Raw genomic sequence first — 56,804 nt, forward strand, 5'->3', positions numbered from 1 at the left:
TTTGAGCCGCAGGTACTGGGCCGCCTTGATAAGCAGCAACCCCCAGCTGAGCACCGAGAAGAACACCAGCGCCCAAAGGACACCTGGGACAATCATTGCAGACAGTGATGCGTTCATGGCTACACCTCGTAAATCCAGAATGTGTTGTATGCGTGCCCTATTGCGGCAACTTGAAATCAATGGTTTGGGTTGCGAAGCCGTCGATGGGGGTATCACCGCGTTTGGCCGGAATGAACTTCCAGCCCCGCACGGCCGCCACAGCTGCTTCATCCAGTTGCGGCTTGCCGCTGGAGCGCGTGACCTCCACCGTCCCGGCACGGCCGCTGGCCAATACCTGAATCCGTAGCACCACCGTGCCCTCCCAGTTGCGCCTTAACGCCAGAGAGGGGTACTCCGGTGGCGGGTTACCTAAACTCGCCAGGCCAGACACCGCTGCGGTTTCCTTTACCGGGGCCGGTGCAGCCGGAGCAGGCGGCGCGGGTTTAGGGCTCGGCGGGGCCGGCGGCGCTGCTGGAGCCACTGGCGTAGGCGCAGGCGGCGTAGGCGGCGTGGGCTTTTTCACCGGTTGCGGCTTGGGCGCAGGCTTGGGCTTTTCAACCTTCTTTTCCACTGGTTTGGGCGCAGGCTTCACGGCATCCGGGTCTTCTTCGGGTGCCGGAGGCGGTGGGGGCGGTGGAGGCGGCGGCGGTGGTGGTGGTGGTGGCTCCGGCGGCGGAGGTTCCGGCGTAGGTGGTGTAGGGCTACTGAGTTCTACGGTCATTTCAGGCACTTGGGGTGCCACATCGGGAAGGGGCGCCTTATGGTGCTGCACCAGCCACCAGATACCGCCGTGAATCAGCAGCGACACTACCACCAACAGCACGACATGCTGTTTCTTCAGGGTGCCAGGGGTTGATGTATTGGCTTTATATACCAGGCCTGGCAATACCGAAGCAGGTGCTGCGGCCACTGCCAAGTGGGGCGATTGCTTCTTTACCGCATCATTCATCGAAGCTCCCTCAGCTATATGAAGGGCAATAAAACCCCGCTCGCACCTTTAATTCAGGTTCGAGTATTCACAACGTTATTGATGCCTGAGCAACAGCAGCGCTTCAGGGCCAGTACTACGTTGGCCCTATCACCCAGGCAGCCTTTAGATAATTAGCGTATTGATCGCATGTCGTTTCCCTGACCGTGATTGTAATCATTGGCTACAACAGTTTTACCGTATCGATACAGAGCAACCCTTGTGCCAAAACCCTCGAATCAGAGCATCCAGCGTCTATCAGATGATTCGATGTCGCAGTTCTGTACGTTCTGCTTTTGCCAGGGCGAAGGGGTACGGCAACGTGCTTTAGAGCACATCGAATACCTGTTCGAGAGGCGACAGAACCCCATGAGCCGGCAATGACTTTAATGCCGGATCCTTGTCTGAAACCCCGTACTATTGATTCGCACCCTATTGATACGAGAGCATCTAAATGGTGCAAATGCGCTTATGGATTCATTTAATTACTTTCCCCTACTCAATGGTTATATCACCGCTATATGAAACTACACAGCGATACACCCAATAGGCCATTCACCTTGTTTTAAAGGCCTGACACTGAAACATCAAACCGTGTTGCAGCATGGCGTCATTGAGGGAAAACAGGGTAAGCAGAGTACTGAGATGGCGGCAGCCCTTGAACAGCACCGTAAGGGCTACTCAGGCCAAGGTTTGGCTGGCGCCGAGTGGAAAAAAGAAACAGCATGCAGGCTTCGGGCATTGAACGGTTTCCTTTATAACAAGGCCTGCTTTTGGCAGGTTTCTGCACCTCGAATGAACAGGATGGCTGTTCGCTGACGGCAAGTGGTGCGTGAAGGCTCTGATAAAGGGCCTGCGACTCACCGTTGCTTTGCCTAAGGAAGATTTGTGCCAAAGTTGGCATATTCGTACCAAATTGGATGCATTGAGGGGTCACACTGTTGTGGCGCTGCGTAGGAACGCTGCAGCCGCTGAACATTCGGCAAGGCCTGGCACTCCATTATGGGCCTGAACCTGCATCACGTCGCCACGCTAGCTGGCGACCTGCCCTGCCCCTTTCAACCAGCCCTTTTCAAAAGGTAACCTTCGATGACCGACGACTTCCACTACTATGAGCCCTCCAAGGGGCATGGCCTGCCCCACGACCCGTTCAATGCCATAGTGGGGCCACGCCCTATTGGCTGGGTGTCGTCGCGTAGTGCCAACGGGGTACTCAACCTGGCGCCCTACAGCTTTTTCAATGCGTTCAACTACGTTCCGCCTATCATCGGTTTTGCCAGCACCGGGCGAAAGGACAGCCTGAACAATATTGAGGCCACGGGTGAGTTTGCCTGGAACCTGGCAACGTTCGACCTGGCCGAGCAGATGAACCAAAGCTGTGCGGCCGTGGGGCCGGAGGTCAATGAGTTTGAACTCAGTGGCTTGGCAACGGTGCCGTCCAGGGTTATCGATGTGCCTCGGGTGGCGGCAACGCCGGTATCGTTCGAATGCAAACTGACCCAGATCCTGCAACTGCAAGGTGTGAACGGGGATAAGGTGCCCACTTGGCTAGTGCTGGGCGAAGTGGTGGCGGTTCACATTCGGCGGGACTTGCTAAAGGACGGTATATACGACACGGCAGCAGCGCGCCCGATACTGCGGGGCGGCGGGCCGGCAGACTATTTCGAGCTGGGGAAACTGTTCAAGATGGCGCGGCCGGCTAACTGATCAACTGGCGCGGCGCAGTTGAAGCTCGCTAAAACAGGTGGCGCCAGGTAAAAAGTCGATCTGCATGATCAGGTAATGGCCGATCAAGTCGGCGAACAGGTCGGCGACGGTCTCAGCCAGCCAGTCGCTCATGGCGTTGTCATCCGCCCAGGTCATGTCCAGGTGCCACAGGCGGGTGTCGGCAAGGTCTCGTTGCACCACAATGGACAGGCAACCTTCCAATGGTCGCGTTGCACTCACCAGGCTGGCAAGGCGCTCGCCCACCTGGCTGGAACGCCCCGGCCAGGCACGAAGGGCGACGCTATGGCTGATAAGAGGCTGTTGAGTCATGGTAGTGCTCCCTGGTATCGGCATGGCTGATGGTTTCAAGGTTACGGCCTCACCCGCACAGGCCGGTATCTTGATCCTGTGAGTGACTTGCCTGATCCTGCCCGGCCGCTATCCACGCCGTTTTGCAGGATCAGGCAAGCCGATGGCAGGAATGGCCTACCTTCACCCCACACCAACGCCTAGGCTATACGCTAGGAATTACGTCTGGAGCCGCTGTGATGACCTCTTTCGAAGCAGGCCCTGCCGCCCCCTGCCCGTCTCAGGAACGGCAACGCGCCGAACTGGCTGACATCATTCGCCGGCACACGCAGGAAGCGCCGCTGTGCGAGAGCGCTGTGCCCGGCCTGCACCTGGTGCGCTACCACAGCCGCACACCCTCATTGCCCGCCCTCGCGCAGCCAGCGCTCTGTGTACTGGCCCATGGCAGCAAAGAGGTGAGCTTGGGCGAAGAGCGCTACATCTATGACCCGCTGAACTTCATGGTGGTCTCAGTGGCGATGCCCATCAGTGGGCGTATTCTGGAAGCCACCGAAGAGGACCCCAGCCTATCGCTGCGCCTGGACATCGACCCTGCCCAGATCACTGCCCTGATTGCCGACGCCGGGCCATTAAGCGTGCCCGCCCGGCCTACAGGGCGTGGCCTGTATGTGGATAGGCTATGCCCGGACCTGCTGGATGCACTGCTGCGCCTGACGCGGTTGCTCGATGCCCCCCGAGACCTGGCTGTACTGGCGCCATTGATTCGCCGGGAGGTGCTGTACCGGTTGCTACGCAGCCCCCAGGGGCACCGTCTGTATGAAATCGCCCAGGCCAATAGTCAGACACATCGAGTAACCCAGGCCATCGAGTGGCTCAATGGCAATTACGGTGAGCCCTTGCGCATCGAGGCCTTGGCCCGCCGCGTCAACCTGAGCGCGTCTACCTTGCACCACCGGTTCAAAGCCGTAACGTCCATGAGCCCCTTGCAGTATCAAAAGCAGCTACGGCTGCAGGAAGCACGCCGGCTGATGTTCAACGAAGGCTTGGACGCCTCCGTGGCCAGCTACCGCGTGGGCTACGAAAGCCCTTCGCAATTCAGCCGCGAATACAGCCGGCTATTCGGTGCGCCGCCCAGCCGTGACGTGGCGCGGCTCAAGCAGGTCCCTATCAGTACAACCGCTTAAACTTACCTAACCCACTGGCGTCATACAGGAGGCAAGCGCCTTGAACGCTTGGTAGCCTTCCTGCTTTATCAGTGCGAGCACCCTGACCCCCCTGTGAATACCACTAGCCCTTCCGCGCCGGCGCTACGGGATGTGCTCATCGCGTTGATGAGCGCCATTTTCCTGGGTGCGCTCGACCAGACCATCGTCGCCGTGTCCATGCCTGCCATTTCGGCACAGTTTTCCGATGTGGGGCTGCTGGCTTGGGTGATCTCGGGCTACATGGTCGCCATGACCATCGCCACCCCGGTGTACGGCAAACTGGGAGACCTGTATGGCCGCCGCCGCATGATCCTGATTGGCATGGGGTTGTTTACCGTGGCGTCCGCGTTCTGTGCCATGGCCCAGAGCATGGAGCAGCTGGTGCTGGCACGCGTGCTTCAAGGCATAGGCGCCGGCGGCATGGTGTCGGTGAGCCAAGCCATCATTGGTGACGTAGTGCCACCCCGTGAGCGCGGCCGCTACCAGGGGTATTTCAGCAGCATGTACGCCGCTGCCAGCGTGGCTGGCCCCGTGGCGGGCGGCTTGATGACGGAGTACCTGTCCTGGCGCTGGGTGTTCTGGCTGAACCTGCCACTGGGCATCGCCGCCTGGCTGTTCATTCGCCATACGTTGGCGGGCTTGCAGACGCCCCAGCGCAAGGCCCGTATCGACTACGTAGGTACTGTGCTGATGATCATCGGCCTGGGAGGGCTGCTGCTGGCCATCACAGACGTAGGCCAGGGTTACAGCTGGCACAGCACGCAGGTACTAGGGCTGTTCGCGATGGGAGGGCTGGCCTTGGCCATTTTCGTGTGGCATGAAGGGCGGTGTGTGGAGCCCTTGCTACCGCTGCGCCTGTTCGCCGACCGCTGTGCCGTTTTGTGTTGGTGTACCGTATTTTTCACCAGCTTCCAGGCCATCGCCATGTCTGCACTGGCGCCCTTACGTTTTCAGAGCGTGACCGGCGGTACAGCAGACGCTGCAGCCCTGTTTCTATTACCCCTGGCGTTCGGCTTGCCCATTGGGGCCTTCTTCGGCGGGCGCCATACCGCACGCAGCGGGCGCTTCAAACCGGTCATTCTTGCAGGGGCCTTGTTAGTGCCGATAAGCGTGCTAGGCATGGCCTTTACGCCTCTGGCCAACCTGTGGTTGAGTTGCGTGTTCATGCTGCTCACAGGTATAGGCTGCGGCCTTCAGTTCCCCACGTCACTGGTTGGCGCGCAGAACGCAGCCCAGCCTGGCGACATTGGCGTCAATACCAGTACCACTAACCTGTTCCGTTCGTTAGGTGGCGCAGTGGGGGTAGCCTTGATGTCGGCGTTGCTGCTGGCATTGCTGGGAAGCAGCCCTGGCACCGACGGGTTGGCACAGGAGGGGCATGGCAACCTGTTGCTGAACGCCTTGGCGGCGGCGAATGCACAAGGCGGCAGTGGGCGCGTGCAATTGGCCGAAGGGTTTACCCAGTTGTTTTGTATCAGTGCAGCTTTTTCACTGCTGGGGCTGGTTGCAGCCCTGGCCATGCCAAACCGGCTATTGCGCGGCCGTACCTGAGGGCCAGTCGCCTTTGAGCAGCGCGGGGCTGAAGCGAAGCATGTCAATAATGCAAGCCACCAGCCGCGGCGCTTCTTCATCCAGGCGCTGGCTGTCGGGTACAAGCAACCACAGGGCAAGGTGGCCATCGATAAAGGCATGCATGGCCAGGGCAGCGCGGCGCGTATCAAGGTTGGCAGGCAACTGGTTGCGATTCACGGCATTACGTAATGTGCATTCGATACGCTCGTCGCACTCGGCAGTGACCCTGGCGCGCTGTTGGCGCAGGTCGCACATTTCGTTGGTGAACTCGCATTTGTGAAACAGGATCTCGTTAATGCGCCGCGTCTTGGGGTCGAGGGAAACGCCTTGAAACAGTTTAATCAACAATGCCTGCATGCAACCCAGTGGGTCGGGCTCATCCTCGCTTTCACTGGCACGGGCCAAATCTTCCAAGGGCTCACTAAGGCTGTCGAGCAAGGCTTGGAGCACATCCGCCTTGTTGCTGAAGTGCCAGTAGATCGCGCCGCGTGTGACGCCAGCCCGGGTGGCAATGTCAGCCAAGGTAGTGTTGGCTACGCCACGTTCGTAAAACGCGTGCTCGGCAGCTTCCACAATCTGTTGGCGGGTTTCCAGCGCTTCTTCTTTTGTACGGCGAACCATGGCAGTGACCTCACAAGGTACTCCGCCAAAGGCGAAGCGAGCCGGCGCTTTTATTATGGGGGCGCGCCCGGCCAGTGAACGTTTATGCAGCAGATGAAGGCAAATGGCCTATTTACAAACAGCCGCGAACGTAAGTATATTCGTTAGTAAGCTATTTATCTAGATGTTACAAACCCTTCCTTCCATTACTCTTGAGCGTCTTCCGCGTTCCGCCCCGAGGATCTTCATGCACTTCAAGCCAGCTGTTACCGCCCTGGTATCCGCCATTGCCCTGGCCACCTTGCTCAGTGGCTGCGAGAAGCAAGAGGCAGCCCCTCCCGCTCCCCAGGCACCTCAGGTCGGCGTGGTCACGCTACAGCCACAAAGCGTTACCCTTACCAACGAATTGCCCGGCCGTACCAGTGCGTACCGCATGGCAGAGGTTCGCCCGCAAGTGGACGGCATTATTCTCAAGCGCCTGTTCCAGGAAGGCGGTGATGTGAAGGCCGGCCAGCAGCTGTACCAGATCGACCCGTCGGTGTACGAAGCCACCCAGGCCAACGCACAGGCCAGTGTCGAGCAGTACCGCTCCCTTACAGGCCGCTATAAGCAATTGATTGACGAACAAGCGGTCAGCCGGCAGGAATACGACACGGCGCGGGCGCAGCAACTGCAAGCCGAGGCCACGCTCAAGAGCGCACAGATCAACCTGCGCTACACCAAGGTGTTGGCGCCGATTTCAGGGCGTATCAGCCGTTCGGCCGTGACCGAAGGCGCATTGGTCACCAATGGCCAGACCATGGCCTTGGCGACCATTTCCCAGCTGGACCCTATCTACGTGGACGTCACCCAGTCCACCTCCGACATGCTCAAGCTGCGCCGTGCCCTGGAAAGTGGCCAGTTGCAGAAGGCCGGTGCCAATTCGGCCAAAGCCCAGCTCAAGCTAGAGGACGGTACGGTCTATGGCCAGGAAGGCAAGCTGGAGTTCTCGGAAGTATCGGTGGATGAAACGACCGGTTCGGTGACGTTGCGGGCCGTATTCCCTAACCCGGATCACACCCTGCTGCCCGGCATGTTCGTGCATGCCGAACTGATGGCAGGTGTGGCTCAGGCGGCTATTCTCGCGCCACAGCGCGGCGTGACCCGTGACCTCAAAGGCACCCCGACTGCCTTGGTAGTGGGTGCGGACAACAAGGTTGAACAGCGCACCTTGAAAACCAGCCGCACCGTTGGTGACAGCTGGCTGATCGAAGACGGCCTGAAAGCGGGCGACAAACTGATCGTCGATGGTTTGCAGTACGTTAAACCGGGCGCTGAAGTGAAGCCGCATGAAGCGAAAGCCGATGCACCCGCTGCTGCCCCAGCCCCTGCTGACAATGCTGCCGGTGGCGAGAAGGAATAACCCATGTCGAAGTTCTTTATTGATCGGCCGATCTTCGCTTGGGTAATCGCCCTGGTGATCATGCTGGTCGGCGGTTTGTCCATTCTCAAGCTGCCTATCAACCAGTACCCGGCTATTGCGCCACCGGCCATCGCCATTGCGGTCAACTACCCAGGTGCTTCTGCGCAAACCGTGCAGGACACCGTGGTGCAGGTGATCGAGCAGCAGATGAACGGCATCGACAACCTGCGCTACATCTCTTCGGAGAGTAACTCTGACGGCAGCATGACCATCACGGTGACCTTCAACCAAGGCACCAACCCGGACATCGCCCAGGTACAGGTACAGAACAAGCTCAACCTGGCTACGCCCTTGCTGCCTCAGGAAGTCCAGCAGCAAGGCCTGCGGGTCACCAAGGCGGTGAAGAACTTCCTGCTGGTGATCGGCTTGGTGTCCACCGATGGCGCCATGACCAAGGACGACCTGGCCAACTATATTGTGTCCAACCTGCAGGACCCTATCTCCCGTACCTCGGGCGTGGGTGACTTCCAGGTGTTCGGTGCTCAGTACGCCATGCGTATCTGGCTCGACCCGGCAAAGCTGAACAACTTCCAGCTCACCCCGCTGGACGTCAGGTCGGCCATCGAAGCGCAGAACGTGCAGGTTTCTTCCGGCCAGTTGGGTGGCTTGCCTGCCCTGCCAGGTACCCAGCTCAACGCAACGATCATCGGCAAGACCCGCCTGCAAACCGCTGAACAGTTCGGCGACATCCTGCTCAAGGTCAACACCGACGGTTCCCAAGTACGCCTGCGTGACGTGGCGGACATCGGCCTGGGTGGCGAGAACTACAGCATCAACGCCCAGTACAACGGCAAGGCCGCGTCGGGCATGGCGATCAAGCTGGCAACCGGTGCCAATGCCCTGGATACAGCCAAGGCCATCCGCGCGACCATCGACAACCTCAAGCCCTTCTTCCCACAGGGCGTTGAAGCCGTGTTCCCGTACGACACCACCCCCGTGGTGACCGAATCGATCTCGGGTGTGGTGCACACCCTGATCGAAGCGATCGTGCTGGTGTTCCTGGTGATGTACTTGTTCTTGCAGAACTTCCGCGCCACGGTGATCACCACCATGACCGTACCGGTGGTATTGCTGGGGACGTTCGGCATCCTGGCTGCCTTTGGCTTCACCATCAACACCCTGACCATGTTCGGGATGATCCTGGCCATCGGGCTGCTGGTGGACGATGCCATCGTGGTGGTGGAAAACGTCGAGCGGGTGATGGGCGAGGAACACATTTCGCCCAAGGAAGCCACGCGCAAGTCCATGGGGCAGATCCAGGGCGCGCTGGTGGGTATTGCACTTGTGCTGTCAGCCGTATTGCTGCCCATGGCCTTCTTTGGCGGCTCCACGGGTGTGATCTACAAGCAGTTTTCTATCACCATCGTGTCGGCCATGGCGCTGTCGGTGTTCGTGGCGCTGGTGTTCACCCCTGCCCTGTGCGCCACGCTGCTCAAGGCGTCGGACGTGGAAACCCATGGCCAGCCCAAGCGCGGTTTCTTCGGCTGGTTCAACCGCACGTTCGACCGCGGCGTGAACCGCTACGAGCGTGGCGTTGGCCACATGATTCGCCACCGCATACCGGCGTTCCTGGTGTACCTGGTGATCGTAGGCATCATGGCCTGGATGTTCACCCGCATTCCGGCAGCGTTCCTGCCTGAAGAAGACCAGGGTGTGATCTTCACCCAAGTACAGACGCCGCCCAATACCTCGGCTGAAAATACCCAGAAGGTACTGGACCGTGCCCGCGAATACCTGCTGGATGCGGACAACGGCGAAGGCAAGGCGGTGAAATCCGTGTTCACGGTCAGCGGCTTCAACTTTGCCGGCCGTGGCCAGAGCTCAGGCCTGGCGTTCGTGATGCTCAAGCCTTGGGAAGACCGCGATTCGAGCATGAGCGTGTTCGAAGTGGCCAAGCGTGCACAGCAGCACTTCTTCGGGTTCAGCGACGCCATGACCTTCGCGGTGGTACCGCCTTCGGTACTGGAGCTGGGTAACGCCACCGGCTTTGACTTCTATCTACAGGACCAAGGCGGCGTAGGCCATGCCAAACTGATGGAGGCCCGCAATCAGTTCCTGGGGATGGCGGCACAAAGCAAGATCATCACCGGCGTGCGCCCTAACGGCCTGAGTGACGAACCGCAGTACCAGTTGCTGATTGATGACGAGCGTGCCCGAGCGCTGGGTGTGAGCCTGTCGGACATCAACAGCACCCTGTCGATTGCCCTAGGTGGCAGCTACGTGAACGACTTCATCGACCGTGGCCGTGTGAAGAAAGTGTACGTGCAGGGTGATGCCAGCGGCCGTATGCGCCCTGAAGACCTGGAAAAATGGTACGTGCGCAACACCGATGGGAAAATGGTGCCCTTCTCCGCGTTCGCCAGTGGCGAGTGGGGCTACGGTTCACCCAAGCTGTCGCGCTATAACGGTGTAGCGGCGGAAGAAATACTAGGTACGCCTGCGCCAGGCTACAGTACGGGCCAGGCCATGGATGAAGTGGAGAAAATCGCCAAGCAGCTTCCGGCGGGCATTGGTTACAGCTTCACCGGCCTGTCCTTTGAAGAGCGCTTGTCCGGGTCCCAGGCACCTGCGTTGTACGCCTTGTCCCTGCTGGTCGTATTCCTCTGCCTGGCTGCGTTGTATGAGAGCTGGTCCATCCCCATCGCGGTTATCCTTGTGGTACCGCTGGGTGTAATCGGGGCGCTGATCGCCACCAGCCTTCGTGGCCTCTCCAACGACGTGTTCTTCCAGGTTGGGCTGTTGGTAACGGTCGGCCTGGCGGCGAAGAACGCCATCCTGATCGTGGAGTTCGCCAAGGAGCTGCACGAGCAAGGCAAGAGCCTGCTGGATGCGGCTGTGGAAGCCTGTCGCATGCGCCTGCGCCCCATTATCATGACGTCCATGGCGTTCATTCTGGGTGTGGTGCCCCTGGCGATTTCCAGCGGTGCCGGCTCAGGCAGCCAGCATGCCATCGGTACGGGTGTGATCGGCGGCATGATCACAGCCACCGTTCTGGCGATTTTCTGGGTGCCCATGTTCTTTGTTGCCGTATCTTCTCTCTTCCAGGGTCGCAAGAAACACACCGACTCGAAACCTGATGAGGCTCACGAATGAGCAAGTCACTGATATCCCTTGCGGTGGCCGCCGTTGTGCTCAGCGGCTGCTCGCTGATCCCTGACTACCAGCGCCCCGCTGCACCTGTGGCCGAGCAATACCCACAGGGCCCGGCTTATGCGCCGGTAGACCCTGCCAAGCAGGCCGCTGCCGAGCAAGGCTGGCGCGAGTTCTACCGGGACCCGGCCCTGCAACAGCTGATCCAGGCCTCCTTGCAGAACAACCGCGACCTGCGAGTAGCAGCACTGAACGTGGATGCCTATGCGGCCCAGTTCCGCATTCAGCGGGCCGACCTGTTCCCGGCAGTTTCGGCAGACGCCGCCGGCACGCGCCAGCGTAACCCGGCTGACCTGTCCACCACTGGCCGTTCGGGCATTTCCAGTACCTACGCGGCATCGCTGGGTATTTCGGCGTATGAGCTGGACCTGTTCGGGCGCATTCGCAGCCTCAGCCAGCAAGCGCTGGAAAGCTACTTTGCAACCGAAGAGGCCCGCCGCTCTACCCAGATCAGCCTGGTGGCCAGCGTGGCCAATGCCTACCTCACCTGGCAGGCGGACCAAGAGCTGTACCAGTTGACCCAGGACACGCTGAAAACCTACGAAGAAAGCCTGCGGCTGACCAGCCGCAGCGCCGAAGTGGGCGTATCTTCGGCGCTGGACCTGAGCCAGGCACGCACTGCTGTTGAAGGCGCCCGGGCCAACCTGGCCCGCTACCAGCGCCAGGTGGCCCAAGACCTGAACAACCTGACGGTGCTGGTCGGTGGCCCGTTGCCAACGGGCTTGCAGCCTCAGCGCCTGGACAGCGACCTGCTGACCGAAGTGCCCGCAGGCCTGCCTTCGGACCTGCTCACCCGCCGCCCGGATATCCTCCAGGCCGAACACAACCTGCTGGCCGCCAATGCCAACATCGGTGCCGCCCGGGCTGCGTTCTTCCCCAGCATCACGTTGACGGCCAGCGCTGGCACGGCCAGTTCAGACCTGGACGGGCTGTTCAAGGGCGGTTCTGGCCGTTGGGTGTTCAGCCCTTCGATCAGCTTGCCGATCTTCAATGCGGGCGCACTGCGAGCCAGCCTGGATTACTCGAAAATCCAGAAAGACATCAACGTCGCCAACTATGAGAAAGCCATTCAAACGGCTTTCCAGGAAGTGTCAGACGGCCTTACCGCGCGCAAGACCTACACCGACCAGCTACAAGCCCAGCGGGACTTGGTGAAGTCCAGCGAGGACTACTACCGGTTGGCAGACCGCCGCTACCGTATCGGCGTGGACAGCCACCTGACCCTGCTGGATGCACAGCGTGAACTGTTCAGCGCACAACAGTCGCTGATCACTGACCGCCTGGCCCAGCTCACCGCCGAAGTGAACCTCTACAGGGCACTGGGGGGCGGCTGGTACGAGCGCAGTGACCAGGCCGGCAACACGCCGGTACAAAAGCCCAAGGGCTAAAGTGATAATGCCGCTGCCTGAGCCAAGGCAGCGGCATTGCCTCACCCTTATCCTTACCCCTCCCCTTCTCTCTCCTTCCCCCCAGCGATACTCAGCCCGTCATCGTGCTGTCATCGGGCTGTCATGAATGCATCCCACACTGATGGCAATGCGCCCTCGCTCGACAACCGTCAGCGTTTAAACAAAAGTCGTAGTGCTTTCACGAAATTTCTACTTACAATGATCTGACGTCATAAGACCACGCGTTCGAAAGTAACCGAACAGTGAGTGTTCGCCTATCGCCCACAAGGTGTGGTGGCGGATTGACCCAAGGGATGGGACATTTGCACCATCCGCTGTGCAAGGCAGCCTGCACGCAGGTCGCTCAGGAAAAACCAATAATAATAGGCAGGCCATCATGCAGACCATCAGCGCGTCGCTACGCTAACCGTACTCCATGCTTGATAACCGCAATGACACTTGAAGTGCCTTCGTAAAGGGCACCTCAGCGTTAGGTGGCCCGCTATCGCCATCGATCAGCAGAGACACAACAATAATGAAAGCCATCCCTGTGAGCTTCACCCGTAAAAAGCGTGTTGGCCTGGCCCTCCTCGGCCTGGCTGTTTCCGCCGCTGCAGTGCCTGTGGTAGCGGCTGAATCGGGGTTTGTTGAAGACGCCAAAGCGACACTCAACTTCCGCAACTTCTACTTCAACCGCAACTATGTGAACAATGGCGGCTCCATCGCTGCACCGGGACTCACCAAGCATGGTGAAGCAGAGGAATGGACCCAGGCGTTCATTCTTGACGCCAAGTCTGGCTTTACCCAAGGCGCCGTCGGCTTTGGTGTGGACGTACTGGGTATCTTCGCGGTGAAACTCGATGGCGGCCGCGGCACCTATGGCACCCAGTTGCTCCCGACCCATGACGGCAACAAGCCTGCGGACGACTTCGGCCGCCTGGGTGTTGCGGGCAAGATGAAAATCTCCAAGACCGAGCTGAAAGTGGGCGAGTGGATGCCGGTGCTGCCCATCCTGCGCTCCGATGACGGCCGCTCGCTGCCGCAAACGTTCCAGGGCGCTCAGATCACCTCCAAGGACATCGACAACACCACCCTGTATGGCGGCTCGTTCAACCGTAACAGCCAGCGCAACGATGCCAGCATGGAGCGCATGTCCCTGAATAACGCCGGGAACACTGTGCGTGGCAAACCGACGATCAGCGGCGATGCGTTCAACTTTGTAGGTGCCGAGTACACCTTCAACGACAAACGTACGCTGGTGGGTGCCTGGTATGACCAACTGGAAGACGTGTACAACCAGAAATACTTCCAGTTGTTGCATTCCCAGCCCATTGCAGACGGCATTACGGCAGGCGCCAACCTGGGCTACTTCATTGGCGAGTCTGACGGCGCTGGCCGGGCCGACAACCTGGCCGGTGTGAAAGACCAGCAGAACCGTACTATGTCAGGCCTGTTCTCCTTGAAAGTAGGCTTCAACACCTTCTACGTAGGCTTGCAGAAAGTCACCGGCAATGCGGGTTGGCAGCGGGTGGCCGGTACCAGTGGCGGCACCCTGGCAAACGACAGCTACGGTTCGAGCTATGAGGCCAAAGGTGAGAAGTCCTGGCAGGTACGCCATGACTATGACTTCGCCGGGTTTGGCGTCCCTGGCTTGACCCTGATGAACCGCTTTATCGAAGGTAGCAACGTGCACACTGGCGCGAGCATTACTGACGGTGAAGAACGCGGGCGTGAGACCGAGGTGGCGTACACCCTCCAGAGCGGCATGTTCAAATCGCTCAGTGTGCGGTGGCGTAACTCTACCCTGCGCCGTAACTACGGCAGCACCAACAGCTTCGATGAGAACCGCCTGATCTTCAACTACCCCCTCAGCCTGCTGTAACAAGCTGCCTGGCGCCTACGCAGGCTTAACTTGCGCAGGCGCCAGCATCCGCTTCAGGTCGCAGGCCGCTGCTCCTTGGACTCTACCCCCAATTCATCCCACACCGACTCGGCCAGGTGAAAGGTGGCGTTGGCCGCAGGAATGCCACAATAAATGGCGCTCTGCATGATCACTTCCTTGAGCTCTTCCCGCGTAACGCCATTGTTGGCCGCCGCGCGCAGGTGGAGCTTCAATTCCTCGCTGCGGTTCATGCCGATCAACATGGCAATGGTGATCAGGCTGCGGGTATGGCGTGGCAGGCCAGGGCGGGTCCAGATGTCGCCCCAGGCATGCCGAGTAATCATTTCCTGAAACTCGCCGTTAAAATCGTTAACGTTCTTCAGGCTGCGGTCCACATGGGCGTCGCCTAATACGGCACGCCGTACCTTCATGCCTTCTTCGTAGCGTTGCTGTTCATCCACAATCAAGCACCCTTCTTCAAGCAAGCAAAAAGTCCAGCACGCGCTGGCTGAACGGCGTGCCGGTTTCGACGTTGGACAGGTGGGCGGCGGAGAACACCTGGTGCTCAGCCCCCTTCACCTGTTGCCGGATAAAGTCACCGCCTGCTGGCGGTGTTACAGCGTCTTCACTACCTGAGATAACCAGCAGAGGCACGGCAATACGGGCTACCTGCTCGCGGAAATCGGCATCGCGCACGGCGGCACAGTTGGCGGCATAGCCATCCGGCGACGTGGCGGCAAGCATGTCGGTAATACGCTTGACCTGCGCAGGCTCACGCTCGGCAAAGCCTGGGGTGAACCAGCGACCGATGGAAGCATCCCGTAACCCTGCCATGGCAGCTTCACGGTCACGCAGCACGGTTTCGATGCGGCTGTTCCACACCTCGTTCGTGGCGATCTTCGCCGCTGTGTTGCAGATCACCAGCTTGTGCAGGCGGTCGCTGGCGTTGATACCCAGCCATTGGCCGATAAGCCCGCCCATGGACAGGCCACAGAACGACACGCGGTCACAGTGCAAGGCATCCAGCAGGGCTAGCACGTCTTGGCCCAGCTGCTCGACGGTATAGGGCCCTACGGTGACCAGCGACCTGCCATGCCCACGGGTGTCGTAACGCAGCACCCGAAAATGCTCGGCAAATACAGGCACCTGGCTGTCCCACATCCCCAGGTCGGTGCCCAGGGAATTGGACAGCACCAGCACCGGAGCACCCTCGGGGCCCTCCAGTTGATAATTGAGTTCGCCGTCGGCGAGTTTGACCTGTGCCACCTAAGCCTCCTGTTATTCAGCGGTACGTGTATGCTCGGCGACCGCGCGGGCCACCCAGCGCTCGGCCTGGCCCAGGTAGTGGGCCGGGTCCAGCAGGCGGTCCAGCTCCGTTGGCGACAACTCGGCGGTGACCTGGGGCTCATCGCCCAGCACGGCACGCAAGTGCCGGCCTTCAGCCACGGCGCGCTTGCAGCAACGCTCTACCAGGTGGTGTGCGGTTTCACGCCCCAGCCGCTGCGACAGCTCGATGCTCACGGCTTCGGCCATCACCAGGCCCTGGGTCAACTGCAGGTTATGGCCCATACGCTCGGCGTCTACCTCGAAACCCTCGGCAAACCCGATGGCATGCTCAAGTGCACCGCTAACCAGGCAACACAGTTCCGGTAGGGTGTCCCATTCGGCATGCCACAAGCCCAGGCTTCGCTCATGCTCCTGGGGCATGGCACTTAGCAGCGTGGAGACCAGCCCCGGCGCACGGGTCGCTGTGGCAATCAATACAGCCGCCCCGACCGGGTTGCGTTTGTGGGGCATGGTGGACGAGCCCCCTTTGCCTGGCGCAGAAGGCTCGAACACTTCACCGGCTTCGGTCTGCATCAGCAGGCTGATGTCGCGGCCCATCTTGCCCAGGGTTCCGGCCAGCAGCCCCAGCACGGTACCAAACTCGACCAGGCGATCACGGTGGGTATGCCAAGGTTGTTCGGGCAGGCCCAGTTTCAGCTCATCGGCCAGGGCTTCGGCCACCGGCCAGGCGTGCTCGCCCAACGCTGCCAATGTGCCAGAGGCGCCGCCGAACTGCAGCACCAGTAGGCGCGGCTTGAGTTCAAGCAAACGCTGGCGATGGCGGTCAAGGGCACCCAGCCACCCAGCGATTTTCATGCCCAGGGTCACTGGGGTGGCGTGTTGTAGCCAGGTACGGCCCGGCATGGGCGTGGTGCGGTAACGCTGTGCCTGCTCGGCCAGGCAGTTCGTAAGGCCTGCAAGCCTGCGGTCAAACAGCTCAATTGCATCCCGCAGTTGCAGCACCAGCCCGGTATCCATCACGTCCTGGCTGGTGGCGCCCAAGTGCACATAACGCTCGGCGTCCGGCGCCTGTGCAGCCACGCGCTTACCCAGCATTTTCACCAAGGGAATGGCCGAGTTGCCGCCCCCGCCAATGGCCAGGGCTAACGCATCCAGGTCATAGAGATGAGCATGGCACGCAGCCTCGATTTCAGGGGGAGCCGAGGCAGGAATCAACCCCGTGCGTGCCTGGGCCCGCGCCAATGCGGCTTCGAACGCCAGCATCCCCTGTACCCGCCCCTCGTTGGAAAAGATCCGGCGCATGCCCTCAAGGGTGAAGTACGCATCGAACAGGTCGTTGGTGGGGCGTGGGCTCATGGTGTCCTCGTTCATCGACGCACGCCCCTCAGGCGCGTGCGCCGGGCTGGGTCAATGGTCGTGGTGCAGGTAGGCCGCCTGTTTGGGCAACCGGAAGCTGAACAGGAACGCAATCACCAGCATGGCAGTGACGTACCAGTAGAAGCTGTTTTCATTGCCACCGCTTTTCAAGCTCAGGGCCACGAACTCTGCCGAACCGCCGAAGATGGCGTTGGCGACGGCGTAGGACAATCCCACCCCCAGCGCGCGCACCTGGGGCGGGAACATCTCGGCTTTTACCAGCCCGCTGATAGAGGTGTAGAAACTGATGATAGCCATGGCCAGCACGATCAGTACGAAGGCCATGTAGGGGCTGCTGACGGTTTTAAGGGCCAGCAGAATAGGCACGGTACAGAGCGCACCCAGCCCACCGAACAGCAGCATGGAATTGCGCCGCCCGATACGGTCGCTCAAGGAACCGAACAGCGGCTGCATGCACATGTACACGAACAGCGCGGCCGTCATCACGATGCTGGCCGTTTCCTTGGGCATGCCCGAAGTGTTGACCAGGAATTTTTGCATGTAAGTGGTAAAGGTGTAGAAGATCAACGAACCGCCAGCGGTGTAGCCCAGTACGGTAACGAACGCCAGCCAGTGGTGCTTGAACAGGCCCTTCAGGCTGCCGGCATCCTTGGCATTGCGGGTTTCCGCCGTACTGGTTTCCTCAAGGGAGCGACGCAGCAACAGGGAAATCACGGCCGCAATGGCGCCAATCACGAATGGGATGCGCCAGCCCCAGGCGGTCAACTCGGCGCTGCTGTACATCTGCTGCAGCACCACAACCACCAAGGACGCCAGCAATTGCCCGCCAATCAACGTGACGTACTGGAACGAGGCAAAGAAACCGCGCTGGCCACGCAGCGCAATTTCGCTCATATAGGTCGCGGTGGTGCCGTACTCGCCGCCCACCGACAGGCCTTGCAGCAAGCGGGCTAACAGCAGCAGCACAGGCGCCGCCACGCCAATGGCCGCATAGGTTGGCAAACACGCAATCATCAACGAGCCTGCACACATCATCAGCACGGCGATCATCATCGAAAGCCGCCGGCCATAACGGTCAGCGATACGGCCGAACAGCCACCCCCCGATAGGGCGCATCAGAAAACCTGCTGCGAACACCCCGGCGCTGTAAAGGAGTTGCACGGTGCGGTCTTCGGACGGGAAAAAAGACGGGGCAAAATACAGACTGAAAAACGCATACACATAAAAGTCGAACCATTCGACGAGGTTGCCGGAGGAAGCACCGACGATGGCGAATATCCGCTTGCGCCGCTCTTCGCCTGTGTAAGGCGTATCAGGAGTGGTGGTCATCTATTGTTCTCATTAGGGGGATACGGAAGCGCTACCGTACCATTCCCTCTCTCAGCAATCACTCGAAACACACCGGGCCTTGTGCGCAAGGCCCTATATATGCTCAGGGAACGACGCAAGAAGCAGGGTCATACCCGCTCCAAGGCCAAGGCCACGCCCTGCCCTACGCCTACACACATGGTGGCCAATGCCCTTTTACCACCACTGCGCTGAAGGTGATGAACGGCCGTCAAGACCAGGCGCGCGCCACTCATGCCCAAGGGATGCCCCAAGGCAATGCCGCCGCCATTGGGGTTCACATGGGGGGCATCGTCGGCCACACCTAGGTCGCGTAACACGGCCAGGCCCTGTGAAGCGAAGGCCTCATTGAGTTCGATCAGGTCGAAATCTTCCACCGTCAGCCCAAGGCGCCCGATGAGCTTGCGCACCGCCGGAACCGGGCCAATGCCCATTACGCGAGGGGCAACGCCTGCGCTGGCCACGCCCAGTACACGGGCCCGAGGCGTAAGGCCATGTTTTTCTACCGCCTCGGCCGAGGCCAGGATCAGCGCCGCAGCACCGTCGTTCACACCTGAGGCGTTACCGGCTGTCACGGTCTTGTCCGGGCCATTGACTGGTTTGAGGCGGGCCAAGGCCTCAAGGGTAGTGTCGGGGCGCGGGTGTTCGTCGGTGTCGACAACTGTTTCGCCCTTCTTGCCAGGAATGTGTACAGGCACGATTTCCTCGGCGTAAAAGCCTGACGCCTGCGCTGCCGCACTGCGTTGCTGGCTGCGCAGGGCAAAGGCATCCTGGTCTTCACGAGACACCTGGTAGTCATCTGCCACGTTGTCAGCGGTTTGGGGCATGGCGTCGACGCCATAGTGCGCCTTCATGGCCGGGTTCACGAAACGCCAGCCAATGGTGGTGTCTTCGATCTTCATGTTGCGCGACCAGGCTGTGTCAGCCTTGCCCATCACAAAGGGTGCGCGGGACATGGACTCTACGCCACCAGCAATGGCCAGGTCGATTTCGCCCGTGGCAATGGCGCGGAAGGCGCTGCCCACCGCGTCCAGCCCCGAGGCACACAGGCGGTTGAGTGTGATACCGGGAACGGTAGGCGGCAGGCCGGCCAACAGCAAGGCCATGCGTGCCACATTGCGGTTGTCTTCACCGGCCTGGTTGGCACAGCCCATGAACACTTCGTCCAACGCGCTCCAATCAACCTGCGGGTTGCGCGCCATCAAAGCCTTGATGGGGACCGCCGCCAGGTCGTCAGCACGCACAGCCGCCAAGGCACCGCCCATACGGCCGATAGGCGTACGTGTGGCGTCGCAAATAAATACATCGCGCATCAGGCTTCTCCAGGGGCTTGGCCATGGGCGGCCGCCGTACGGGCTTCCAGGTCGCGCAGGGCCGTCAGTTCGGCTTCGGTAGGCTCACCGGTGGTGGCGACGTTGTCGGCGAATCGGATAGCCCACCCTGTCGCCGCCGTGATCTGCTCGCGGGTAACACCCGGGTGAATCGAGGTGACCACGAACTCGTGGCTGCCCGCTTCGGGTTCCATGATGCACAGGTCGGTAATGATGCCCACCGGCCCTGCGCCCGGTAGCCCAAGGCGCTTGCGCGAATCGCCGCCTTCGCCGTGGCCTACGGAGGTGATGAAGTCCAGCTTTTCTACAAAGCTGCGGTGGGACTGCTTGAGAATGATCAACACGCTCTTGGCAGAACCGGCGATTTCAGGTGCCCCTCCGGCCCCCGGCAGGCGCACCTTGGGCGTGTGGTAATCGCCTACCACCGTGGTGTTGATGTTACCGAAACGGTCGACTTGTGCGGCGCCCAGGAAGCCGACATCGATGCGGCCGCCCTGCAGCCAGTAACGGAAGATTTCGCCTGTTGGCACTACGGTGTCAGCGGTTTCCGCCAGCTCGCCATCGCCGATAGACAGGGGCAGCACCGTGGGTTTGGCGCCGATAGGGCCAGACTCATAGATCAGCACCACATCAGGGGACGAGGTCAACCGAGCCAGGTTCGCGGCCTTGGACGGCAAGCCGATGCCCACAAAGCAGACCGAACCGTTTTTCAGGCGGCGGGCCGCTGCCACGGTCATCATTTCGGACGTGGAGTAAGTCATCAGGCGTGCTCTCCGGCTTGGCTGAGTTTGGCGCGGTACGCTTCGAAGTCGCGCGTGCCGCGCACGTACTCATCGATCCAGGCCGTAAAGGTGTCACGGCCCCGTGCGATAGGGTCCCAGGCTTGGTAGAAGCGGTTGTCACGCTCGGTATACCCGTGGGCATAGGAGGGATGCGAACCTCCTGGCACCAGGCAGACGGCACTCAAGGCCCAGGTCGGCAACACGCAGGCATTCATCGGGGCCTGCAGGTCATCCACAATTTCTTCAACGGTGACGATGCAGCGCTTGGCCGCCAGGGCGGCTTCCTTCTGTACCCCCAGAATGCCCCACAGCAACACATTGCCCTTGCGGTCGGCCTTTTGAGCATGGATCACGGTCACATCCGGGCGTACCGAGGGCACCGCGGCCAGCACTTCGCCCGTAAAGGGGCAGGTCACCGTCTTGATCAGCGGGTTGACCTTGGGCAGGTCAGACCCGGCATAGGCGCGCAGTACCGCAAAAGGCAGCCCGGAAGCGCCGGCTACATAGGCGTTGGCCAGGTCAGCATGGCTGTGTTCTTCGATCTCGATCGCCTGGGGCCACTGCTTCTCCACGGCGTCGCGCAGGCGGTGCAACGAGCCAACACCGGGGTTACCGCCCCAGGAGAAAATCAGTTTACGCGCGCACCCTGCACCGATCAGTTGGTCATAAATCAGGTCTGGGGTCATGCGCACCAAGGTCAGGTCTTTCTTTGCCTGACGGATGATCTCGTGACCGGCGGCCGTAGGAATAAGGTGAGTAAACCCTTCAAGGGCGACGGTATCGCCATCGTTCACGAATTGCTTCACAGCCTCGTGAAGTGAGAGAAGCTCAGCCATGTCGCGAGGACTCCTTTTTGTTTGAGGGGCTGGCCATTGGCAGTCCCTGTGCATACGTGCAGAGCAGGTTACGATTCGCCACTGCACCGTACAATCCGATTATCGAGTATGCGTTCGGTGATCGAACGCTACTCTCAGCTGTTACGTGGCATCAGCGTGGCTTACGCGGCCTTTGATATAGACCGCTGCCGTGGCCAGCACCGCAGGTACCAACAGCGCCGTGAGCACTTGAGCGAACGTCCAGCCGGCGCCCAGTAGCGCTGCGCCACTGGAAGCCCCCAATATGGCGCCGAATCGGCCAATCCCCAACATCCAGGACACCCCCGTGGCGCGGGCCTGCGTGGGGTAATAACGCGCTGCCAGCGAGGGCATCGCGGACTGGGCGCCGTTCACGCACATGCCGGCTACCAGCACCAGGGTTGCCAGCAGCACAAAATTGCCCAGGCTCTGGCCCACCGCATACGCAAACACGCCGGCCAGGCAATAAAAGGTGGCAATCACCTTGTGCGGGTTGAAGCGGTCCATGGCCCAGCCGACGGCAACTGCACTGAGTACGCCGCCAAACTGGAACAAGCCGCCGATAAACGCGGCCTGCTCCATGCTCGCACCACTATCTCGGATAAGGGTAGGCAGCCAGCTGGTCAGCAGGTACACGATCACCAAGCCCATGAAGTAGGTCAACCACAGCAACAAGGTGCCGGTCTTATAGGTGCCGGAGAACATGACGGCAAACACGTTGCGGGCATTCACAGTCGTTAGCTCAGGCACACTGAAGGTGCTTGCCTGGGCAACCACGGTGGGGCTGATGGGCGCTAGCACATGGCGAACGCGGTCCACGCCTCGGTTACGTACAATGAGAAAACGCGCGGATTCCGGCAGCCAGATCATCAGCACCACCAGCAATACCAGAGGTAGCACGCCGCCTAGCAGGAGCAGGCTGTGCCAACCGTAGGCCGGAATGAGTTTGGCAGAGATAAAACCACCCCCAGCCATGCCCAGGTTGAAGCCACAGAACATGCTGGTCACCAGCAGAGACTTGAGGCGTTCGGGGGTGTATTCAGACAGCAACGTAGTGGCGTTGGGCATGCCCGCCCCCAAGCCGATACCGGTAAGCAGGCGCAGGATCATGAGCTGATCGATGTTAGTGCTGTAGGCCGACGCCAGGCTGAAAACGCCAAACACGGCCACTGCCGCCACCAGCACTACCTTGCGGCCAAAGCGGTCAGCCAGTGGCCCCGAACCCAGGGCACCGAACACCATCCCGACCAGTGCCGCGCTCATGACTGGCCCCAGGCTACCCTTGGGCAAGCCCCAATCCTGAGACAAGGCAGGGGCGATGAACCCCATGGCGGCCGTGTCCAGGCCATCGAGAAACACAATCAGAAAACACAGCAGGACAACCCGCCATTGGAAGCGGGACAACGGCTGGCTATTGATAAACGACTGAACGTCGAGGCAATGGCCCGGAGCAGCGTGAGGACGGTTCATTATTTTTATTCCACCGAAGGCACCCGACGAACGCTTCGGCGGGTGAGGCGACATTAAGAGCCGCCTCCGCGCACCGTCAATTCGGTAAAGGGCAATCAGTGCGTTTATCGAACAGTGCTTGTCAGCTGAACAGCTGAGTGCTCAGGTCCCGGCTGGCAGCCAGCATGATAGGCAGAAAACGCTGCTCCAACTCGCCTCGGCCTACGCGCCCGGCATGGGTGCTGACATTCAACGCCGCCAATACCTGGCCGGACGCGTCGTACACCGGTACGGCAATGGAGCGCAGGCCTTGCTCCAGCTCCTGGTCGACAATGCACCAGCCCTGTTGTCGCACCTGCTCCAGGCACGCTTTGAGTTGCTCCGGGCCGGTAATGGTTTTGCGGGTCTTGGGTTGCAACTCCACATGGCTCAGGTAATCACCCAGGGTGGCATCGTCCAGCGCTGACAGCAGAATCCGCCCCATGGAGGTGCAATACGCCGGCAACCGGCCACCTACCGAAAGGTCGACCGAGATCAACCGCTGGGTAGTCGCACTGCGCGCTATATAAAGAATGTCATCGCCTTCAAGGGTGGCCATGTTACAGGCCTCGTGAAGTTGCTCGCTCATGCGATCCAGGTAAGGCTGCGCTGATACAGCCAGGGGCGTTGAGGACAAGTAGGCATGCCCTAACGTAAGCACCTTGGGCAACAACGAATAAGTCCGCCCATCGGTGGTGGCGTACCCCAGTTTGATCAAGGTATGCAGGCACCGGCGCACAGCTGCCCGAGGAATTTCGGTGCGGTGGCTGATCTGGGCAATGGTGAGGTGGCGCTTGCGCTCCTGAAAGGCCTGGACCACGGCCAGCCCTCTGGCCAGAGACGTCATGAAGTCCGGGTCTCCGGCGAACGCCTGTATACGTTTGGCCGGTGACGCTACGATAGGCGGCGCGAGCGAACTGAACGCAGTGCGAAGTTGGTCGTTCACGGTAGGTCCTCGTGGCCGGAATGTGCTGTACAACGTAGGTCGATTATCGAACGGCTGGCCGATTACCGCAATTGGCCAGCCCGCCTCTTCTCTTCCCCATACCGCTACGCACCTTGAGGAAGGCTCGGCGACCAGCCGTTCGTTTTATTGCCATGGGGTTGGCCAATGGCAAACGTAAAAATAAAAACATGAATGGCATTAAACCTTTTTGTGCATATAAGGATCCAAACAAGTGCGACACACCTGCGCTTTGCTATATTTGGAAACCTCCTGGAAGTTGACTAACTGTAACTTATAGCGCTAACGTTGCCTTACCTGTTCCCAGGCACCGCCAATAGGGTTACGGGTATACTCCCACTTCCAATGCTCATAAAGGTAAGCATGTGACTAAAGACGAACTGCGCGCGGAACTTGAGCGCCAGGAAAAACGCTTCAAGGATGTGTACGGTGGAGAAATCACCACTTATGCCGCGCAACCTGAACCTGAACGTAAACCCTGGCGTAAACGCGCTAGCCTATTGGACCAAGCCTTTCAAACTGAAATCGAAAAAATCGAAAATGAGTTGAAAACTGCCGAAGCGAGCTGAGCCCGGCCGGTGCATCAATGGCGGTTCTCCAGGGCTTGCACGAAGCAAACAGAGGTTGTGACTGCCATATGCCCGTATTTACGGGGCCTTAGCCAATCGGCAGGCAAGGGCATCGATTTTTGCGATTTTCTGTCATAATCGCGCCCCCTCCACGGCTGGTCACAAAATCTTCATGATCGATCTATTCAGCGGATTGGACGCCTGGGTCCTGATAAGCCTGTTCCTGGCTTTGGCCTTCGTCCTCGCCTTTGAGTTCATCAATGGCTTTCATGACACCGCAAATGCGGTGGCGACCGTCATTTATACCAAGGCCATGCCGCCGCACCTGGCTGTATTGCTGTCAGGGTTCTTCAATTTTCTGGGTGTACTGCTGGGTGGCGTAGGTGTGGCGTATGCCATCGTTCACCTGCTACCGGTCGAGCTGCTGATCAATGTCAACACGGGCCGCGGCCTGGCCATGGTGTTCTCGCTGCTGGCAGCAGCCATCGCCTGGAACCTGGGCACCTGGTACTTCGGTATTCCCGCTTCCAGCTCGCATACCTTGATCGGCTCCATTCTTGGCGTGGGCATGGCCAATGCCATGATCAACGACATTCCCTTGGCTGAAGGGGTGAACTGGCAGAAGGCGATCGACATTGGCGCCTCTCTGGTGGTGTCCCCCATCGTGGGCTTCGGGGTCGCAGCTTTGATGCTGATTGCGCTCAAGCGCTGGCGCCCGCTGTCCAAGATGCATAAAACCCCGGACCAGCGCCGCAAGCTGGATGACAAGAAACACCCGCCCTTCTGGAACAGGCTAGTGCTGGTGCTCTCTGCCCTCGGGGTCAGCTTTGTTCACGGCTCCAACGATGGCCAGAAGGGCATCGGCCTGATCATGCTCGTGTTGATTGGCATTGTACCGAGCCAGTTCGTGCTCAACCTCACCAGCAGCACGTACGAGATCGAGCGCACCCGCGACGCTACCTTGCACTTGGCACAGTTCTACCAGCGCAACAACACGAGCCTTGGCGAGTACCTGGCACTGGGCAAGGCACGCGAGGGGGACCTGCCCGAGCAGTTCGAATGCAACCCGCAGCAGACCGAACCTACCATCGCCGCCTTGCAGGAAAACCTGCGCGGTGTAGCCGACTATCACAGCATGGCGGCAGACAAGCGCATTGAAACCCGCCGCTTCCTGCTGTGCCTGGATGACACGGCGCGCAAGGTTGGAAAACTGCCAGACCTGGGTGCTCGGGAAAAAGCCGACCTGGATAAGCTGCGCAAGGACCTCACCAGTACCACAGAATATGCACCGTTCTGGGTAATCTTCGCGGTGGCCCTGGCGCTGGGTGTAGGCACCATGGTGGGCTGGCGTCGTGTGGTACTGACCATTGGCGAAAAAATCGGCAAGCAGGGCATGACCTACGCTCAAGGCATGTCTGCGCAGATCACGGCCGCGTTCGCCATTGGTCTGGCCAACGTGTTCAGCTTGCCGGTGTCCACCACCCATGTACTGTCCTCCGGTGTCGCTGGCACCATGGTGGCCAACCGTAGCGGCCTGCAGGGCAGCACGGTCAAAAACATCATGCTGGCGTGGGTACTCACCTTGCCTGTGGTCATGTGCATGGCAGCCGGGCTCTTCTGGCTGGCCTCCAAGGCCATCGGCTGATCCCTTTGGCCGCTCCTGGCGAGCGGCCTCCCTCCCTCTTTGTACGACCACTTTCCTGGCTTAAACGAAGCGGCCGGATCGAACATCTAAAGTTCATTAAGGTCCATGGTAGGGTCTCTGCCGGAAGGAAAGCTGATTGTGCACATTGCTGACATCACCATGTTCTACGCCCCAGCCAGTGGAGGGGTAAGGACTTACCTTGATGCCAAACATCGTCGCTTGGCTGGCAGAACAGGTATCCGCCATAGTTTGTTGATCCCAGGGCCAAGCCTGAGCGAAGAGAACGGTGTATATCGCGTACCCTCGCCGGCCCTGCCCTTTGGTAATGGCTATCGCTTCCCTGTGCGCCTGGCGCCGTGGTGCAACGTTCTCAAAGAGCTGCAACCAGACGTGATCGAAGTGGGTGACCCCTACCGTACGGCCTGGGCTGCCCTCAATGCCCGCCGCCAACTGGACGTGCCTGTGATCGGTTTTTATCACTCCGATTTGCCGCTGCTGGTCAGTAACCGCATGGGCAACTGGGTTACGCCCAACGTGGAAGCTTATGTGAGCAAGCTGTATGGCAACTTCGATCGTGTGTTGGCACCTAGCAAGGTAATGGCAGACAAACTTCGCCGGTTGGGTATCAGGGATGTATACGTTCAACGGCTGGGCGTGGACCTTGAACTGTTTAACCCTTCACGCCGGGATCCAGAATTGCGGAAACAATTAGGTATCGCAGCAGACAAGCGCCTGTTGGTCTTTGCAGGGCGTGGCTCGAAGGAAAAGAACATTCCCGTGCTGCTCGATTGTATGAAGCACCTGGGCGAGGATTACCATTTACTATTGGTAGGTTCCAGCATGCCTGCCAATGTTCCCGACAACGTTACCGTTATCAATCATTTCTGCCCCATGCATGAAGTTGCACGTCTAATGGCCAGCGCCGATGCGTTGTTGCATGCCGGCAATCAGGAAACCTTTGGCCTTGTCATTCTTGAAGCCATGGCCAGTGGTATTCCGGTAGTGGCTGTAGATGCCGGTGCGTTTAAGGAATTGATCACTGATGAGGGCGGTTTGCGCTGCCCGCCGAACGATCCAGGCGCCATGGCGGAAACCGTGAGGCACCTGTTCACGCATGACCCGGTGGCATGGGGCAGGCGGGCGCGCCTGTACACTGAGCGCGAGTTCGCTTGGGACACCGTGGTGACTGGGCTGCTGGGGCACTATCACGCAGTTCAAGGAACGGTCGAATTACCGGCGGTGGTCCATGGTTGATTCTATGACATCGAACGGCCGCCGAAGCGTGTTGCTGGTACTGCACGATGTGGCGCCCCAGACCTGGGTAGATTACAAACCCTTCGTAGAAGCTGTGGATGCGCTAGGGGGTGTGACTATGACGCACCTGGTAGTGCCCGACTTCCACCACCGCAACACCCTCGGCCAGCACCCGGCGTTCTGCCGCCTTATGGAACAACGGCTGGCGGCAGGAGACGAGTTGGCCTTGCATGGCTACTACCATGCCGACGACGCGCCAGCCCCTCGCACGCCTTGGCAATGGTTCATGCGCCGGGTGTACACCTGGGAAGGGGAGTTTTACACCCTGGCTGAGCAACAGGCCCTTGAACGGATCAGCCGAGGCATTGAGGTATTCCAGCAACAGCAATGGCCGCTGGACGGTTTTGTGGCGCCTGCCTGGCTGATGAGCGAGGGCACACGCAAGGCGCTCAGTAAGTTGCCGCTGTCCTATACCAGCGATCCACAGCACTTCTATCGCCTGCCCAGCTTTGAAAAAATAACAGCCCCTGGGCTGGTATGGAGTGCAGGTAGTGCCTGGCGCCGCACCCTCTCCCGGGCGGTCAGTGAATGGCAGCTGCAGCGCTGGCAACAGGCTCCAACCGTGCGCTTGGGGTTGCACCCGGTAGACATGCGCCATGCCTCGTCCCGTGATTATTGGCTGAACACGCTGCAACGGTTGATGCAGGACGGTCGCGTGGCCGAAACCAAGCGCAGCTGGTTGTCACACCAAGGCACCATGGCTCACGCGGCATGAAGCGCTTGGCCTGGCTGGTCGTGGCACTGGCCATGGCCATCGCTTTACCTTGGGCGCTGGGGGGCGGGGAGTTGCTGAGCCGCCTGCGTGGCTTTTCACTGCCACTGCTGCTAGGCCTGTTTGCCATGATCGGCCTGTGCTGGACCCTCAATGCCCTGCGTTTGCGGGTACTGCTACAGGCCGAAGGCAAACACCTAGGCCTGGGCCACACCGTCGGTATGATCATGGCCACAGAATTTGCCATTTGCGCCACGCCAGGTGGCAGTGGCGGCCCTGTCACGCTAGTGACATTGCTTGACCGTCAAGGCATTCGGCCCGCGCGCAGTGGCGCCGTCTTTGCCATGGACCAACTGGGCGACCTCCTCTTTTTCTGCTGCGCTATCGCTGGCGTGCTGCTGTATGCCCTGTTCCACCGGTTGGACAGTCGCCTGGAATGGCTGTTGGGCAGCAGCGCGCTGCTGATGACGCTTTCACTGTTCACCTGCTGGGCCGTCGCTCGCCACCAGCGGCGCTTCGTGGCACTTACCGGCTACCTGTTAGGCCGCGTTGGCATGGGCAGGCCACGTCGCTGGCGCTGGGCACGCCGCTGGCTGCACTTTGTGCACGCTTTCAAAGACACCCTCGGCATGCCCAAGCCTTCGCTGGCGCTGGCATTTTTGCTCACCTGCGCTCATTGGGGATTGCGCTTCAGTATTTTGTGGCTGGCCCTGCGTGGGTTGGGCGCAGACCTGCAATGGGCGTGGGCCTTCCTGGTGCAGATTCTGTCCTTGAGCACAGGGCAGTTCAGCCTGTTACCCGGCGGTGCCGGTGCAGCGGAGCTGACCAGCGCGGCGCTGCTGGCACCTATGGTAGGCAAACCTACTGCAGCCGCAGCGATCGTGATCTGGCGGGTGGTAACGTACTACTTCTATCTGCTGGCCGGGGCGCCCGTGTTCATCCTGATGGTCGGCAGGCCGTTGCTACGCAAGCTTATGGCGCTTCGTGCGGCTTGACCGAGCCGCGACGGCCTTCCTGCAACGCCTCCCATAACGCTTCAGCGCCCGGAAAGTCAGTGCCGCTATCCTCAGTCAAGGCTTGGAGGTCGTAACGGGCCGTGCAGCCCTCCCCCAGCACCGGGGGCGGTGTGGAGGTGGCACGGTCGAGCGGGTCGGTCATGGCTCACCTCACTGGGTCAGTCGAAGATCACGGTCTTGTTGCCGTGCACCAGCACGCGGTCCTCAAGGTGATAGCGCAAGCCTCGCGCCAATACCATCTTTTCTACATCACGCCCCAATCGCACCATGTCTTCGGTGCTATGGCTGTGGCTGATGCGCACCACGTCTTGCTCGATGATCGGCCCTGCGTCCAGCTCTTCAGTTACATAGTGGCAGGTAGCGCCAATCAGTTTTACTCCTCGGGCCGCTGCCTGGTGGTACGGCTTGGCGCCCACGAAGGACGGCAGGAAACTGTGGTGAATGTTGATGACGCGCTGAGCATAGTCCTGACAGAGTTGCGGTGGCAGGATTTGCATGTAGCGGGCCAGTACCACCACATCAGCGGCATGCTCGCTCACCAGGCGAGATACTTCGGCAAAGGCAGGCTGCTTGTCCGCTGGGTTGACCGGCACGTGGTAGTAAGGAATGCCGTGCCACTCCACCATGCTGCGCAAATCATTGTGATTGGAAATCACGCAAGCGATATCGCAGTCCAGCTCCTGGCTATGCCAGCGGTGCAGCAGGTCTGCCAGGCAGTGGGATTCTCGGCTGGCCATCAGCGCCACGCGCTTCTTGCGCCCAGAGTCTGTGATATGCCAGACCATCGAGAACGCTTCGGCGATAGGCGCGAAGGCTTCACGGAATTCATCCAGGCCAAAGGGCAGGCTGTCGGCACGGATTTCGTGGCGCATGAAGAACCAGCCGCTCTGCTCATCGGAGTGGTGGCTTGCTTCGGTGATCCAGCCATTATGGGACGCCAGGAAGTGGCTGACCTTGGCAACAATGCCAACGCCGTCGGGGCAGGCAATCACCAGCCGGAAAGTACGCATCGGTAAAGCTCCAGTACATCGAAAAAGACCGCCATTCTAGCGAGTGGCGCCCGGTTGTGCAGTAGCAATAGCACCTGCATGCACATGAAAGACGTGTAAGCGCATTGCTACTTTATGATCCCATCGTGAAAACATGTGGAAATAAATTCACCCACAGACTTTACCGTTCTAATTGCCAAAGCCTCAGGTTAATCTTTACTCCATATTCCACAGTGTTTATTATCGCCTCAGACCGTCAACCCATTCATAGGTAGTGTCATGTCGCTTATCAACGAGTACCGCAACACCGAAGAAACCATCAAGGAACTCCAGGCCCGCCTGCAAAGCCTGTCTCAGGACAAGAACCTGCAAACCGAGCTTGAATTCGAAGCCAAATTGCGCGACCTGATGGGCGAATACCAGAAGTCTCTGCGTGACATTACCGCACTGCTCGATCCGGAAGCACGCAACTCCAAGCCTGGCCGCGTTGCACCTGTTAAAACCACAGGTACAAAGCGCGCCCGCAAGGTCAAGCAATACAAGAACCCACACAACGGTGAAATCGTTGAAACCAAGGGTGGCAACCACAAAACCCTGAAAGAATGGAAAGCCAAGTGGGGCGGTGATGAAGTAGAAAGCTGGGCAACACTGCTGGGCTAATATCTAGCGGTTTCCCACGAACGCCAGCATTGCTGGCGTTTTTCATACCTGCCATTTTAGCCGCACGCTGTTTACATAGTGCTGCCATCGCCCTAGCAGCGCCCGCTGCTGCTCCGTAGCGCCACTCAGCGCCTGCTCCATAGCCTGTGCAAAGCTTTGCAGCGTGTGGGGTGCGCCATAGGCGGGGTCAGTCAACCGCCCTCGGCAGAACGCCTGCCATAAGGTTTGCTCTGAAACATCCAGGCTTTCAGGGTAATTTCTTGCCCGGTAACGAAAGAGCAACTCGCGCAAACGCGGATCATCGAACATCCAGGTGTCCTGGGCGAGCGATTCAGGAGGCGCCTCCCGAACTTTTTCACACAATCGCCGATCGCGGTCGCCAATAAAGCCCGCATACAGCTGTTGCTCTGGGTCGTCGTTAGGCAAGAACTCGTCACTGCCATAAATAGGGTTCAGTTTTTCTGCCCATAGATGCCGAGCTTCATGAAGCGCCTGCACCCGACTTTGATATAGCGTGACATCCAGCTGCAGGCGTTCACGGTCTTTATCGGCGATCACTCCCAGGGGTGCAATGACCGGGCAACGGTTCACATGAATCAACTTCAGAGGGACGGGCAGTTGGCCTTCTAGCAATTGGTCGTGGCGGGTATAGAGCCGCCGGGCCAATAGTTCACCTTCTTCTTCCCACAGCACGCGCGGGTCATGGGCCAGGTCGCAGACGATCAGGGCATTACGGTTTCGCGGATGCCAGGCCAGCGGTAAAACAACACCCAGATAATTACGCGCCGCACCGAAGCGCCCGGATACATGAACCATAGGGCGCATCAACTGGATGCGTTCGATAACCTTATGTTTGCGGCGCAACTCAAACAGCCAGTGGAACAGTTTGGGCTGTCGCGCCCGTAACAGCCGCGCCAGTGCAATGGTCGCGCGAACATCCGACAAGGCATCATGGGCCTGGCCGTGATCGATGCCATTGGCAGCCGTGAGCAATTCCAGCCGCAGCGATACCTGGCCATCCACCTGTGGCCATTCGATTCCATCGGGGCGAAGCGCGTAGGCTGCACGCACCAGGTCGATCAGGTCCCAGCGGCTGTTGCCGCCCTGCCACTCACGCGCATAGGGGTCATGGAAGTTGCGGTAGAGGCTGTAGCGGGTGACCTCGTCGTCGAAACGCAGGCTGTTGTACCCCACGCCGCAGGTACCGGGCTGGCCAAGCTCATGGTGCACGCGGTTCATGAATTCCACTTCCGACACGCCCTGCTCGCGCAGGCGCGCAGGGTCGATGCCCGTGACCAGGCATGCGGCAGGGTGCGGAAGGATGTCATCGGCCAGGCGACAGTACAGGTTGAGCGGCGTATCGATTTCGTTGAGCTGTTCGTCAGTGCGGATACCCGCTACCTGGATCGGCCGATCCCGGCTAGGGACAATACCGGTGGTTTCGTAGTCGTACCAGAACAGGCTAGTGGTCACGGGGCATTCCTGAAACAAGCAATCATGCAGTTTAAAGGTAGTGCTGGCAGAGGCCAAATCCGTCGACACGCCTCAGGTGTGTGCCACGCAATCCCGGTTGCCGGATGGCTCGTGCATGGCTAGCATCGAGGGCTCACTGTCCGCCAGAACGACCATGCCGGTAAATGGATTACCTTTCCTGTTTCGTGTCATTGCCCTGCTGGCGGGGGGCGGCCCGGTGCTGGCCATGGCTGACCAACCCCCACTGACTTCGCAGGCGGCACAGCAGGCGGTGGAACAGGTGCTAGCAGGTCCGGACCCTACCGCTTTGTCTGCATTGCCCGCAGGCATGGGGCTTGCTGCAATACTTTGCCTGCTCGCCGTATTGCTAGGCGCCCTGGCCAAGCGATGGCGCACACCCGCACCCCAGGGTCAGGTCCAGTACACGCCCCTCCCCTCACCACCCGATGGCACGGATGTCGCTGCCCGTGTCGAACGCCTGCGGGAGGGGTCGCCTACCGAAGCCCTGAGCCTGTTGTACCAGGCTTTGTTGACGCGCCTGGGGTCGGACTATCACCTTCACATTCCCTCCAGTGCTACCGAACCTCAGGTACTGGTTCAAGTCGCCGCCCTGCAGCTCAGTGGGCTGGAAGCCTTCACTCGGCGGTTGGTGGAGCAGTGGCAACTGGCCGTGTACGCTGAACGCTTCCCGGACACCGCCACGTGGCACCAGTTGCTGACCGGTTGGCGGCACCTGTTTCCCAGTGATACGAGCGCATGAACCGGCGCAGCGTGGTACTGCTTATGGTTGCAGTGCTGCTGGCGCTAGGTGCCTGGGCCACCCGCCCTGTGGACGACCCGTGGTGGGCAGCCGCCCAGTTCCTTCGTGAACAGGGCCTGCCCGTAGTGCGCAGCCAGGACCTCCAACCCCTGGCTCACAGGCCCGCTAACACGCTCAGCCTCGTACTGCTGGGCGAACGTGAACACATGAGCCTTGCGCAGGCGCAAACGTTGCTGGCGTGGGTGTACGCCGGCGGTAGGTTGGTGGTCACCGTGAAGGGGTTCTGGACACCGAGCGGCGGCGGTGACCCTCTGCTAGACCCTTTGAGCATTCGACTGCTGGATGCCTACGCCAGTGCAGGCGGCCAGGTGATGGCCGCTCGCAGCACCCTCACCGAGCTGTACCTGGAAGATGGGCAGGCGCCACTGCGATTAGGTTTTGCGCCTGGCCGCCACCTTGAAGACGCCGATGACCTGGCCCAGTCATGGGCCAACAGCCCCCAGGGCACACACATGCTCCAGTTACCCCTGGGAACTGGCACGCTCACGGTTGTGAGCGATACGGCCCTGTGGCGCAACCCTGCCATCGGCCAGTTCGATAATGCCTGGTTGTTGTGGTACCTGAACCAAGGGCGCCAGGTGGTGCTGCAGTACCGCAGCGAAGCGCCAGGCCTTGGCCAGTGGCTAGTGAGCCACCCGTCTACACTGGCCTGCGCCCTTTCGCTGCTGATACTGCTGGCCTGGGCCACCCTTGTTCGCCAACCTGGTCTCTTGGCCCCCAGGCCTGGCAAACCAAAAGCCCCACTGCCAATACACTATCGACACGCCAGCCGCGAGCAGCTGTTACAAGGCCTGCGTGAGGATATCCGGCAGGTGGCCCGGTTGCGCTATCCTGCCTTTGGCCACCTCACTGTGGCAGCGCAATGGCAATGGCTGGCTACATTGGCTTCTACGTCTACTGCTCAGATTGCCCACGCCATGCACCCGCACCCCGACAAACGCTTGTCTGCCGCGGTGTTCCGGCGCCAGGTCGTACAGTTGCAAGCCATCAGGAATGTCCTATGAGCAACCCGTCGCTCGATTCCCCTCCCCCTCTAGAGCCTGCCAAGACTCGTGTCACCCACTGGGCTACGGAGCTCAACACCGTATTTGTAGGCCAGCCGGCCGCCACCCAAGGCCTGTTGATTGCCCTTTTGGCGGGGGGCCATGTACTGCTTGACGGCCCGCCTGGTACGGGCAAGCAAACCCTGGCCCGTGCTTTGGCTGCCTCGTTTGGGGCAGCGTTCCACCCGTTGGCGTGTTCGTCTCTTGCCTCGGCCCAAACCAGGCTCCCCGAAGCTGAAACTGCGCAAGTGGTGCTAGTCAAAGGGCTGGAACAGGCGTCCATGGAGGCCCAGAGGGCCTTGGCCCTTGCCCTTGAGGCTGACAAGGAGGGTGCCCTTGATGAACGGCCTTCGCTGCCTCGCCCTTGCCTGTTCATTGCCTGTCGCAATCCCCAGGACTCGGCCGGTGTGGCCACGCTGTCCGACAGCTTGCTCGACCGTTTTCTCTTGGCCCTGCACGTGACCTTTCCAGGCCCGGAAGAGGAGGTGCGCCTAGCGCGTGACCTGAGCTTGTCGGTCGGCACTGACATGCTCGCCGTAGCCGCCCCACAGCAGTTGTTCAGCGCCAGCGATGTCATTGACCTGCGAAAGCAACGCGCTACGGTCAAGGTCGCCGATACGCTGGTGGACTACGCTGTGCGCCTGGTACGCGCAACACGCTACACCCCGCTGTTCTGCTTGGGTGCAGGCCCACGGGCCACCATTGCACTGGTGCGTTGCGCACAGGCCTGCGCGCTGCTGGCAGGCCGAGACCATGCGGTGGCAGAGGACATTCGGCAGTGTGCACCGGCTGTGCTGCGCCATCGTGTACGCCTGGCGGCTGCACAGCGTATCGACGGCGCGCCGCTCGAACAGGTGCTAGCCGAACAGTTGGGTGCCGTAAGTGCCCCTCGGCCATGAGCATGGCTGCATGATCCGCCCCAGCTACAGGGCCTGTGCGGTCTTGGCGGTGCTATTGGCGGCTGTGCTGGCCGGTGATGCGTACGGCGTAAGCCTGGGCCCGTGGCTGCTAGGGGGGTTCATGCTGGCGACTGCAATAGACCTGCTGTGGGCAGCCCGTGTGCGATTGCCAAGCCCTGTGCGGCACCTACCTGATCATCTGGGTGTAGGCCGTGCTCAGGTGGTGAGCGTTACCCTCACTAACCCCCATGCCCAGGCTATACGCCTGAGCTATAACGAATGCCATAGCGCGAAGGCAGCGGTGCGCACGTTTGGGCTCCCCGTGCAGTTGACCCTGCCCGCCCGGCACCAGGCACAGGTTCAGTACACGCTTGAACCTCAGCGCCGCGGCGCCCTGCCCTCTGTTGCCTGCGAACTTCACGTACGCGGGCCATTGGGTTTATGGAGCGTGCGTCACAGGCTTGCAGCACCTGCACAAGGTCGCGCCGGGCAGGATTTTCAAGTGCTGGACGCATTAGCGCGCAAACCCCGCCCACTACCCACGAAGCGCGACGTGCCAGACCTAGTGATCTGGTTAGACACCGGCCCTCCCATGGGCGGCATGTACCAAGGCGAGCGGCTACTGGACTGTGCTACCGATGCGGCCGTGGCCGTGGCCTGTTCCGCGCTGGCATACGGCGCCCAGGTGGCCGTACATTTTGACGGCAACCCGAACCGTCGCTACCTAGGCGCCAGAGGAGGTGAAGTACAACTGCAAGCGGTACATGAGGCGCTGTTTAACGTGCAGGCCAGTGCGCACCCTACGGATTGGCGTACCAGCTCAGCCAGCGTGCTGCAACACAGCCATCCCAAGGCGATCGTGCTGCTCATTACGTGCTTGCCGGTGGCTGAACCTCAGGTGCTCGCCTCGCTCACGGCGGTTTCCCGGGAACGTACACTCGTGATTGCAGACATTGCCGAACAGCCCCTGGCCGCTGCAACTGGCCAGCCTGTGCGCAACGAAGCGCAGATACGGGCCTACTGCAGCGAGGTTCATAACCTAAGCCTGCGCTTGCAGGTTGCGAGCGCCCTCCAGGCGGCTGGGCTGGACATCATGCAGGTGACAAAAGACAGGCTCGGGCAGGCCTTGGTCGAACGGTATGCCGAGGCCTTGCAGTAAGGCGAAGGGGCGCCCCTGACAGGTTGCTCAGGCCGAGGCGCTCATGGGCAGAAAACTGAAATAGCGACGCAGCGCGTCGACCAGTTGCTCATACTCCACAGGCACCTGCAGCAGCATGAAGCCGGAGTCGTAGAAACCAGGGGTGGCGTCTTCCTGGCACCACAGGCAACTGCCTGTCAGGTTGATCAGCTGGATGTCCCCTTCGTGCGCCGGCACTTTCAGCTGCAGCTCGAAATCGGGCCCTACCAGCAACGGTACGTTACTGATCAGCATCAACCCAGACTCCGACACGTTGCCCAGGTAGCCGATCGGGCGGTCGGTATACCGGTTGTACACCTTGAGGTAGTACGGCAGTTGGTGCCGCTCTATGCGTCTATCGATATACATGGCGATTCACTGTTTCATAGCCCTGTTGTTTTCAGACTGATAGCAAGCTTGGTAAGTGCCCTCAGGTGCTCAGCTTAACGCAAAGCTAGCCGTCTGCCAGTCTTTGCTCAATGCGCTGGAGCACCTGGAACCGTGGCAGCACCTGCTGGGTACTGGCCCAGGCGTTCGAGTGTCTCCAGGCGGGCTTTAGCCCGGTAGGCGTATTCGCTGCCTGGGTACTGATAGAAGATGAACTGGTAGGTTTGCGCTGCGTCGGCGTAGAGGTTCTGACGTTCCAGGCACTGCCCTCGCAGCAAGGCGCTTTCCGGGCGAATGTAAGGGCGTGCACGGCTCTTGCGGTCTACTTGGGACAATTCCAACATGACCTTCTTGCAATCGCCAGCGTCATACGCTCTGTAAGCGCTGTTCAAGTGCTGGTCCATCGACCAGCGGGTACAGCCGGCCACCATGGCCAGCAAGGTCAACACGATAAGGGGTCGCATGAAGATCTCCTCTGCCTGTAAAGGGTATCGGCGGCTTGATGCAATTCTTCAATGCCTTGCTCGTCACAGGTGCCAAGCTACCAACGTAGTGCAAACCGTCGGTGACTACAGCGGGTTTGAGGAGTAGCCTCTCACCGCCCGTCAATTAAGGAGCCAGTGCATGACCGTACGCCGTACAAAAATCGTTGCCACCCTCGGCCCAGCCAGCAACTCGCCCGAGGTGCTTGAGCAACTGATTCTCGCCGGGCTGGATGTGGCTCGCCTGAACTTCTCCCATGGCACACCGGATGAACACAAGGCACGCGCCCGCCTGATCCGTGAGATCGCCGCGCGCAACGGCCGCCATGTGGCATTGCTGGGCGACCTTCAAGGGCCGAAAATCCGCATCGCCAAATTCGCAGGCAAGCGCATCGAGCTCAAGGTAGGCGACGCCTTTACCTTCTCTACCACGCACCCGCTCACTGAGGGCAACCAGCAGGTGGTCGGCATCGACTACCCGGACCTGGTCAAAGACTGCGGTGTAGGTGACGAGCTGCTGCTGGACGATGGCCGCGTGGTCATGCGCGTTGAGCGTGCCGACACTGACGCCCTTCACTGTGTGGTGCTCATTGGCGGGCCTTTATCCGACCACAAAGGCATCAATCGCCGTGGGGGTGGCCTGACCGCGCCCGCCCTGACCGAAAAGGACAAGGCCGACATCATTCTGGCCGCCGAAATGGAAGTGGATTACCTGGCGGTGTCGTTCCCGCGTGATGCCGCTGACATGGAATATGCCCGCCAGCTTCGCGACGCCGCCGGCGGTACCGCCTGGCTGGTGGCCAAGATCGAGCGTGCCGAAGCCGTGGCCGATGACGAAAGCCTGGACGGGCTGATTCGCGCCAGTGACGCTGTGATGGTCGCCCGTGGTGACCTGGGCGTGGAAATCGGTGATGCCGAACTGATCGCCATCCAGAAGAAAATCATCCAGCACGCACGCCGCAACAACAAAGCCGTCATCGTAGCGACCCAGATGATGGAGTCGATGATCCAGAACCCAATGCCAACCCGGGCTGAAGTGTCCGACGTGGCCAACGCGGTGCTGGACTACACCGACGCCGTGATGCTGTCGGCTGAAAGCGCGGCAGGCGCGTACCCGATCGAAGCGGTGCAGGCCATGGCACGCATCTGCCTGGGTGCGGAAAAACACCCCACCAGCAAGAAGTCCAGCCACAGGTTGTACACACAGTTCAATCGCTGTGACGAGAGCATTGCGCTGGCGGCCATGTACACCGCCAACCACTTCCCAGGTGTGAAGGCGATCATCGCGCTTACTGAAAGCGGCTATACCCCGTTGATCATGTCCCGCATCCGCTCTTCGGTGCCGATCTACGCCTTTGCGGCTGGGCGCGAAACCCAGGCGCGGGTATCGCTGATGCGCGGCGTCTATACCGTGCCCTTCGATCCTTCGGCGTACGATATCGGCAAGGTGAGCCAGGCAGCCGTAGACGAGCTGCTCAAACGCGGCCTGGTGGAGCAAGGCGACTGGGTCATCCTGACCAAGGGCGATAGCCATCACACCATCGGTGGTACTAACGGCATGAAGATCCTCCACGTGGGCGACCAACTGGTCTAACCCCTGCTTGCCTTTCAAGCTTTTCCCTCGCTTGGATGAACACGGCACCGCTCGTGCTCTCAGGTGAGGGAAAAGCCTGGAAACACAGCTGTACCCACCTTCAATTTGCGCGGCCTTCTTGCTACTGTGGTTCGTTTTTCAGACGATTCCCTACAGGAAGGTTTCAATGACCGCCGATTCGCTGGCCGATACATTCAAGCAAAACGAAAGCGTGCTCTTGGAGCAATGGATTGAGGCTCAGCGCAAGGCGGGCATTCGCTCAGACCTGATCGATGACCGCACCATGGTCGAGAACTCTCGCGACCTGCTCAAGGTGTTCATCAAAGCACTGAGCGAAGGCGGTAAGGACGTTGAGCACGCCAGCTGGGCGCCTGTCAGGTCGCTTCTTGAACGCTTGTCTCAAGCGCAAAGCCGCCAAGGCTTCACGCCTACTGAAACGGCCACGTTTGTTTTCTCTCTCAAACAGCCTCTGTTTACCCTGTTGGCCCAGCAGCCTGACCAACTACTGGCGGCCAGCCAACTGGTGGACAAACTGGGCCTGTACAGCATGGAACGCTTCGTCGCCAGCCGTGAAGAGGTTATTCGAGAGCAACAGGAAAGTATGCTGGAGCTGTCTACCCCAGTAGTCCAGTTGTGGAAGGGCGTGCTGGCCGTGCCCCTGATCGGCTCATTGGACAGCAACCGCACTCAAGTGGTGATGGAAGCCTTGCTGCAGAAGATCGTGGAAACCGAGTCTGACATCGCCATTATTGACATCACCGGTGTGCCCACCGTCGACACCATGGTGGCCCAGCACCTGCTCAAGACCATCACGGCTGCCAAGCTCATGGGTGCCCGCTGCATCATCAGCGGTATTCGCCCACAGATCGCTGCTACTATCGTGCATCTGGGCGTTGAGCTAGGTGACGTCATCACCAAGGCTTCACTGTCCGACGCCTTCCAGCTGGCCCTCAAGGAGCTGAATGTTCGCCTTGTCAGCCCTAACGCACGCTGAGGTTCGAGATGGTCGACAAGATTCCGATTCTCAAGATGGGCCGTTACCTGTTGCTCAGCATCCAGGTAGACATGCATGACCAGTTGGCCATGGACCTCCAGGAAGACCTTACTGAACAGATTGTCCGGCACAGTGCCAAGGGTGTGCTGATCGATATCTCTTCGCTGGAAATCGTCGACTCGTTCATTGGCAGAATGCTGTCCCATATAGCCAGCGTTTCTCGCATCCTGGATGCCAAGGTGATTGTTGTCGGCATGCAACCGGCGGTAGCCATCACTCTGGTGGAGCTAGGCCTGGAACTGCCAGGTATCGCCACGGCGCTGAATGTCGAAAAAGGCATGCGCTGGCTGGAAACACACGTGAACGATGATCTGGTCGCAGAGGTCGAGAGTGACGAGCACAGAGACACTCCCGCTGAAACAGGAAACTGACATCGTCATTATCCGCCAAAGGGTTCGCAAGGCGGCTGAAGACGCAAGGCTAGGCCTGGTGTCCCAGACCAAGATCGTGACAGCGGCCAGCGAAATTGCGCGTAATGCCCTGATCTATGGGGGTGGTGGCGAATGCCTGCTAGAGCGTACCTTCCGTGACGGCCGAGCGGCAGTACGGCTGATAGTGGCGGACAAAGGCCAAGGCATCGCCGACATGAACCAGGCCATGGTAGACGGCTACACCTCTGGCAATGGCCTAGGCCTGGGGCTCAGCGGTGCCCGACGGCTGGTAGACCATTTTGCGATACAAAGCGCCCAGGGCGAAGGCACTACCGTGGAACTGTGGAAATGGAAGTAGATAGCCAGGCGTGCAGCCTGGTGCTGCCGATCAGCGACTTGGCGCATGTAGATGCTGCCCGCCGCGCCATTGTGCGCCAAGCAAGCCAGCTTACCAGCAAGGAAGCACTGATCGGCAAGCTGACCTTAGTGGTTCAGGAGCTTGGCCGTAACCTGGTATTGCATGGCGGAGGTGGGCAGCTGATCTATCGGCAAGCCGAGGGCTGCCTGAACCTGCTCGCCGTTGATACGGGCCCTGGCATGGTGAACGTCGCCCAGTGCATGGCCGACCATTACTCGTCCATTGGTACCTTGGGTGTAGGGCTGGGCGCTGTAAAACGCCTGGCCGATACCTTTGATATCTTCAGCCAGCCTGGGCAAGGCACTGTGATATTTGCGGGCTTCACCCTGAAGGATACGCCAGCTGCCATGAGCCACGGCGCTGTATGCATTCCCTATCCGGGTGAGGCCGTGGCTGGGGATGCCTGGGCTGTCTTGGGTTATCGCGTGATGGTGTGCGACGGCCTGGGCCATGGCCACGCTGCCAGTGCTGCCAGCGCCCTGGCTCGGCAGGTGTTCCTGGCACACAACCCTGCAGCCCCTCTGGACCACCTTATGCAGCAGTTGCATCATGCGTTGATGCCTACCCGCGGTGGAGCGGTAGGTATCGCCGAAGTAAAACCCGAAGCACGCCAGGTGACGTACTGCGGCATCGGTAATATTGCCGGTATGCTGCTGGGCGACAAGCCACGCAACATGATCTCCAGCAATGGCACGGTTGGCTACCGAATAGGTCGAATCCATACGTATTCCTATCCCTGGGACCCAGGCACTGTGCTTATTCTGACCAGCGATGGCATCAAGACCCGATTGGACACAGGCCGCTACCCTGGCCTGACCGCGCGCCACCCCGAAATTATTGCAGCGTTGCTGCAACGGGACTTCAGCCGCCAAACCGACGATTCCACGGCGGTGGTGGCCCGAATTGAATGACCTTTTGAGGTTGTGCAGCCTGTCGATACAGGCTGAAACCGATGTGGTGGTATGCCGCCAGGCCGCCCGGCATGTGGGCGCCTGGCTAGGCCTGCCAAAGCTGGACCAGATCCGCTTGGCCACTGCTGTATCGGAGCTTGCCCGCAACATTTACCAGTACGCGGGCAGTGGTGCCTTCCATTTCTATCTGAAACGCGATGTTGCCGGGAAGGCGTGTGCCGTACTCTTTGATGCCGTCGATCAAGGCCCTGGCATCCGGGACCTCGAATACATCCTCAACGGAAGCTATGTATCTACAACCGGCATGGGCGTAGGGTTACGTGGTGCTCAGCGGTTGCTGGACGTTTGGGAGATCCGGACGGGCGCTGAGGGCACTACCATTCATGCGGGCAAGGCTATCCACCCGCCCCTGCCGTTCCCAGATGACCGCCATAGGGAGACCCTTAGCCGCACACTGGCTGATGCCGGGCTGGCCGACCCGTTCGTGGCCTTGCAGCAACAGGGCTCGGAGCTGTTGCTGACGGCTGCTGAGCTGCAGATCAAACAGCGCGAGCTGGAAGCGACGAACCTGGAACTGGAAACCACCAACAAAGGCGTGGTGGCGCTTTACTCGGAACTGGAAAAAACCGCTCAGGAACTCACCTCGGCCAGTGAGTCCAAGAGCCGATTCTTTTCCAACATGACCCATGAATTCCGGACGCCTATCAATATCATCGAGAACATTTCGAAATTACTGCTCAACGGCACAGATGGCGAACTGAACGCCGAGCAGCTCAAGCAGGTGGGCTTTATCAGCGCAGCCGCCGGCGAACTGGCAGACATGGTCAATGAACTGCTGGACCTGGCTGAGGCGGAGTCCGGCAGGATGGAGGTTGTGGCGTCAGCCTTCTCGCTGGATACGTTCGTGGAGCAGGTTCGGCAGTTCACAGCCGCACTGGCGTTGCGTTACCCCAACCTGAAGTGGGAAGTGATTTCGGTCGACCACCCGGTCATGCTGGAAACCGATCGCAACCGGTTATTCCAAGTGGTGCGGAACCTGATCAGCAATGCATTCAAATATACCCTTGAAGGTTCGGTAACCCTACGCGTGTTCCAACCCAGCGAAAACACCATCGAATGGGTGGTAGAGGATACCGGGGTAGGTATTTCAGAAGATAATCTTGAGCGCATTTTCGAGGAATTTGCCCGCATCCGGATGCCCGGGCTTACCCAAGTGCAGGGCAACGGCCTAGGGCTGCCGCTGGTACAAAGGCTGGTCTTGCTGCTGCAAGGCACTATTAGCGTGAGCAGCAACCTGGGGCATGGCAGCCGTTTCAGTGTAGAGATTGCCCGTTGCCTGTGTGACAAGGCTGAAAGCGATTTCAAAAGCCTGAACCTTGAAGGGCTAAGCGTTCTGATCATTGATGACAATGAAGGTGATCGCTACCTATTGCGTCACCTGCTTGAGCCTTACAGCCCGCTTATCATCGACGCCAACTCGGCGGCTGACAGCATCGACAAATTGCATGCTGTACGCCCTGATATCATTTTCCTGGACCTGGAGTTGCCGGATATCTACGGTGCCGATCTGCTTGAAAGCATGGACTGGGCAATGCATGCGCGCGTCCTGATCAATACGGCCAAGCCCTTGGGTGAAGCCGAACGGCTGGCCCTTGGCGGGCAATGTGCGGGCATGCTGCTCAAAGGGCAACCCAACTACGTCGAGTCGGTACTGCAGCAGGTGCACCGCCTCTCCAGGAGTTTGCGCGATGCGTACTAGGCGAATCCTGATTATCGATGACATGCAGGCCAACCGGTATGTCCTGCGCAAGATCCTGTCCCATGAACCTCAGTATGAGGTGCTGGAGGCCGGTAATGGTGCAGACGGCCTGGCCTTGATCGATGCGTCTATTGACCTGGTAATCCTGGACATCAACCTGCCGGACATGAACGGGTTCGAGTTGATTCGCGACGCCGAGGCCAAGCTGGGCAGCGATCATATGCCTGCGATCATCAATATCTCCGCAACGTTCATCAGCGGTGCCGACAAAGCCATGGGGCTGAACAAAGGCGCCCGCGCTTACCTCACCCACCCCATCGACGGGCAGGAAATGCTGGCGACCATCGCAAGCCTGGTGAAATCCGAGAACCGGCTGGAACGGGTAGAGCGCAGGCGCCAGGTCGCGGTGGCGAGAAATGAAAGCCTGCGATCTGAAAAGATCATGCTGGAACGTTTCATGCGGTCGTTCAGCCATGACCTGCGTTCGCCATTGGCCGCCGCCACCATGGTCACGGGGCTTATGAAGAAGAACCCTGCCAGGCGTACCGAAGAATTGCTTCAGATACTGGAAGAAAACCTTCGGCGCATCGATCGCATGATTGGCAACGTCCTGGATATTTCCCACGTGGCCATAGGCGGTGGCATTAAGCTGGTGGCCGAGCCTCTGGTAACCGGCCCGCTGTTCGAGGACGCCTTGAACAACCTCAGGCTGCAGGTACCCCAGCCGATCGAAGCACAGCTGGCGGCAACAGACCAAGTGGTGCACTGGGATCGCAATGCGTTCCTGCGCATCCTGGACAACTTGGTTATCAATGCCAGCAAGCATGGCGGCCAGGCATCGCCCATCCTGGTAAAGCAATGGGCGGAGGGTAATGACATCTACCTCACCGTTTCCAATGAGGGCAACTTCCCGGATGAGGTACTGACCAACCTGGCAACTCCCTACTTCATCTCTACCCGAAGCGAAACCAAGGGCTGGGGGCTGGGCCTGCCCATTGTGAAAGCCTTGTGTGAAAGCTGTGAGGGCCATGTGTCGTTCAACAACGACAATGGTAATGCGACTGTCGCCGTACGCCTTCCCCTCTCCCTGCTAGGCGCCACTGGCAGGGAGTGAAGAAGGGCGCTGCGATGGCCTCAAAGGCCGTCGCGGGCGATATCCATGGCAAAGTACGTAAGAATGAGGTCAGCGCCTGCACGCTTGATGGCCCCCAGGCTCTCGCGCATGACACGCGCTTCGTCGATGGCACCGGCCAAGCCGCCGAACTTGATCATGGCGTACTCGCCACTCACCTGATAGGCCGCCAATGGCAAGCGGGAGGCCTCCCGGATGTCTCGAATGATATCCAGGTAGGCACCTGCCGGTTTTACCATGAGGGCATCGGCGCCCTCCTGCTCGTCCAGCAATGACTCGCGCACCGCTTCGCGGCGGTTCATGGGGTTCATCTGGTAGGCTTTTCGATCGCCCTTGAGGGCTGTTCCCCCGGCTTCCCTGAACGGGCCATACAACGCTGAAGCAAACTTGGTGGAGTACGCCATGATCGAGGTCTGGTCAAACCCAGCCGCGTCCAGCGCCTGGCGAATGGCTTGCACCTGGCCGTCCATGGCGGCCGAAGGGGCGATGAAGTCCGCGCCGGCCTGGGCAGCTACAACGGCTTGGCGACCCAGGTTCACCAAGGTGGCGTCATTGTCCACTGCTTCACCATGCAGTACACCGCAGTGCCCATGGGAGGTGTACTCACAGAAGCAGGTGTCCGACATCACAATCATCTCGGGCACGGTGTCCTTGCAAATCCGCGCCATGCGCGCCACAAGGCCGTTTTCGTTCCAGGTGTCACTGCCCGCAGCGTCAAGGTGGTGAGACACCCCAAAGGTCATGACGGAGCGGATGCCCGCCCGCGCATAACGCTCGATCTCGCTGGCCAGGCGTGATTCTGGAATGCGGTTGACCCCAGGCATGCTGGTGATAGGCACGAAGTCATCAATGCCCTCTTCCACAAAGATCGGCAATACCAGATCCTGAAGCCGGAACTCTGTTTCTTGAAACACTGACCGCAGCGATTCCGAACGGCGCAAACGGCGCGGACGGCTGACGGGAAACACATTGCTCATTTGGATACCTTTGCATGGTTAACTGACGCGCGCGTAACCGCCGGGCACGCCCTTTTTTGATAACACCCATTGCCACAGCTGAATTTCTCTGGCTCTGAAGGCCCCGGCACAGGACAACAGATAATAACGCCACATCCGGAAGAACGGCTCGCCCATGCGGTCGGCAAAGCGAGGCCAGGCCGCTTCGAACCGCTCACACCATGCCATCAGGGTCTTGTCGTAATCGGCGCCGAAATTGTGCATGTCTTCGGCCACGAACAACCCATCGATGGCGTCCCCAACCTGCCCAACGGAAGGGAGGTCACCGTTGCGGAAAATGTACTTGTCGATCCAGCGGTCTGTCGTGCTGTTGCGCTTGTTCTTGCCAATGGTGTGGAGCAGAAACAACCCATCCTCTTTGAGGCAGCGATGAGCCGTTTCCATGTACAGCCGGTGGTTCTTGCGGCCCACGTGCTCAAACATGCCTACGCTGACAATGTGGTCAAACGGCTCATCGATGTCCCGGTAATCCTGCAGGCGAAAATCCAGTGGCAGGTCTGGATAGCGGGCCTTGGCCCAATCGCACTGCTCGCGAGAAATGGTCACGCCCACACAGGTTACGCCGTAGTGTTGCGCCGCATAGGCCATGAAGCTGCCCCACCCACACCCGATGTCCAGCACGCGCTGCCCAGGTTGCAGCCTTAGCTTGCGGCAGATCAGGTCTAGCTTGGCGACCTGGGCTTGCTCCAGCGTGCTAGCGTCCTTCCAATAACCGCAGGTGTAGGTCATGCGCGAATCGAGCATGCTTTCGTAGAACTCGTTGCCCAAATCGTAATGCTGCTCCCCCACCTGCCAGGCTCGGTCCTTGTTCTGTAAATTGATCAGCTTGGCCTTGACCGCATGAAACATCAGTGCCGAGGGGTTCACCAGGTCAGCCACGCCAGCACGCAGCAGGCGAGCGAAGAATTCGTCGAGACGCTCGGCATCCCATTCTCCCCGCATATACGCTTCGCCCAAGCCCAGGTTGCCTTCGGCCAATGCACGCGCAGGCACACCAGGGTCATTAAGGGTCATGTCCCATGGCTGTACACCGTGCATGCCAATACCCGCTCTGGCCAATAGTTGCTGGGCGAACTTCAGCGTGCTGGAGTTGGCGTCAACAGGCGCGCCAGACGGTGAACCAGAAAGCTTGGTATGCATAGCAATCCCCTCTTCGAAAGGTTTACCTGGCAAAGCAGTACTTGGAAACGAAGGCAATGACCTGATTGTTACAGTGTAGTTATCCAGGCTGACCACGAAGTTCCAGCGCTAGGCAATCAAAACGCAGTGGCAAAGGGCAAAGCAGGCACACCCTCAGGTGGGCTTATGCCATGCATACATGTGCTAGCAAGCGTATGCCGAGCGGGGGGCCAGCGTCCAACCCCCTAGCAGGAAACTGACTTACCTACTTGGCAACAATAACGCGCTGTCAAAGGCCCGTGGCGTGCTTGCTGGCAGCGGGTAACAAGCCATCGGCTCGGAACATCTGACGAATGCCGCGTATGGCCTGGCGTATACGGTCATTGTTCTCGATCAGCGCGAAGCGTACATGGTCGTCGCCGTAATCTCCGAAACCAATACCTGGGGAGACACACACCTTGGCTTCGGCAAGCAGCTTTTTAGCGAACTCCAATGAACCTAGGTGTGCATACGGCTCAGGGATCTTCGCCCAGACATACATGGAGGCCTTAGGGTTTTCCACCATCCAGCCGGTTTCATGCAAACCCTTCACCAGGGTATTGCGCCGCTGCCGGTATTGCTCGGCAATATCCCGAACACATTGCTGATCGCCTTCCAGGGCCGCGATGGCCGCTACCTGCAACGGGGTAAAGGTACCGTAATCGTGGTAGCTCTTGATTCGGGCCAAGGCTGATACCAGCTCCGGGTTACCCACCATGAAACCAATGCGCCAGCCAGCCATGTTGTAGCTTTTGGACAGCGTAAAGAACTCCACAGCGATGTCTTTGGCCCCTGGCACCTGCATGATGGAGGGCGCTTTCCAGCCGTCGTATACGATATCTGCGTAGGCAAGGTCATGAACCACCAGCACGTCGTAGCGCTTGGCCAAGGCTACAACACGCTCGAAAAAGTCCAGTTCCACGCATTGCGCCGTAGGGTTCGATGGGAAGCCCAGGATCATCATCTTGGGTTTGGGAATGGACTCCCGAATGGCACGTTCCAGCTCATTGAAAAAATCCACACCAGGCACCAGCGGCACCGAGCGTACCTGTGCACCCGCAATGACGGCGCCGTAGATGTGGATCGGGTAGCTGGGGTTGGGTACCAGCACGGTATCGCCCTGATCCAGGGTGGCGAGCATCAGATGTGCCAGGCCTTCCTTGGAGCCGATGGTGACAATGGCTTCGTTTTCTGGATCGATCTCTACCTGATAACGGTCTGCGTACCACCGTGAAATGGCACGGCGCAGGCGTGGAATACCCCGCGAAGTGGAATACCCGTGGGTGTCTTCGCGTTGGGCAACGCTAACCAGCTTCTCCACGATATGAGGAGGCGTGGGACCATCTGGGTTACCCATACTCAAGTCGATGATGTCTTCACCGCGACGGCGGGCGGCCATCTTCAGGTCTGCGGTGATATTGAATACGTAAGGGGGGAGACGATCTATGCGCGCAAAGCGGCGCGGCGAACGGAGTTCGGGCATGCTGTCCTCGATGTACGTAAGCGCCCGGAACCGTCCGAGCGACGTAGCCATATGGCATGGCTGGCAACGAAGATAAGGGCAGCGGCCGTACGCTGTCCAGTACGCAGCCATGAAAAAACCGGGCATTGCCCGGTTTTTTCATACGTCGACAGGGCTTACGGCAGTGTCGATGTCAGCAGGAAACCCGCAGAGGCCTTGAAATCCACCGACATCATCACACTAAGTGCCGTGATGGTGAAAATGGAAAACACGAACAGCTTGCGTGCCCATACACGATCATCCGCCGCTTTATACCCCGTCCACGCCATGTACAGCCAGTACATACCCATGGCCGCCGCAACTGCCATATAGCTAAGGCCAGCGTAGCCGCACAGCGTGAGCATCAACGTCGCCAGCACAAAGGCCAGGATGTAGTACAGGATATGGCGTTTTGCGACTGGGATACCGCGCTCTACCGGCAACACTGGGATGGACGCTGCCTTGTAGTCATTGAACCGGAAGATTGCAATGGCATAGGAATGCGGCATTTGCCATAGGCTGAACATCACCAGCAAGGTGAGCGCGGCTATGTCAAAACGCCCTGTCACGGCCACGTATCCGATAACCGGAGGCATAGCGCCTGACAAACTCCCCACCAGTGTGCCATGCACCGATTTGCGTTTCAGGTAGAGGCTGTATAGCCCTACGTAGATTGCAAACCCGATCAGGCCACAGAAGGCGGCCAGGGGATTAGCCACTGTGTACAACAGACCAAACCCCAAGAGCCCTAGCACTGTTGCATAGGCCAGGGCCAGCTTGATCGAAATCAGGCCCTGGACAATAGCGCGGTTTCGGGTGCGCTCCATCTTCACATCGATGTCGCGGTCGATGCAGTTGTTAAATACACAACCCGACGCCACTACAAGCGATGTACCCACCACCGTGGCAAGGAACAAACCGAAATCGATATGCCCTTGCGCAGCCAGGAAAAAGCCGCCTGCCACCGAAAGCACGTTACCGAAAATGATCCCCGGTTTGGTGATTTGGATAAAGTGCTTAACGGACATGCAAGCTACCTCACTTCGCTAGCATGAAGTGGTGAACGCTGAACATGATCCACAGCGAAAGGCCAACCAGCAGCGCAATGATGATGAAGGAGAAAATCCCCGCAATCACGTTCCAGCGCTGCTCGGAGGAGCGGTCCAGGTGCAGGAAGCACACCAGGTGAACCAGCACCTGAACCACCGCAAATACCAGCACGATGGTAAGAATGGCAGCCTTGGACATCGACTGGAACATCACCAGGCCAAACGGAATCACTGTCAGGATCACCGACAGGATAAAGCCGACCATGTACGACTTGGTGCTGCCGTGGCTTGCGCCGCCGGCGGAATGGTTGCTCGCCATTACAAGGCCCCCATCAGGTAGACAACGGTGAACACACAGATCCAGACCACGTCCAGGAAGTGCCAGAACAAGCTGAGGCAGTTCATACGCGTCTGGTTAGTGCTGGTAAGCCCGTTCTTGCTGATCTGGGCCATCATCACGGCCATCCACAGCAGGCCGCTGGACACGTGCAAGCCGTGGGTGCCTACCAGTGTGAAGAAGGCCGAGAGGAAGCCACTGCGCTGAGGGCCATAGCCTTCAGAAATCAGCTTGTGGAACTCGTTGAGTTCCATGCCAATAAAGCCAAGGCCGAACAGGAAGGTGATGAACAACCAGGTCATCACACCGCTCTTGTTGCCCTTGTGCATCGCCAGCATGGCAAAGCCGAAGGTGATCGAGCTAAACAGCAGCAGGAAGGTCTCGACCAGAACATAGTCCAGTTCGAAAATTTCATGCCCGCTAGGGCCACCGGCGAAGTTCCCAGCCAACACCCCGTATGCGGCGAAAATCGACGCAAACAGGATGCAGTCCGTCATCAGGTAGATCCAGAAGCCGAAGACAGTCATGCCCCCGGCATCGTGGTGATCGTCATGCCCATGCTCGTGGCTATGGGCGACTTCACCGTGCAGAACGGTATTAGCCATGATTCAAACCTTCTCCAACGTGGAGTTCACACGAGTACCGCTAGGCACGCCGGCATGGTAGTTAGCCAGTGTTTGCTGGCGCTCACCTTCGATACGAGCGACTTCTGCCGCTGGAACATAGTAGTCAATGTCGTCGTCGTAGCTGCGCACGATCAAGGTCACGATCATGCCTACGAAACCTACGGCAACTGCCCACCAGATGTGCCAGATCATGGCAAAGCCGAAGATCAGGCTAAAGAACGCAATGACCACGCCCATGCCCGTGTTGCGTGGCATGTGAATCTGTTTGTAGTCAGCGGCGTTAGCGGTCGCTTCTCCACGCTCCTTCATACCCCAGTAGGCGTCCAGGTCGGAAACCACTGGCACTTCGGCGAAGTTGTAGAACGGCGGTGGCGAGGACGTGGACCATTCCAGGGTACGGCCATCCCATGGGTCGCCAGTGACGTCCATGTTTTTCTTGCGGTCGCGGATCGAGACATAGATCTGCAGCAGCTGGAAGCCGATACCGGCGGCAACGAACAGTACACCCACCATGGCTACGTAGAACCATGGGGTCCACTCCGGGTTATCGGTGTGGTTCAAGCGACGGGTCATGCCCATGAAGCCCAGCACGTACAGCGGCATGAATGCGAAGTAGAACCCGATCAGCCAGCACCAGAACGAACACTTGCCCAGGCGCTCGTTGAGCTTGAAGCCAAAGGCTTTCGGGAACCAGAACGTGAAGCCTGCCAGGTAACCGAATACAGCACCGCCGATGATCACGTTATGGAAGTGCGCGATCAGGAACAGGCTGTTGTGGAGCACGAAGTCTGCACCCGGAACGGCCAGCAGTACGCCGGTCATGCCGCCGATGCTGAAGGTAACGATGAAGCCCACAGTCCATAGCATCGGTGTCTTGAACTCGATGCGGCCACGGAACATGGTGAACAGCCAGGTGAAGATCTTCACACCTGTCGGTACGGCGATCACCATAGTGGCAATACCGAAGAACGCGTTCACGTTCGCACCGGCACCCATGGTGAAGAAGTGGTGCAGCCAGACCATGAACGACAGTACCGTGATGGCGATGGTTGCCCATACCAGCGAGACGTACCCGAACAGGCGTTTCTTGGAGAAGGTAGAGGTGACTTCCGAGAACACGCCGAAGGCCGGCAGGATCAGGATGTACACTTCAGGGTGGCCCCATGCCCAGAACAGGTTGACGTACATCATTGGGTTGCCACCAAGCTCGTTGGTGAAGAAGTGCATACCCAGATAACGGTCAAGCGAGAGCAGGAACAGTGTTGCGGTCAGGATCGGGAAAGAGGCCGCGATCAGAACAGCGGTGCACAGGCAGTTCCAGGTGAACACCGGCATTTTCATCAAGGTCATGCCAGGGGCACGCATCTTGAGAATGGTCACGATGAAGTTCACACCGGTCAGCAACGTACCTAGGCCGGATATCTGCAAGGCCCAGATGTAGTAGTCCACCCCTACCCCCGGACTGTACTGCAGCCCAGACAACGGTGGATAAGCAACCCAGCCCGTTTTTGCGAACTCGCCCACACCCAGAGAGATGTTGACCAACAGTACGCCTACCACGAAGAACCAGAAGCTCACCGAGTTCAGGAACGGGAAGGCAACGTCGCGAGCACCGATCTGCAGGGGCACCACGATGTTCATCAGGCCGATCATGAACGGCATGGCCATGAAGATAATCATGATCGTGCCGTGAGCGGTGAAGATCTGGTCGTAGTGTTCAGGTGGCAGGTAGCCCGTAGACCCGCCTGTTGCCATTGCCTGCTGTGTACGCATCATGATGGCGTCGGCAAAGCCGCGAATCAGCATGATGACGGCCACGGCGATGTACATCACACCGATTTTCTTGTGGTCGACAGAGGTGAACCACTCTTTCCAGAGATAGCCCCACTTCTTGTGGTAGGTGATCGCCGCGAACACACCCGCCCCGAGCACGGCAACGACGGCGAGGGTCACCATCACTATCGGCTCGTGGAAGGGTATCGCTTCCAGCGTTAATTTACCGAACATCTCTTACTCCTCTGCCCCAGCAGCTGAATTCTCACTTACTTCCTTACCTTCCTGACCAAGCACACCTTTCTCGTGCATCCCGTGGTGGCCAGCGCCCATGCCTTCATATTTGTCGATGATGGTATGGAATAGGTTTGGCGGCACGGAAGCGTACAACGCGACAGGGTTCTTCTCGCTTGGTTTGGCCAGCGCGGTGTATTCGGCCGAATCAAGTGCTTTCGGTGAATTTTTTACTTCGTTTACCCAGCTGTCGAACGCTGCCTGGGTAGTGGCTTGCGCCTGGAAGCTCATGCCAGTGAAACCCGCACCACTATAGTTGGCCGAGATACCCTGGAAATCCCCTTCCTGGTTGGCAATCAAATGAAGCTTGGTTTGCATGCCCGCCATGGCGTAGATCTGACCGCCCAGCGCAGGGATGAAGAAGGAGTTCATCACAGCATCTGACGTGATCTCGAACGCAACCGGTGTATGTGCAGGGAATACGATTTTGTTGACTGTAGCGATGCCCTGATCCGGGTAGATGAACAGCCATTTCCAATCCAGCGCCACGACTTGGATGCGCACAGGCTTCACGTCCGAATCCAGTGGGCGGTATGGGTCGAGATGATGAGTGGAGACGTACGTCACATAGCCTAGGACGGCGATGATGATGAGAGGAACACCCCACACGACGGCTTCGATCTTCGTGGAATGGGCCCATTCCGGCGCATAGGTAGCGTTGCGGTTAGACGCACGGTACCGCCATGCGAACAGCAAGGCCATGACGATCACCGGGATAACCACCGTGAGCATCAATGCAAACGCGAGAAGAATCAGGTTTCTCTCGTCGATGCCCACCTGCCCCTTGGGATTGAGCAGGGTCCAGTCGCACCCACTGAGAAAAAGCATGCCGAAAAAGGGCAATATGCCAAACAGTCTGGGGTAACGCTTTTTACTCATCTCACGACCTCTAAAGCTTGCTTCAATGCAATGTGTGTTGTGATCGCCAACACTTTGTTCTGCCAAGCGTTAGCATTTTTCGATATCGACCATGAGGAAGCCTGGTAACCAGCCACTGCTGAATCAGGCAACCAGTGTCGTGCAGTGCTCAAATTGCTTTGACTCGTCGGATTATAGGCAAGTCGCCCGGATGCGCCCCATTCCTGGAGGCACTTACCGTAAGGGTAGACAACCGGACACCACCACGTGCCTCAAATGAATTGAAAAAAAAGGCGGACACCTTGATTTTCAAGGCCTGGAGAGGCTGACTTGGCGGAAATTGCCGCGATTGTAGTGAGCTAACCCCATGATGAATATGACTTATATAGCAACAGTACATTGCGGATTATGCAACAATCCAGCTGACTTTCAACCCTCTGCGACATGATGTCGCATGGCTTACGAAGCGGCGGCGGCCTAGGAAATATCGACCTTTCAGAGCTTTCCTCTAGTTAGAACCGCATAGGGTACTGTTGCATAATCGCAAAGGCGGGCACGATTCATGACACGCGCCGGTTACGCCAGATGCCCAGCGGCACCAGTACTGCCGTGAGCGCGTAGGCCACCAGTGCCCACTGTGCCAGTGAAAGCCCTAATACAGGCGGGTACGGTGTTGTGCAGAAACCTTGCACTTCAAAAACCGAGGGCAGGAGCTTGGCCAGGGGCAGTCCATCTACGATGGGCTGCAGCACATCTACCCCGCAACTGGATTCAGGGTGAGCCAATACCCAGGCATGTCGGCCTGCTGCGACTAGCCCGCCTAGGGCACTTACCACTACGAAGGCCTCGCACGCTGTAACGCCACGCTTGCCGGGAAGTGCTGCGCCAATGAAGGCGAATACCGCAATGAGCAGGAATGCATAGCGCTGCAGGATGCACAAAGGGCATGGCGCCTCTCCGAGCACCACTTGCATATAAAGGGCACCGCCCAGGATGGCCAGGCAGATAACGCCCAGTAGCATTAGAAAACGGCGCTCGCGGCCGAGCCAGGCATAGTCAGGGTTCATGAACGTCCTTTAGCGCCGCACCGCGACGATAGTAATGCGGGGCGATAAAATACCATCGATGGTCCAGGCACAGTAAAGGCTCAAGCGATTAAACCTTGGTTAACTGCGAACCAATATTGCTACGGCTGTTGTCGGACGCCCTCTGATCCAGGCTTTAACACATTCAAGCTGCGGCAGGTTTGGCCGATACCCCGTGTATATGTTCTGCGGTTTACCGCACTTGAGTCAGAAGGCAGTTATGTCCCAAGCACCCGCTGAACCCCTCTCGCTCCTGCTGTTTACCTTGCGCAGCGGCAAGCTGATGGCGATCAACCTTTTGAAAGTGAGTGAAATCATTCCTTGCCCTGCGTTGACCCGCCTTCCCGATTCGCATCCGCATGTTCGAGGCATCGCCACGTTGCGGGGCGCTACGCTGTCGGTAATCGACCTTAGCCGTGCAATCGGTGAGCAGCCACTGGCAGACCCTTCAGGTGGATGCCTGATCGTTACGGATGTGAGTCGCTCACGGCAGGGCCTGCATGTTCAAGCCGTTAGCCGAATCATTCATTGCCGCTCTACGGATATACGCCCTCCTCCCCCGGCTTCTGGAGGCCGCGCGTTTATCACTGGAGTGACACAAGTAGACGGTACGCTGGTTCAGGTGCTGGATATCGAAAAGGTTATTCATGGTATTGCCCCTCCACGGCGCGAAGCGCCTGTGGGCGACTTGACCCCCGAGCAGGCTGAGCTGCTGGCGCAGGCACGCATTCTTGTGGTGGACGACAGCCAAGTGGCATTGCAGCAGTCGGTCCTTGCCTTGAGAAGCCTTGGCATAGGGTGCCACACCGCACGGAGCGCCAAGGAAGCCATGGCCCGGCTGGTGGAGCTCCAAGGTACTGCGGCGGCGATCAACATTGTGGTATCGGATATTGAAATGCCGGAAATGGATGGGTACGCACTGACACGCACGCTTCGGGACAGCACAGCCTTCAGCCGCTTGTACATTCTGCTTCACACGTCCCTGGACAGTGCCATGAACAGTAAGCGGGCCGAAGAAGCAGGCGCAGATGCCGTGCTGACCAAGTTTTCCTCGCCAGAGCTCACCGAATGCCTGTTTCGGGCAGCGCGGGCCGTAGCCCGCCAGCCTACCTGAAGCTAAAGCTGTATGAGCAGGCTTGCTACGTTGACGAACCAACCGGCGAAACCGGGGGCAACCTGAGGCACCAATAGTCGCAAGGCGGTAGTGAAGCCTAGCAGCAGCAGGCCAGGTACAGCGCAGCACGAGGTGGGCATTGGGAAACTCTTTCAGCGGTTATGCTGTAGTGTCTGCGCCAAGCCCGTTGCGAATCTATCAGGTGATTCTGCATCGTCTGTAGGAAAATTCGGTATTTCTACCTTCCCCTTCTCACCGTCCCAAACTATTTTCAAATGTACGTTGGGCAGCTCACTTGCAGAAAACCAGGTGGTTTCCTTTAGTGCTTCATTTCAGAAGGTTTTGTTTAGCCGCTTCGATAAAGACAGATTGAGCCGGCTTACGTAGTGGGACTTAGTCACTATCGAGCGCTTTGTGACCTGGTTCCAGCGTACCTAGAATGGCCAAGCGGGAGGGTCGCAATCGGGTACCCCACGCGGGGAACATGGCATTCCAAAAAAAGACGCCGGCAGCGCCGGCGTAACAGGGATGTACAGCAGGGATAACGGAAATGAAATCAGCTGGCGCGGGCAATGTTGCGAAGCGCTTTAATCTGGTCATGATTGCGCTGTACGCCGTGGAACTGGCGTTCTATCAACGCATAGATGTGCGCGGGCAGCGGTTCTTGAAGCGCGTCCGTGTAGGCTTTCTTGGCCACGTCTTCGCCGCGCTCGGCCTCGTTCAGCACAGCTTCTTCGCTCTTGCCCGTGATCAACGATTTGAGGTCCACCCAGCGGCGGTGCAGGTCAGCGCTAAAGCTGGTGGAGTCTTCCGGGCTGCCACCCAACTGAGTGACTTCTGCTTGCAGTTCGCCAGCAGCCGCACCACACTCTTGAGCGTGTTTGAGGAACAGTGCCTTAAGCTCAGGGTTCTTCACGTCATCGGCACATGCCTTGAAACCTTCTTGGCCGTCTTTGCAGGTTTCGATCAAGTGGTTGAGTACCGATACCACATCATTGCCAGACTTGGTCATTTGCCCTTCTCCTGAATATTTAGTCGTTGTATTGACAAGAGCAGGGTCCATGCCAACTGGCAGTAATTAATAAAACCTATTATTTTCAGGCAGTTAGCTTTTAGACAAAGCATTCAACATCATTCGGAATGCAAGGCAGTGCTCGCCGGGCGTTGCAAATTGCACGCTTTGACCACGCCATTCAAATGAGCCAGACCACGCCCTTATGGATTTCCAGAAGCTTGAACTGCTTGTAACAACCCGCATGCCCTACGGTAAATACAAAGGCCGCATGCTCGCCGACCTGCCTGGAAACTATCTAGGGTGGTTTGCTCGCCAGGGGTTTCCCCATGGGGAGCTAGGGGCATTGATCGCCCTGATGCACGAGATCGATCACAACGGCTTGAATGATCTACTGGCGCCCTTGCAGAAAAAACATCAGGCCGAGAAATGAAAAAGGGTGCGCTGACCCAGCGCACCCGAACCCTTGCCCTGCCTGTACGGCTAGAACAGCGCGACGGCCTCACGGCTGCTCTGTTCGACCTTGTCCCACTCCCCTGCTTTGATCCAGGCTTTGTCTAGCATCCAGGTGCCCCCTACGCACATCACGTTGGGCAGGCTCATGTACGCTTTCAAGTTGCCTACGTTTACACCGCCGGTCGGGCAAAAACGTACGTCACCAAATGGCCCGCCAAACGCCTGGATTGCCGCCGCACCCCCGCAGATTTCAGCTGGGAACAGCTTGAAACGACGGTAGCCAAGTGCGTAGCCCATCATGATCTCTGATGCCGTGGCAATGCCTGGCAACAATGGCAGGGCGCTTTCAACACCCGCTTCGAGCATGTCCTGGGTGGCACCCGGCGTTA

At 59.1% G+C, this 56,804-nt stretch carries 56 protein-coding genes (2 of these 56 only partly in view); 26 read left to right on the top strand and 30 right to left on the bottom strand.

From position 1 onward, the window contains the following. Positions 1-117, bottom strand: the beginning of a protein-coding gene (locus HBH25_RS05370) for a MotA/TolQ/ExbB proton channel family protein (RefSeq protein WP_178088840.1). 591 nt of this gene lie to the left of the window's left edge; the window shows 117 of its 708 coding nt (coding positions 1-117); it begins with the start codon at positions 115-117; its stop codon lies off the left edge, out of view. Positions 118-157: 40 nt separating this feature from the next. Beyond that, positions 158-988 carry an energy transducer TonB gene (locus HBH25_RS05375; protein ID WP_168082266.1) on the bottom strand — a complete coding sequence of 277 codons (831 nt, stop codon included), beginning with the start codon at positions 986-988 and terminating at the stop codon, positions 158-160. Positions 989-2,095: 1,107 nt separating this feature from the next. Here HBH25_RS05375 and HBH25_RS05380 point away from each other — a divergent pair. After that, entirely contained in the window at positions 2,096-2,713 is a 618-nt protein-coding gene (locus HBH25_RS05380; protein WP_168082268.1) for a flavin reductase family protein, read from the top strand. Here HBH25_RS05380 and HBH25_RS05385 read toward each other — a convergent pair whose 3' ends face one another. Further along, positions 2,714-3,043, bottom strand: a complete 330-nt coding sequence (locus HBH25_RS05385) for an antibiotic biosynthesis monooxygenase family protein (protein ID WP_168082270.1) — start codon at positions 3,041-3,043, stop codon at positions 2,714-2,716. It abuts the gene before it with no gap. 218 nt (positions 3,044-3,261) lie between these two features. On the opposite strand from HBH25_RS05385, the gene HBH25_RS05390 reads away from it, so the two are divergent. Together HBH25_RS05390 and HBH25_RS05395 are read left to right on the top strand one after the other, a co-directional pair. Then, positions 3,262-4,206 carry an AraC family transcriptional regulator gene (locus tag HBH25_RS05390; RefSeq protein ID WP_168082272.1) on the top strand — a complete coding sequence of 315 codons (945 nt, stop codon included), beginning with the start codon at positions 3,262-3,264 and terminating at the stop codon, positions 4,204-4,206. A gap of 147 nt (positions 4,207-4,353) precedes the next feature. Further along, a complete protein-coding gene (locus tag HBH25_RS05395) occupies positions 4,354-5,778 on the top strand; it encodes an MDR family MFS transporter (protein WP_168082693.1) in 1,425 nt (474 codons plus the stop codon). On the opposite strand, the gene HBH25_RS05400 is transcribed toward HBH25_RS05395, so the two are convergent. After that, a complete protein-coding gene (locus HBH25_RS05400; protein WP_168082274.1) occupies positions 5,758-6,420 on the bottom strand; it encodes a TetR family transcriptional regulator in 663 nt (220 codons plus the stop codon). The two genes, HBH25_RS05395 and HBH25_RS05400, sit on opposite strands and share 21 nt — an antisense overlap. A 226-nt stretch (positions 6,421-6,646) precedes the next feature. Between HBH25_RS05400 and HBH25_RS05405 the strand changes: the two genes are divergently transcribed. From HBH25_RS05405 to HBH25_RS05420, 4 genes are all read left to right on the top strand, one after another. After that, positions 6,647-7,801 (top strand): efflux RND transporter periplasmic adaptor subunit, encoded by a 1,155-nt coding sequence (locus HBH25_RS05405; RefSeq protein ID WP_168082276.1) that lies wholly within the window; start codon positions 6,647-6,649, stop codon positions 7,799-7,801. Positions 7,802-7,804: 3 nt separating this feature from the next. Further along, a complete protein-coding gene (locus HBH25_RS05410) occupies positions 7,805-10,954 on the top strand; it encodes an efflux RND transporter permease subunit (protein WP_168082278.1) in 3,150 nt (1,049 codons plus the stop codon). Next, positions 10,951-12,399 (top strand): AdeC/AdeK/OprM family multidrug efflux complex outer membrane factor, encoded by a 1,449-nt coding sequence (locus tag HBH25_RS05415; RefSeq protein WP_168082280.1) that lies wholly within the window; start codon positions 10,951-10,953, stop codon positions 12,397-12,399. The genes HBH25_RS05410 and HBH25_RS05415 overlap by 4 nt, the downstream gene beginning before the upstream one ends. 535 nt (positions 12,400-12,934) lie before the next feature. Next, positions 12,935-14,281, top strand: a complete 1,347-nt coding sequence (locus HBH25_RS05420; RefSeq protein WP_168082282.1) for an OprD family porin — start codon at positions 12,935-12,937, stop codon at positions 14,279-14,281. Between the two features lie 53 nt (positions 14,282-14,334). On the opposite strand, the gene pcaC is transcribed toward HBH25_RS05420, so the two are convergent. The 9 genes from pcaC to pcaR all read right to left on the bottom strand — a co-directional run bounded on the left by pcaC (position 14,335) and on the right by pcaR (position 23,693). Then, on the bottom strand, positions 14,335-14,742 hold the full coding sequence (gene pcaC / locus HBH25_RS05425; protein WP_168082695.1) for a 4-carboxymuconolactone decarboxylase: 408 nt from the start codon (positions 14,740-14,742) through the stop codon (positions 14,335-14,337). Between the two features lie 16 nt (positions 14,743-14,758). Then, entirely contained in the window at positions 14,759-15,547 is a 789-nt protein-coding gene (gene pcaD / locus HBH25_RS05430; RefSeq protein WP_168082284.1) for a 3-oxoadipate enol-lactonase, read from the bottom strand. Between the two features lie 12 nt (positions 15,548-15,559). Beyond that, positions 15,560-16,924 carry a 3-carboxy-cis,cis-muconate cycloisomerase gene (locus HBH25_RS05435; protein WP_168082286.1) on the bottom strand — a complete coding sequence of 455 codons (1,365 nt, stop codon included), beginning with the start codon at positions 16,922-16,924 and terminating at the stop codon, positions 15,560-15,562. Positions 16,925-16,975: 51 nt separating this feature from the next. Next, the gene (locus HBH25_RS05440) at positions 16,976-18,274 is read right to left on the bottom strand and encodes an MFS family transporter (protein WP_168082288.1); all 1,299 of its coding nucleotides are present in this window, start codon (positions 18,272-18,274) and stop codon (positions 16,976-16,978) included. A 128-nt stretch (positions 18,275-18,402) separates the two neighbouring features. Continuing rightward, positions 18,403-19,608, bottom strand: coding sequence for a 3-oxoadipyl-CoA thiolase (gene pcaF, locus HBH25_RS05445; RefSeq protein WP_178088878.1), 1,206 nt, complete (start codon positions 19,606-19,608; stop codon positions 18,403-18,405). Further along, positions 19,605-20,387: a CoA-transferase subunit beta gene (locus HBH25_RS05450; RefSeq protein ID WP_178088879.1), complete on the bottom strand. Its 783-nt coding sequence runs from the start codon at positions 20,385-20,387 to the stop codon at positions 19,605-19,607. Before HBH25_RS05450 ends, pcaF begins: the two co-directional genes overlap by 4 nt. Further along, positions 20,384-21,241 (bottom strand): CoA transferase subunit A, encoded by an 858-nt coding sequence (locus HBH25_RS05455; RefSeq protein ID WP_168082294.1) that lies wholly within the window; start codon positions 21,239-21,241, stop codon positions 20,384-20,386. The genes HBH25_RS05450 and HBH25_RS05455 overlap by 4 nt, the downstream gene beginning before the upstream one ends. 141 nt (positions 21,242-21,382) lie before the next feature. Then, positions 21,383-22,729, bottom strand: a complete 1,347-nt coding sequence (gene pcaK / locus HBH25_RS05460) for a 4-hydroxybenzoate transporter PcaK (RefSeq protein ID WP_168082296.1) — start codon at positions 22,727-22,729, stop codon at positions 21,383-21,385. 121 nt (positions 22,730-22,850) lie between these two features. Continuing rightward, on the bottom strand, positions 22,851-23,693 hold the full coding sequence (gene pcaR / locus HBH25_RS05465; RefSeq protein ID WP_168082298.1) for a pca regulon transcriptional regulator PcaR: 843 nt from the start codon (positions 23,691-23,693) through the stop codon (positions 22,851-22,853). A gap of 383 nt (positions 23,694-24,076) precedes the next feature. Here pcaR and HBH25_RS05470 point away from each other — a divergent pair, with 383 nt between their 5' ends. From HBH25_RS05470 to gpgF, 5 genes are all read left to right on the top strand, one after another. Next, on the top strand, positions 24,077-24,280 hold the full coding sequence (locus HBH25_RS05470) for a hypothetical protein (protein ID WP_168082300.1): 204 nt from the start codon (positions 24,077-24,079) through the stop codon (positions 24,278-24,280). A gap of 172 nt (positions 24,281-24,452) precedes the next feature. Continuing rightward, on the top strand, positions 24,453-25,925 hold the full coding sequence (locus HBH25_RS05475; protein WP_168082302.1) for an inorganic phosphate transporter: 1,473 nt from the start codon (positions 24,453-24,455) through the stop codon (positions 25,923-25,925). Positions 25,926-26,063: 138 nt separating this feature from the next. Beyond that, entirely contained in the window at positions 26,064-27,179 is a 1,116-nt protein-coding gene (gpgS, locus tag HBH25_RS05480; RefSeq protein WP_484573225.1) for an N-acetylglucosaminyl phosphatidylglycerol synthase, read from the top strand. Then, entirely contained in the window at positions 27,172-27,954 is a 783-nt protein-coding gene (gene gpgD / locus HBH25_RS05485) for an N-acetylglucosaminyl phosphatidylglycerol deacetylase (protein WP_168082304.1), read from the top strand. Before gpgS ends, gpgD begins: the two co-directional genes overlap by 8 nt. Then, a complete protein-coding gene (gene gpgF / locus HBH25_RS05490) occupies positions 27,951-28,946 on the top strand; it encodes a glucosaminyl phosphatidylglycerol flippase (RefSeq protein WP_168082306.1) in 996 nt (331 codons plus the stop codon). The genes gpgD and gpgF overlap by 4 nt, the downstream gene beginning before the upstream one ends. Here the strand turns inward: gpgF and HBH25_RS05495 are convergent. Together HBH25_RS05495 and purU are read right to left on the bottom strand one after the other, a co-directional pair. Next, positions 28,924-29,109 carry a hypothetical protein gene (locus tag HBH25_RS05495; RefSeq protein ID WP_168082308.1) on the bottom strand — a complete coding sequence of 62 codons (186 nt, stop codon included), beginning with the start codon at positions 29,107-29,109 and terminating at the stop codon, positions 28,924-28,926. The two genes, gpgF and HBH25_RS05495, sit on opposite strands and share 23 nt — an antisense overlap. Before the next feature lie 16 nt (positions 29,110-29,125). Next, positions 29,126-29,977 carry a formyltetrahydrofolate deformylase gene (purU, locus tag HBH25_RS05500; RefSeq protein WP_168082310.1) on the bottom strand — a complete coding sequence of 284 codons (852 nt, stop codon included), beginning with the start codon at positions 29,975-29,977 and terminating at the stop codon, positions 29,126-29,128. A gap of 258 nt (positions 29,978-30,235) precedes the next feature. Between purU and mvaT the strand changes: the two genes are divergently transcribed. Beyond that, entirely contained in the window at positions 30,236-30,616 is a 381-nt protein-coding gene (mvaT, locus tag HBH25_RS05505; RefSeq protein ID WP_168082312.1) for a histone-like nucleoid-structuring protein MvaT, read from the top strand. A gap of 42 nt (positions 30,617-30,658) precedes the next feature. Here the strand turns inward: mvaT and sbcB are convergent, their stop codons facing one another. Continuing rightward, a complete protein-coding gene (gene sbcB, locus HBH25_RS05510) occupies positions 30,659-32,089 on the bottom strand; it encodes an exodeoxyribonuclease I (protein ID WP_168082314.1) in 1,431 nt (476 codons plus the stop codon). A gap of 115 nt (positions 32,090-32,204) precedes the next feature. On the opposite strand from sbcB, the gene HBH25_RS05515 reads away from it, so the two are divergent. The 4 genes from HBH25_RS05515 to HBH25_RS05530 are packed head-to-tail and all read left to right on the top strand — an operon-like array spanning position 32,205 to position 36,010. Continuing rightward, entirely contained in the window at positions 32,205-32,849 is a 645-nt protein-coding gene (locus HBH25_RS05515) for a hypothetical protein (RefSeq protein WP_168082316.1), read from the top strand. Next, the gene (locus HBH25_RS05520) at positions 32,846-33,913 is read left to right on the top strand and encodes a DUF4350 domain-containing protein (RefSeq protein WP_168082318.1); all 1,068 of its coding nucleotides are present in this window, start codon (positions 32,846-32,848) and stop codon (positions 33,911-33,913) included. Before HBH25_RS05515 ends, HBH25_RS05520 begins: the two co-directional genes overlap by 4 nt. After that, positions 33,910-34,851 (top strand): AAA family ATPase, encoded by a 942-nt coding sequence (locus HBH25_RS05525; RefSeq protein WP_168082320.1) that lies wholly within the window; start codon positions 33,910-33,912, stop codon positions 34,849-34,851. Before HBH25_RS05520 ends, HBH25_RS05525 begins: the two co-directional genes overlap by 4 nt. Before the next feature lie 10 nt (positions 34,852-34,861). Continuing rightward, positions 34,862-36,010: a DUF58 domain-containing protein gene (locus HBH25_RS05530; protein ID WP_168082322.1), complete on the top strand. Its 1,149-nt coding sequence runs from the start codon at positions 34,862-34,864 to the stop codon at positions 36,008-36,010. 27 nt (positions 36,011-36,037) lie between these two features. On the opposite strand, the gene HBH25_RS05535 is transcribed toward HBH25_RS05530, so the two are convergent. Together HBH25_RS05535 and HBH25_RS05540 are read right to left on the bottom strand one after the other, a co-directional pair. Continuing rightward, entirely contained in the window at positions 36,038-36,397 is a 360-nt protein-coding gene (locus tag HBH25_RS05535) for a PilZ domain-containing protein (RefSeq protein WP_168082323.1), read from the bottom strand. A gap of 107 nt (positions 36,398-36,504) precedes the next feature. After that, positions 36,505-36,879 carry a tetratricopeptide repeat protein gene (locus tag HBH25_RS05540; protein WP_168082324.1) on the bottom strand — a complete coding sequence of 125 codons (375 nt, stop codon included), beginning with the start codon at positions 36,877-36,879 and terminating at the stop codon, positions 36,505-36,507. Between the two features lie 160 nt (positions 36,880-37,039). Here HBH25_RS05540 and pyk point away from each other — a divergent pair, with 160 nt between their 5' ends. From pyk to HBH25_RS05575, 7 genes are all read left to right on the top strand, one after another. Then, positions 37,040-38,491 carry a pyruvate kinase gene (gene pyk / locus HBH25_RS05545; protein ID WP_168082325.1) on the top strand — a complete coding sequence of 484 codons (1,452 nt, stop codon included), beginning with the start codon at positions 37,040-37,042 and terminating at the stop codon, positions 38,489-38,491. A gap of 166 nt (positions 38,492-38,657) precedes the next feature. Further along, positions 38,658-39,485 carry an STAS domain-containing protein gene (locus tag HBH25_RS05550; RefSeq protein WP_168082326.1) on the top strand — a complete coding sequence of 276 codons (828 nt, stop codon included), beginning with the start codon at positions 38,658-38,660 and terminating at the stop codon, positions 39,483-39,485. 8 nt (positions 39,486-39,493) lie between these two features. Beyond that, positions 39,494-39,916 (top strand): STAS domain-containing protein, encoded by a 423-nt coding sequence (locus HBH25_RS05555; protein ID WP_168082327.1) that lies wholly within the window; start codon positions 39,494-39,496, stop codon positions 39,914-39,916. After that, positions 39,852-40,274 (top strand): ATP-binding protein, encoded by a 423-nt coding sequence (locus HBH25_RS05560; RefSeq protein ID WP_168082328.1) that lies wholly within the window; start codon positions 39,852-39,854, stop codon positions 40,272-40,274. Before HBH25_RS05555 ends, HBH25_RS05560 begins: the two co-directional genes overlap by 65 nt. Then, positions 40,265-41,245: a SpoIIE family protein phosphatase gene (locus HBH25_RS05565; RefSeq protein ID WP_168082329.1), complete on the top strand. Its 981-nt coding sequence runs from the start codon at positions 40,265-40,267 to the stop codon at positions 41,243-41,245. Before HBH25_RS05560 ends, HBH25_RS05565 begins: the two co-directional genes overlap by 10 nt. Beyond that, positions 41,238-43,004, top strand: coding sequence for an ATP-binding protein (locus HBH25_RS05570; RefSeq protein WP_168082330.1), 1,767 nt, complete (start codon positions 41,238-41,240; stop codon positions 43,002-43,004). The genes HBH25_RS05565 and HBH25_RS05570 overlap by 8 nt, the downstream gene beginning before the upstream one ends. Beyond that, positions 42,994-44,118: a hybrid sensor histidine kinase/response regulator gene (locus HBH25_RS05575; RefSeq protein ID WP_168082331.1), complete on the top strand. Its 1,125-nt coding sequence runs from the start codon at positions 42,994-42,996 to the stop codon at positions 44,116-44,118. The genes HBH25_RS05570 and HBH25_RS05575 overlap by 11 nt, the downstream gene beginning before the upstream one ends. Before the next feature lie 20 nt (positions 44,119-44,138). On the opposite strand, the gene hemB is transcribed toward HBH25_RS05575, so the two are convergent. The 9 genes from hemB to HBH25_RS05620 all read right to left on the bottom strand — a co-directional run bounded on the left by hemB (position 44,139) and on the right by HBH25_RS05620 (position 53,815). After that, the gene (gene hemB / locus HBH25_RS05580) at positions 44,139-45,113 is read right to left on the bottom strand and encodes a porphobilinogen synthase (protein WP_168082332.1); all 975 of its coding nucleotides are present in this window, start codon (positions 45,111-45,113) and stop codon (positions 44,139-44,141) included. An 18-nt stretch (positions 45,114-45,131) separates the two neighbouring features. Beyond that, a complete protein-coding gene (gene cfa, locus HBH25_RS05585; RefSeq protein ID WP_168082333.1) occupies positions 45,132-46,292 on the bottom strand; it encodes a cyclopropane fatty acyl phospholipid synthase in 1,161 nt (386 codons plus the stop codon). 268 nt (positions 46,293-46,560) lie between these two features. Then, positions 46,561-47,793, bottom strand: a complete 1,233-nt coding sequence (alaC, locus tag HBH25_RS05590; protein ID WP_168082334.1) for an alanine transaminase — start codon at positions 47,791-47,793, stop codon at positions 46,561-46,563. A gap of 155 nt (positions 47,794-47,948) precedes the next feature. Beyond that, positions 47,949-48,839, bottom strand: coding sequence for a heme o synthase (gene cyoE, locus HBH25_RS05595; RefSeq protein WP_168082335.1), 891 nt, complete (start codon positions 48,837-48,839; stop codon positions 47,949-47,951). A 10-nt stretch (positions 48,840-48,849) separates the two neighbouring features. Beyond that, positions 48,850-49,179, bottom strand: coding sequence for a cytochrome o ubiquinol oxidase subunit IV (gene cyoD / locus HBH25_RS05600; protein WP_168082336.1), 330 nt, complete (start codon positions 49,177-49,179; stop codon positions 48,850-48,852). Next, positions 49,179-49,802, bottom strand: a complete 624-nt coding sequence (locus HBH25_RS05605) for a cytochrome o ubiquinol oxidase subunit III (RefSeq protein ID WP_168082337.1) — start codon at positions 49,800-49,802, stop codon at positions 49,179-49,181. The genes cyoD and HBH25_RS05605 overlap by 1 nt, the downstream gene beginning before the upstream one ends. Positions 49,803-49,805: 3 nt before the next feature. Then, entirely contained in the window at positions 49,806-51,830 is a 2,025-nt protein-coding gene (gene cyoB / locus HBH25_RS05610; protein ID WP_168082338.1) for a cytochrome o ubiquinol oxidase subunit I, read from the bottom strand. Between the two features lie 3 nt (positions 51,831-51,833). Continuing rightward, positions 51,834-52,769, bottom strand: a complete 936-nt coding sequence (cyoA, locus tag HBH25_RS05615; protein WP_168082339.1) for a ubiquinol oxidase subunit II — start codon at positions 52,767-52,769, stop codon at positions 51,834-51,836. 539 nt (positions 52,770-53,308) lie between these two features. Then, on the bottom strand, positions 53,309-53,815 hold the full coding sequence (locus HBH25_RS05620) for a disulfide bond formation protein B (RefSeq protein WP_168082340.1): 507 nt from the start codon (positions 53,813-53,815) through the stop codon (positions 53,309-53,311). A gap of 238 nt (positions 53,816-54,053) precedes the next feature. Here HBH25_RS05620 and HBH25_RS05625 point away from each other — a divergent pair, with 238 nt between their 5' ends. After that, positions 54,054-54,947 carry a chemotaxis protein gene (locus HBH25_RS05625; protein WP_168082341.1) on the top strand — a complete coding sequence of 298 codons (894 nt, stop codon included), beginning with the start codon at positions 54,054-54,056 and terminating at the stop codon, positions 54,945-54,947. Positions 54,948-54,949: 2 nt separating this feature from the next. Here HBH25_RS05625 and HBH25_RS05630 read toward each other — a convergent pair whose 3' ends face one another. Continuing rightward, complete coding sequence (locus tag HBH25_RS05630; protein WP_168082343.1) at positions 54,950-55,087, bottom strand: hypothetical protein; 138 nt, start codon at positions 55,085-55,087, stop codon at positions 54,950-54,952. Positions 55,088-55,503: 416 nt separating this feature from the next. Further along, on the bottom strand, positions 55,504-55,959 hold the full coding sequence (locus HBH25_RS05635) for a PA2169 family four-helix-bundle protein (RefSeq protein WP_168082345.1): 456 nt from the start codon (positions 55,957-55,959) through the stop codon (positions 55,504-55,506). Between the two features lie 205 nt (positions 55,960-56,164). Here HBH25_RS05635 and HBH25_RS05640 point away from each other — a divergent pair, with 205 nt between their 5' ends. After that, positions 56,165-56,392 carry a DUF3820 family protein gene (locus HBH25_RS05640; RefSeq protein ID WP_168082347.1) on the top strand — a complete coding sequence of 76 codons (228 nt, stop codon included), beginning with the start codon at positions 56,165-56,167 and terminating at the stop codon, positions 56,390-56,392. Between the two features lie 50 nt (positions 56,393-56,442). On the opposite strand, the gene HBH25_RS05645 is transcribed toward HBH25_RS05640, so the two are convergent. Continuing rightward, a protein-coding gene (locus tag HBH25_RS05645; protein WP_168082349.1) for a bifunctional 4-hydroxy-2-oxoglutarate aldolase/2-dehydro-3-deoxy-phosphogluconate aldolase crosses the window boundary here: on the bottom strand, positions 56,443-56,804 show its 3' portion. It continues 298 nt past the right edge of the window; only the last 362 of its 660 coding nucleotides appear in the window; its start codon lies beyond the right edge, outside the window — the gene reads right to left on this strand; its stop codon occupies positions 56,443-56,445.

Origin of the sequence: Pseudomonas quercus (assembly GCF_012033695.1) — a bacterium.
GTDB classification, from domain to species: domain Bacteria; phylum Pseudomonadota; class Gammaproteobacteria; order Pseudomonadales; family Pseudomonadaceae; genus Aquipseudomonas; species Aquipseudomonas quercus.

Bases quoted from the DNA above. Each gene is read 5' to 3' on its own strand.
- HBH25_RS05375 (WP_168082266.1), bottom strand. From the start codon at position 988: ATGAATGATGCGGTAAAGAAGCAATCGCCCCACTTGGCAGTGGCCGCA.
- HBH25_RS05380 (WP_168082268.1), top strand. From the start codon at position 2,096: ATGACCGACGACTTCCACTACTATGAGCCCTCCAAGGGGCATGGCCTG.
- HBH25_RS05385 (WP_168082270.1), bottom strand. From the start codon at position 3,043: ATGACTCAACAGCCTCTTATCAGCCATAGCGTCGCCCTTCGTGCCTGG.
- HBH25_RS05390 (WP_168082272.1), top strand. From the start codon at position 3,262: ATGACCTCTTTCGAAGCAGGCCCTGCCGCCCCCTGCCCGTCTCAGGAA.
- HBH25_RS05395 (WP_168082693.1), top strand. From the start codon at position 4,354: ATGAGCGCCATTTTCCTGGGTGCGCTCGACCAGACCATCGTCGCCGTG.
- HBH25_RS05400 (WP_168082274.1), bottom strand. From the start codon at position 6,420: ATGGTTCGCCGTACAAAAGAAGAAGCGCTGGAAACCCGCCAACAGATT.
- HBH25_RS05405 (WP_168082276.1), top strand. From the start codon at position 6,647: ATGCACTTCAAGCCAGCTGTTACCGCCCTGGTATCCGCCATTGCCCTG.
- HBH25_RS05410 (WP_168082278.1), top strand. From the start codon at position 7,805: ATGTCGAAGTTCTTTATTGATCGGCCGATCTTCGCTTGGGTAATCGCC.
- HBH25_RS05415 (WP_168082280.1), top strand. From the start codon at position 10,951: ATGAGCAAGTCACTGATATCCCTTGCGGTGGCCGCCGTTGTGCTCAGC.
- HBH25_RS05420 (WP_168082282.1), top strand. From the start codon at position 12,935: ATGAAAGCCATCCCTGTGAGCTTCACCCGTAAAAAGCGTGTTGGCCTG.
- HBH25_RS05435 (WP_168082286.1), bottom strand. From the start codon at position 16,924: ATGAGCCCACGCCCCACCAACGACCTGTTCGATGCGTACTTCACCCTT.
- HBH25_RS05440 (WP_168082288.1), bottom strand. From the start codon at position 18,274: ATGACCACCACTCCTGATACGCCTTACACAGGCGAAGAGCGGCGCAAG.
- HBH25_RS05455 (WP_168082294.1), bottom strand. From the start codon at position 21,241: ATGGCTGAGCTTCTCTCACTTCACGAGGCTGTGAAGCAATTCGTGAAC.
- pcaK (WP_168082296.1), bottom strand. From the start codon at position 22,729: ATGAACCGTCCTCACGCTGCTCCGGGCCATTGCCTCGACGTTCAGTCG.
- HBH25_RS05475 (WP_168082302.1), top strand. From the start codon at position 24,453: ATGATCGATCTATTCAGCGGATTGGACGCCTGGGTCCTGATAAGCCTG.
- gpgD (WP_168082304.1), top strand. From the start codon at position 27,172: ATGGTTGATTCTATGACATCGAACGGCCGCCGAAGCGTGTTGCTGGTA.
- gpgF (WP_168082306.1), top strand. From the start codon at position 27,951: ATGAAGCGCTTGGCCTGGCTGGTCGTGGCACTGGCCATGGCCATCGCT.
- HBH25_RS05495 (WP_168082308.1), bottom strand. From the start codon at position 29,109: ATGACCGACCCGCTCGACCGTGCCACCTCCACACCGCCCCCGGTGCTG.
- purU (WP_168082310.1), bottom strand. From the start codon at position 29,977: ATGCGTACTTTCCGGCTGGTGATTGCCTGCCCCGACGGCGTTGGCATT.
- mvaT (WP_168082312.1), top strand. From the start codon at position 30,236: ATGTCGCTTATCAACGAGTACCGCAACACCGAAGAAACCATCAAGGAA.
- HBH25_RS05515 (WP_168082316.1), top strand. From the start codon at position 32,205: ATGGCTAGCATCGAGGGCTCACTGTCCGCCAGAACGACCATGCCGGTA.
- HBH25_RS05520 (WP_168082318.1), top strand. From the start codon at position 32,846: ATGAACCGGCGCAGCGTGGTACTGCTTATGGTTGCAGTGCTGCTGGCG.
- HBH25_RS05525 (WP_168082320.1), top strand. From the start codon at position 33,910: ATGAGCAACCCGTCGCTCGATTCCCCTCCCCCTCTAGAGCCTGCCAAG.
- HBH25_RS05530 (WP_168082322.1), top strand. From the start codon at position 34,862: ATGATCCGCCCCAGCTACAGGGCCTGTGCGGTCTTGGCGGTGCTATTG.
- HBH25_RS05535 (WP_168082323.1), bottom strand. From the start codon at position 36,397: ATGTATATCGATAGACGCATAGAGCGGCACCAACTGCCGTACTACCTC.
- HBH25_RS05540 (WP_168082324.1), bottom strand. From the start codon at position 36,879: ATGCGACCCCTTATCGTGTTGACCTTGCTGGCCATGGTGGCCGGCTGT.
- pyk (WP_168082325.1), top strand. From the start codon at position 37,040: ATGACCGTACGCCGTACAAAAATCGTTGCCACCCTCGGCCCAGCCAGC.
- HBH25_RS05550 (WP_168082326.1), top strand. From the start codon at position 38,658: ATGACCGCCGATTCGCTGGCCGATACATTCAAGCAAAACGAAAGCGTG.
- HBH25_RS05555 (WP_168082327.1), top strand. From the start codon at position 39,494: ATGGTCGACAAGATTCCGATTCTCAAGATGGGCCGTTACCTGTTGCTC.
- HBH25_RS05560 (WP_168082328.1), top strand. From the start codon at position 39,852: ATGATCTGGTCGCAGAGGTCGAGAGTGACGAGCACAGAGACACTCCCG.
- HBH25_RS05565 (WP_168082329.1), top strand. From the start codon at position 40,265: ATGGAAGTAGATAGCCAGGCGTGCAGCCTGGTGCTGCCGATCAGCGAC.
- HBH25_RS05575 (WP_168082331.1), top strand. From the start codon at position 42,994: ATGCGTACTAGGCGAATCCTGATTATCGATGACATGCAGGCCAACCGG.
- hemB (WP_168082332.1), bottom strand. From the start codon at position 45,113: ATGAGCAATGTGTTTCCCGTCAGCCGTCCGCGCCGTTTGCGCCGTTCG.
- cfa (WP_168082333.1), bottom strand. From the start codon at position 46,292: ATGCATACCAAGCTTTCTGGTTCACCGTCTGGCGCGCCTGTTGACGCC.
- alaC (WP_168082334.1), bottom strand. From the start codon at position 47,793: ATGCCCGAACTCCGTTCGCCGCGCCGCTTTGCGCGCATAGATCGTCTC.
- cyoE (WP_168082335.1), bottom strand. From the start codon at position 48,839: ATGTCCGTTAAGCACTTTATCCAAATCACCAAACCGGGGATCATTTTC.
- cyoD (WP_168082336.1), bottom strand. From the start codon at position 49,179: ATGGCGAGCAACCATTCCGCCGGCGGCGCAAGCCACGGCAGCACCAAG.
- HBH25_RS05605 (WP_168082337.1), bottom strand. From the start codon at position 49,802: ATGGCTAATACCGTTCTGCACGGTGAAGTCGCCCATAGCCACGAGCAT.
- cyoB (WP_168082338.1), bottom strand. From the start codon at position 51,830: ATGTTCGGTAAATTAACGCTGGAAGCGATACCCTTCCACGAGCCGATA.
- cyoA (WP_168082339.1), bottom strand. From the start codon at position 52,769: ATGAGTAAAAAGCGTTACCCCAGACTGTTTGGCATATTGCCCTTTTTC.
- HBH25_RS05620 (WP_168082340.1), bottom strand. From the start codon at position 53,815: ATGAACCCTGACTATGCCTGGCTCGGCCGCGAGCGCCGTTTTCTAATG.
- HBH25_RS05625 (WP_168082341.1), top strand. From the start codon at position 54,054: ATGTCCCAAGCACCCGCTGAACCCCTCTCGCTCCTGCTGTTTACCTTG.
- HBH25_RS05630 (WP_168082343.1), bottom strand. From the start codon at position 55,087: ATGCCCACCTCGTGCTGCGCTGTACCTGGCCTGCTGCTGCTAGGCTTC.
- HBH25_RS05635 (WP_168082345.1), bottom strand. From the start codon at position 55,959: ATGACCAAGTCTGGCAATGATGTGGTATCGGTACTCAACCACTTGATC.
- HBH25_RS05640 (WP_168082347.1), top strand. From the start codon at position 56,165: ATGGATTTCCAGAAGCTTGAACTGCTTGTAACAACCCGCATGCCCTAC.